We start from the raw sequence: 57,671 nt of genomic DNA on the forward strand, positions 1-57,671 counted from the left end.
CAACACCTCAGTTTAAGCAAAAAGATTATTCGGCAAAAGTACAGCTGCGCGCCGGATCGTGGGGACAATTTAATCCATATGTGTATTATGCTCATAAATTGGGCAATAAATTTACACTGTCACTTGACGGAAGCTGGCAAAGAGCCGACGGACGATACAGATTTGAGATGGATAATATATCCGAAAAATATAAGGGAAAAAGAAATAACACTGATGTTGATATTAAACGGACAGAACTCAATCTGTTTGGCAATCTCACAGAAAAGCAAAAGCTATCTTTTAAACTTTACTACTTCGACTCGGAACGGGGATTACCAGGTGGAGTAGTCATATATTCTGATCAGAAAAACGGAGAACGGCTCTGGGACAAAGATTTTTTCACTCAAGCCAAATATCTTAATTACCTGAATGATAAATTCGACTTACAGGTACAAGCCAAATATACTCATACATGGACTAAATATATTGACAAAAACCCTAAGCAGCCTAATGGCGAATTAATGAATAAGTACATCCAGAATGAACTGTATGTAACTGGTACCCTACTCTACAATCTCAGTAAGAACATATCTTTTTCTTTAGCAGAAGATATCAGCTATGGGCATTTGAGTGCCAATCTTCCTAAATTTGCTTATCCCGACAGGTACACTTCACTGTCTGCTCTTTCTGGAAAATATCAAGACGACAGATTAACTGTAGTCGGAAAACTCTTAGGGACATATGTATCCGAAGATGTAGAAAACGGATTAGCAGCAAGTGATAAAAAAAGGTTATCACCATCGGTCAGTCTCTCGTACAAATTACTGGATGAAACCAATTTGCGGGTAAGGGCTTCTTATAAAGATATATTCAGAGTACCGTCCTTTAACGATTTATATTATACAAACTCAGGAAATTCGTCTCTCAAACCTGAGAAAACCAAACAGTACAATATCGGACTAACATGGTCTGAGTCATTCTCCGACTTGTTTAGTTTCTTGTCTGTTACAACGGATTTTTACCACAATACAGTAAAAGATAAAATTATCATTTACCCTTCTTCATTCAATCCGAAGTCTGTAAATTTGGGAAAAGTCATCATCGATGGTTTCGACATAAATGTAAACACAAGAATGGACTTTAATACTAAAGTAAACCTTCAATTATCGGGAAGCTATACATATCAGCATGCAATAGACAAAACCAATGCCGAAGATAAAAACTACAAAGACCAGATACCTTATACCCCTCGTCATTCGGGAGCCGGATCGGCAAGTCTTGAAAACCCATTTTTGAATATTTCTTATTCTATAGTACTTAGCGGAAAAACATATTCTCTGCCCCAGAATATTGATAGTAACAAAATCAGTCCATATCTCGATCAGACAATATCGGTGAACAAATCATTCAATATAGGAATGGTATCAATGCGGGCTCAAGCCGACATTTCGAATCTGGCAAACAAAATCTATTATATTATGGACGGATATCCTATGCCGGGGCGTGCATATCGTTTCACGTTGAGAATGAACTTCTAAGGATATCAACCTATCAATATAGAAAACAAAAAGGTCCTTGAAAATAATTCAAGGACTTTTTTGTGAGAAGATATAAAACCTTTTAAGTAAACAAAAGTATTTAATCATTTGTTTCCAAGTTATAGCAAACTAAGGTGTTATACTTGCCAAAGTAATAAATAGGTCTATGACCTTATTTCCAGAGAGGAGTCGGATATTCACCTTTATCAACTAAGCCCTGAAGTTTTGCAACTACAGAGTCTCTGTCTTCAGCATAAGTAACTCCAAACCACTTAGAAGTAGTATCAAGCACTTTTACATCCGCTGTTTTATTAGTAATCAAATGGTCAACCATCAATGGTATAAAATATTCAGCTTTCAGGTTACTTTGGTTCAATTCAAGGAATTTCACAAAGTACTCAGCCGAATATTGGAAATACTCAGGAGTAAATCCCCACATATTCATAGATACCGGAGTATTTTCAGGTAATTCATACCAATAGTCTTCTGCATCTTTGTATTGGATTTTGCCATCTTTACGTTCGATATGAGTTCTTTCAACCACACTGGTCAGGAAACCATCTTTATCTGTTTCGCAAACACCACGCGCAACAGCTCCACTTTCCGAAAGAGTATTACACAAACGGTATCCAACCATACAATAATGATTTTTACAGCCATCGAGATCTTTCAGAAAATTTGCTAAAGTCTGAAAACCGTCACGGCCATAAAAGTCATCGGCATTGATTACGGCAAAAGGTTCTTTGATAACATCCTTACCCATCAATACGGCATGATTTGTTCCCCATGGCTTAACACGGTCGGGGTGTACGGTAAATCCTTCGGGTAAATCGGTCAGCTCTTGAAAAACTACCTCTACCTCAATATGTTTGTCATATTTAGATGCAACTTTTTCAACAAATTCTTTTTCGAATGATTTGCGAATAACAAATACTAGCTTACCGAATCCGCTTTGAATAGCATCATAGATTGAGTAATCCATGATTGTTTCGCCATTAGGACCTAATCCGTCTAATTGTTTCAGACCTCCATAGCGACTACCCATTCCGGCAGCCAGAACAAATAATGTTGGTTTCATATGGTTTAGTTTCATTAAATTTAGATGAGTCACAAAGTTAACTTTTTTGCAAGAAAAGATCGTCCTTTTCTACAAAAAGGAGTAAAAAGATTCGGTTGGAGAATAAAGAAACAGACATATCTGCTCCTTTTCTAATAAGATCTAAAGTACGGCTGAGGCCTTAAGTCAAAATATTCAAGGTAAAATTCAATGATTATATATTAATTTAATACCTTTGCTCCGCACATTAAGAGTTTTGAAATTTACAAACATGAATAACCCTAACACTAACGATCTGATATATTTAGATCGAAATGAATACAGCTACGAAATATCTCCGGATGTAGCTAAAGTACTGAAAGATTTTAACCCTCAGGAATTATGTACTTATACCCGCTGTTTTCAGAACGGAATAAAAAGTGAACTATCTCAATACATCGGAGACATGTACGGGGTGGCAGAACAGAATGTTGTTTTAGGCTATGGCGGCGAAGATATTCTGAAAGGTGTTATACATTGTTTCTTAAGTCAGGGACATCAGCAGCGCAAAATGCTTATCCCCACATTTTCGTGGTGGTACTATAAATCGATAGCCGAAGAAGTTAACGGCATGACCATAATGTATCCTCTTTATGAAGATGGATACGACTTCAAATACAATATTCCCGAAATAAAAAAGATAGCTGCTCAGGAAAATCCTGATTTAGTTCTTCTGGCAAGTCCCAACAACCCGACAGGTAACTCGCTGTCATTGGATGAAATGAAAGATATCATTTCGTCTCTGAGTAAAGACACTATCATAGTTATTGACGAAGCATATACATCGTTTGCAAATAAAGACATTACATACATATCCCAATTAATAACCGAATTTCCGAATCTGCTGATTATCCGTACATTTTCTAAATTCTACGGACTTCCGGGACTTCGCCTCGGATATGGGTTTATGGGGGAAGGATTGAAAAAATTCACAAACTTCAGCACCATGTATTTGGGATACAATAAACTTACAGAACAATTGGGTATCGCCGCACTAAAATCAACTGCATACTATGATAAGAATGCAGCCCGCATGCAGAGCGATAAAGAATTATATAAAAACGGACTGAACCCCATCGAAGGATTTAAAGTTTACAATTCTGATGCTAATTTCGTTTTGGTTAAATATCCGACTGAATTAAAAGAACAACTGCAAGCCGAATTCAAAAAAGAAAATATCGTAGTTAAATTCATGAATGAAGAAGGCTTACGGACACATATGCGCATAACATTAGGAACGACTGCCATAAATGAAAGAGTTGTAGATATCATCCGAAGAGTTGCATTAAACAAATAATCCAGACAGAAGAATGAAAGCAGTAATCCTTGCCGCCGGTATAGCCTCACGTTTACGCCCTTTAACAAACAACACTCCCAAGTGCCTGCTCAATGTAGGAAGCAAATGCCTGCTTGCACGTACGATTGACTCGTTAATAGCCAATGGCTTCGATCGGTTGGTTATTGTTACAGGATATCTCAAAGAGATGATTGAAAGTTTTGTTTCGGCTAATTATCCAGATTTAAGAGTCGAATATATTTTCAACAGCAAATACGATTCTACGAATAATATCTATTCATTATGGCTTGCCAAATCTGCGGTACATGGGCAATCTATGCTGCTTCTGGACAGCGATATTCTCTTCGATGCAGCATTAATCAGCGCATTACTGGAATCAAAACACGAAAACTGCTTAGCTCTAAACTCTCACGAATTGGGAGATGAAGAGATAAAAGTGATTTTAAACACTGACGGACAAATTACCGAGATAAGCAAGACCTGTTCTATTGAAACTGCCGTTGGCGAATCAGTCGGCATAGAGAAATTCTCTGCTGAATTCGTTCAGGATCTTTATACCGAACTTGATGACATGATCTTAAACAAAGGTCAATCGGGAGTCTTCTACGAGATGGCATTCGAAAATCTTATCAAGAAAGGAGCTGAAATATACACTGTCGATACAACAAATATTTTTTCAATGGAACTTGACACTGTCGAAGATTTCGAGACAGCCTGCGCAAAGATTCCGGCACACTTACAGTAAGAAAAATTCGGATTTACACATATACACTAAGCCTGTTATCTAAAATGAGAGTTGTACTTTTCTGCGAGCATAAATATGCCGTGACAATACTTCTGCCCCTTCAGGAGGAAGCAAATAAAACATCAAAACATGAAATACTCTGGTTTGTTGATGCAAGAAATATTCCCGACTTTCCTTTAAAAAATGAGGTAAGATGGACTAATTCTATACAGGAAACATACAACTTCTCACCCGAAGCTATTTTTGTTCCGGGCAATATTGTACCTTATTATCTGCCGGGAGTTAAAGCTGAGATATTCCACGGATACGCAGCCGAAAAAAAAGATCATTGGGTAATACGCAGGTATCTGGATATGTATCTGACCCAAGGTCCCTTTTTCACCAAACCTTTCGAGCAACTGGCTCAGAACTACGGAGACTTTGAAGTCGTGGAAACAGGATGGCCTCGGCAAGACTGGATTTTTAACAACCTGCATACATTCGATAATTACCGAGAAGGTCTCTTAACTAAGTACAAGAAGAGTAAGATTGTTTTATATGCCCCGACATTCTCTCCCTCATTAACATCGCTGCCTTATATTAAAGAAGATATAAAAAAGCTAGCTGATCGAAAAGATGCAGTTATCCTACTTAAATTTCATCCACTGACAAAAAAAGAGTGGGTAGACGAGTACAAAGTACTAGCGAAGGAAGTAGAGAACATTTTATGGATAGAAGATCAGAATATTTCAAAATATATCCTTGCTTCGGATATGATGATAAGCGATACTTCTTCCGCTGTATATGAATTTCTTCTATTGGATAAGCCTGTTATCACTCTAAACAATGTTGCTAAAGACAAATACTGGCTTGATATAGATACTCCCGACAAACTCGATTGGGCTTATGATACAGTCCTGTCTAGTGACGAATACAAAGCAAAGCGCAAATGGATTATAGATAATTACGACCCGTATCTGGATGGAAAAGTGGCAGAAAGAATGTTCACTGCCGTGGAAGACTACATTGCAAGACACGGAGTACCCAAATATAGGAAACTCAACCTATGGCGAAAATATCAGTCTGTTAAAAAATTCGGAAAAATTAAGAAATAACTGGCTACTTTTCAAATCTCAAAGCGATTCTTCTATCCAATGCCCTGTCAATATCAGGGGCATCAGCAGCGTGTGTCGCATATTGATCGCCATAACCGATTGCAGAAATACGTGATCCTTCGATACCTTCTTCTATCAGGTAATTTCTGATTGTATTAGCACGATCCTGAGATAGCTTCAGATTACTTTCGATAGTACCTGTACGATCTGTAAATCCGGCAATGATCACTTTCGTATCTTTATAGTAGTTTAATATAACTGCAATATTATGTAATTGAGGCTTAGAAATGTCGGTCAGTTCGGTTGAACTTCCATACTTAAACTCGATATTATCGAAGTTAAACCACTTGTCTTTCAGCTGGTCGGTGGAAGCATTTCCATATTCGTCCGAACTAAGAAATCTCACAAGCTGATCTTCAATTCCGCCCTTATAGGCCTGAAGCCGCTTTCCATCGGGTAAAATTACAATAGTCGAAACCTTTTCCAATGCTTTTGATACAGTTGAAATAGTACCTTCTACCATTGCCGACGTTGCTGTGGTGACGGTATCTTTCACTTTAGTTGAAGTAGAATCTTCGCAAGACTTCCACCAAAAAGCAATAATAACTCCGCCAGCAACAATAATTGCCCACACAAGCCACGGAGGAGTCGGTTCTTTCAGCTTATAATCAGCTTCGGTCGATTCAATTACCGGGACGAAATTCCCTAACTCATCATTACTGCCGAGCCCGAACAATGATGCAAAACCGACAGGGATCAAATGAAGATAACTGCTCTTCTCGTAATTCAACCGCCCAAGTAAGCCTGTCATCCCCCATTTATATTCAGTCGCCCGATACCCCAGATCACTTGCTATTATTGGTGTTATCATTAATAATAGCTGATCGGTATTTGAATAAGACATCCCGAAAGTAGAGGATATCAGGGTTGTAAATTCTCCAAGTTTATCACCAAAAATAGCATCGAGCAGACGAAATCCCGAATAACTAATCCTTTCATCGGCATTACCCGAGAATATTGAAACAATATTGTCTTGCAGGTTATTATAATTACGCCCGGCCTTACTCAAGGCAATTTGTATGGGGGTGGTACTGCCTTTAGCCAACAAAGCCCCTAACAGACATGGTATAATAGAAGCCGAAGCATCTGCGACCTTACATCGGTCTTCGCAAAGAAACTCCGACGCACGGGTTATAGTATTATCTGTCAGTATAACTTGCAGCGAACTGTATATAGGCGACATAATTTACTTGGATAGATCGTATTTATATTTTCCTTTTTTATTAAACAAGGTGGCTCATTTTTAGTTCTTCCGCATAAATAAATTATTCGGAGACCTTTTCTACATATTTTTGCTTAGGTTCTACTGTAATAACCTTGAACAGTTTATCGGAAGGTCTGATCTTCTCGGTCAGCCTAATTGAGAACTTTTCGCCTTTGACAGTTTCCTGTACGGGTTTTAGATCAACACGTATTTCATCTACAACCTGAGAAACAGCTCCTGTTGTAGGTCCTGTTACCAGAATTTCATCTCCTACTTTTAAAGACTGGGTCTCCATCAGAAACTCGGCAACACCGATATTCGAGAAATATTTGATTCCTTTACCTATATAGACTTTGCGTTTAGTAGCTCCAGAACCATAATTAGCTGTCCACTCACCTAAACGCTGCCCAAGGTAATAACCATCCCAGAATCCTCTATTGAAGACTGTTGCCAAACGAGTATCCCATTCCGCAACTTTGTCTTCGGTATATGTTCCTTCGCAATATGCTTTTACCGCCTCTTTATAACATTCCACAACGGTACGCACATACTCTGCTCCACGTGCACGTCCTTCGATCTTAAACACCCGTACTCCGGCATCCATCATCTTGTTCATGAAATGGATTGTTTTCAGATCTTTGGGAGACATGATGTATTCGTTATCAATTTCAAGTTCGATATTACTTTCTTTATCTTTTACAATATAGCCTCTACGACACAATTGATTACAAGCCCCTCTGTTTGCAGACAAATCTTTTTCGTGCAAACTCAGGTAACATTTACCCGAAACAGCCATACATAAGGCTCCATGAGAAAACATTTCAATACGGATCAACTCTCCGCTTGGACCTTTTATCTGTTGTTCTACAATATCCTTATAAATATCGGCTACCTGATCCAGAGTCAACTCTCTGGCCAATACCACAACATCGGCAAATTGTCCATAAAATTTAAGAGCTTCCGTATTTGTGATATTAAGCTGTGTCGATAAATGCACTTCAACTCCAATGCTGCGGGCATACATCATTACTGCTACATCCGATGCTATAATCGCCGACACGTTAGCTTCTTTTGCAGCATTCACAATTTGGTGCATCAGACTTATATCATTATCATAAATAATGGTATTCACGGTCAAATAACTCTTCATCCCGTGTTCCTGACAAATTTTAGCTATATTTTTTAAATCTTCGGTTGTAAAGTTATTCGAAGATTTGGCACGCATATTCAACCCTTCGATACCAAAGTAAATTGAATTCGCACCTCCTTGTATTGCCGCAGCCAAAGAATCGTAAGATCCTACTGGCGCCATGATTTCAAAATCAGCAATATTTTTCATTTATCTATTCTGTATATTCTATATTTTCGGACTACAAAGATACAATAAAAAGCTCGATCTGTAGAATAACAAACCGAGCATCTAAGGTCTCAGACCTTTTTGTTGATTTTGCAGGCAAACAGCCAGAGTACGTTATCTCTTTAAAGTACGTCACTAACTGCTTTCTGTCACTTTTTATTGTTTAAGAATAACTTATCCTTTCTTAAGAAAACAGGTTTTCAACACAATACCCGATCCATCGATCTTGCAATCCACTTCGTCAGGGTTCTCTGTTAATTTTATGCTTTTTACTTTCGTCCCTCTTTTGATTACCATCGAAGAACCTCTTACTTTCAGGTCTTTTATTACAGTAACGGCATCTCCGTCTATCAATTCTGTTCCGTTACTATCTCTGGGAGTATCATCTGTTTCCTGTTGGTTTGCCTCATTAGTCCACTCATGACTACAATCGGGGCATACAAATACGGTTCCGTCGAAATACGTATTTTCCATGTCACAAAGTGGACAATTTGGAGTTTCAGCCATAATTTGATTCTGTTTTAGTTGTTTTTAAGGTCTTACCCTATTTAGCATTTTGGTAAGTAAAATAGCGAAAGCCTGTTGATAAATAGAAAGTAAATACTATCTTTTACTTATTATAACAACGAAGATAGGCTAAATTGTCATAGGTTACAAATCGAATACCGAATCAGTCTTATTTCTTACCAATTCTCATCCAAACAAAGGAAAACGGCTGACTCCCTAAAAAAGGAAGCAGCCGTCTTCGTTTATCCTAAAAAAACAGATACCTTATTGCTTTCCGCTGGTAGCTACTTCTTTATTTATTTTTTTCACCAATCCCTGAAGAACAGCTCCCGGTCCTAGTTCTACAAATTCAGTAGCACCATCGGCAATCATATGCTCTACAGATTGAGTCCATTTCACAGGAGCAGTCAACTGAGCAATCAGATTCTTTTTAATAGCCGCAGGATCAGATTCTGCAACAGTTGTCACATTTTGATACACAGGACAAATTGGAGCAGAGAACTCTGTTTCGTTAATTGCTTTTTCCAATTCTTCCTTAGCAGGATTCATCAATGGAGAATGGAACGCTCCACCTACGCTCAGTTTCAAAGCACGTTTTGCACCTGCTTCTTTCAACAATTCACACGCTTTATCAATTCCTGCATTCGTTCCCGAGATAACAATCTGTCCGGGGCAATTGTAATTTGCAGGTACTACAACTTCATCTTTTATAGATGCGCATATTTCTTCTACTTTTTCATCAGGTAAGCCCAATACTGCAGCCATGGTAGATGGATTCAATTCGCAAGCTTTCTGCATAGCCAATGCACGCTTATAAACTAGCTTCAATCCATCTTCGAACGACAAAGCATTAGCTGCGACCAAAGCCGAAAACTCTCCCAAAGAGTGACCTGCAACCATTTCCGGAACAAATTCGGCACCTAAAGTTTTAGCTAAAATTACAGAATGTAAGAATATCGCTGGTTGTGTAACTTTTGTTTGACGCAAGTCTTCATCAGTTCCGCTAAACATTAAATCAGTAATACGGAAACCTAAAATTTCATTTGCTTTTTCGAATAAATCTTTCGCTACGGGTGATGTTTCATACAAATCCTTACCCATGCCCACAAACTGAGCACCTTGACCCGGAAATACAAATGCTTTCATACTTTAATATGTTATAAATTAATGAAATGTCTTGATATATATTTTTTTGATTCTCTATATTCAACGCGATTTAAGGTTTTAACACCTTAGATACGGCTGGCAAATTTAATAAAAAAACACAAACCAAACTCGTCTTGATCGAGTTTAGGTAAGATTCTCTGTTTTAGATAAAAAGCACCGGAATAGTTTTCCGATGCTTTTTCTTACTGCTAATATATATGCTTATTTGATATATTCAACCTTATTTTCATTACGAGGCTTAGCGTTCGGTGATTCGTTCTTGTATCCTACCGATATTCCGAAAATGACCTCATGAGTATCAGGCAGATTTATAGCTTCACGTAATTCTTTTGACTGCGGTTTATTGAAGATTCCGGCAACACTGCCAATCACACATGTCCCGATATTCATAGACTCGGCACTCAATAGAATATTCTGGGCAAATAATCCGCAATCAACCGCACTGTATGAGTTACTTTTATCTTTTGCGACAATGATTAGCGTAGGTGCTCCGTGAAACACACTGAATCCGTCTTCCTGAGCTTTAGATGCGCTACCGGGTAAAGACTTTCCTTTGGCATCCTCAACAAAAGCAGTATTTATTTTATTCAGCAAATCTGGATTTTGGATTACACGTACTTCCCACGATTGTTTATTTAAAGCACTGGGTGCATTTATTCCACTTTGAATTATTGTATCCATTTGAGCCTGTGCAACCTGTTCGGGCTTGTATTTTCGAATACTACGGCGGTTCATTATATTTTCAACCACTACATTCTTAGCAACTTCCGGTTCTTTTTTCGTATCCGTATCTTTTGCCGGCTGACTACATGACATAAAGACTAAAAAGGAAAGAGATAATACTGTTAAGATTCTCATAGATGTAAAATATTTTTGTGTATTAAAAATTGAAGAATATAAAAATAGAAAAAATATTCCATACTCCTACTCCTAGTTTTTCCAAATCTCACATTAACTTACATATAAATAAAAAGGATGTCTTTTAATCAAAAGACATCCTTTTATTCTAAATTATCTATATTATTACTGCGCGTTCTCGAATTGTTTAAGAAAACGAGCGTCATTCTCTGAGAACATACGCAGATCTTTCACCCTGTATTTCAAATTAGTAATACGTTCAATACCCATTCCCAGGGCATATCCTGAATATACTTTGCTATCGATACCGCAGTTTTCCAATACATTAGGATCGACCATACCACAACCGAGAATTTCTACCCATCCGGTATGCTTACAGAACGGGCAACCTTTACCTCCACAGATATTACATGAGATATCCATTTCTGCACTAGGCTCTGTAAATGGGAAATAAGATGGCCGAAGACGAATTTTTGTATCTGCACCAAACATTTCTTTTGCAAAGAATAGCAATGCTTGCTTTAAATCGGCAAACGAAACATTTTTATCGATATACAATGCTTCTACCTGATGAAAGAAACAATGCGCACGATACGAAATAGCTTCATTCCGATAAACACGTCCTGGACAAATAATCCGAATCGGAGGTTCTTGTTTTTCCATTACTCTGGTTTGCACCGACGAAGTATGGGTACGCAAAACCACTTCGGGGTTACGTGCTATAAAGAATGTATCCTGCATATCACGAGCAGGGTGATCATCGGCAAAATTAAGAGACGAAAACACATGCCAGTCATCTTCTATCTCAGGACCTTCCGCTATCGAAAAACCAAGACGTTTAAATATATCACAAATCTCTTTTTTCACTAAAGAAAGAGGATGGCGTGTACCCAATTCCACAGGATAAGCTGTACGGGTAAGGTCAATAGATTCTTCTGACGAAGATGAATTTTCGAGATTCTCTTTCAATTGATTTATTCTATCCTGAGCTTTAGTTTTCAGCTCATTCAATTTCATCCCGATATTTTTCTTTTCTTCGGCTGCTACGTTTCTAAAATCATCCATCAAAGCAGATACAGAGCCTTTTTTGCTTAAGAATTTTATACGCAAATCCTCTAGTTCCTGAACATTCGAAGCTTTTAACTCTTCTATATCTCCAAGTAGTTTGTTTATTTTATCAATCATCAGATCTTAATCCTTAGTCATTAATTCATTCGATAGGCAAAGTTACATTTTTCTTTTCTAAAAAAAGAAATTAAGGCATCAGACCGTTACATTAATTTATATTCTATTCAACACTCTATCTTTTCGATCCAAAAGGAAAATAACCAGCTTTGAAACGCATTTTTAATTTACGAAAAAGATTAAACGGCTTTTTCTTGATCTTTCCCTGATGATTTTCGATAAAATCATCTACGGCATTTAATATCCGAGCCGAAGCATGCCCGTCTCTGAAAGGATGAACCAGATCCATTTTATTTTTAATATTCTTCAATAGTTCATTTGGATACGATAACCCTTTTTCAATTGCCAACTCCAAAGACCCGCTATCTAATATATTGATTAAATGATCCTCAGGAAATGTATTGCGAAATGTCACAACTGGTTTATCAAACCATAGAAACTCGTATATAACAGAAGATGTATCACTAATCATTATATCTGAAGTCTGATACAATGATAATTTTTCTTCTTTATCCGAATATTCTACATGATCATATTTTCGGGCTAGCTTTTTATATTTTTCTATTGTTTGAATATCTATCTTAGGGTGAAACGAAAATATCCACCTCCAGTTTCGAGTCTGAACTAAACGTTCTATTTCGACAAATAAATGTTCTGTCGATATCAACCCTTTAGTAAAAGTAGGAGCATATATTATTGTGGGCACATTATCCTTGTGAATAGTTGGTTTAGCTTTAGTATAAGCATCAAATTTACTCCAACCTGTTTCTAGAACTTTGAAATAACCATATTTTTTTTCCAAACGCTTAAATTCGGGCATAAATAAACTACTTGTTACACAATACAGATCAAACAAACCTCTTATACGGTAATGATCTCCATAATTGTTACGCTTATAAAACAACCCATGAAAAACCTCAACTTTCACCCCCGGAAAGAAATCATAAATATAATTTCCCGGTGCAAAAACAGCTATTGGGTTATATTCAATCACATCATATATTGTTTTCAATAGTTTTTCATCCTCCGCTAAATAAATCGGACATTTCTTTTCTATAAACCAAGCAACATCTCCACCTCTCTTACGGATCTCTGTTTGTATGGGTCTTAATATTGAATAAGAATAGCTTAGGGAAACAAACAAAACATATTTTTTCATTTTACAACACTCTAATAAATGACAAAGACGGAGCACTAAATACATTATATATTTAGTGCTCCGTCAGTATGTATATCAAAGATACAGCAATATTTTTAATTATATCGGGCATTCATATTTTTTCTGAGATACGCACTTAATTTTTTACTTATAAAAGTATGCGGTATCGGTTTCCTGATTTAAATTACTAGTTTTGTAAATAAAAACTCAAATGAATAAAGAAGTATATTACGGAGATCTGAAAAAAACACAAGCTTTGGATAAACTTTTCTCCGTTCCGTTCGAATCAAGAGATGAATCTTGGAAAAATATATTTTTAGAGAATGTCACCGATGCTAGTTTTGCGTGTAATGACCCTCAGGTAATATCAGGTCCTGATGGATTTCCTTACTTTGTATTAAATATACCGGAACCAAATAAAGAGTTTCAGTGTTATGTGGTTAATCGTATGATTCCCGATTTCATCCTAGACAATGGATTAGGTATAGTTATCAATCCTGCAAAAGGTCAACCCGATTGGGTATTTACATACGGAGAACTTGTTAATTTTCACTTGAGAAACGAATTTTATACAGATTCGAATAACTGGTATGTACAAACCGAAAATAGGATAAACGAAGATACACAACTACTCGTAGGGCAACCATCTGAGTATATAATTCCCGTACAAACCCGTAACATCTTACGCCAATATCTAAAACAATATACCGAGACTGAAGCTAAAATAGTTTTGACAAACAGACCCGAAGGTGAAGAATTTCTTCAACAGTTGACATTTAATCTAACCCCGGCTGATTTTCAGAGCGAAGAGCATTTCAATGGAGTCATGCAGAATATAGGCTGGTTCTTGCCTCGCCATTATACTTATGCTTCTACTTCGGAAGAAACTTTTGCCGATCATTTTACAGCTTTGTAAGATATAAGAATAACTCTTTATCTATATAAAAAGTCATACCCCCTTGCTTCACAGCATGGGGGTATTAAAATGATCAACTAAAAAACTATCAATAGAAATGATTCACTATAAACTGAATACGGCATTAAGGCCTACGACCTTTTCCATTTACCTTATATCAGGTGATTTTCCTTTTCAGGTATGTGCCACCAGATACTTTGTTTCACTTATGCTTTTCATTGCTTTTTTCCTTTTACAATAGCGTCGGCATTGCTCGCTTACGCTATATCCTAACAAAACACCGATCATAAAATCTTCTTCCGGCGAAAGCTCATCCAGAAAACGTTCTTTACACAGATTTCTGACTACAACAAGACATTCTTCTTTTCCGAAAAATACGTTTATGTTTCCGTTTTTTATTTTCTGTATCATGTAGCTAATCTCATTCCGCTCGAGTTTGGCCACTACTTTTTCTTGCATATGGGCAGGGAGTGTACACAAAACCATGTCTCTGACTCCTTTCTTAAACTCGTAAATATGATGATTAAATACTAACATTTCAGATTACGGATAAACAGTGTTTATATTAATGATATTAACATAAAGGTCTGAGACCTTTATATTTGTTTTTTCAAATCTTCCAGCCAAAGAGCTACACGCTGATCTGTCAAGTTAGATTCATTATCTTCATCGATAAGTAATCCTACAAATTGTCCATCAACAATAGCTTCAGAACTATCATATGTATAACCTTCAACAGAAGTCTTTCCAATTAATTGGCATCCTTTATTTTTAATTACTTCATAAATTTTACCAAGAGCATCGCCAAAAGTATCACTGTAAGAAGAAGAGTCTCCACAACCGAACAATGCGACTTTCTTTCCATTTAGGTCTGCGTCTTTTACATCATCGATAAATGTTTCCCAATCGTCTTGCAAATCGCCCATACCCATTGTTGAAGATCCTAACAACACAACATCATACGGATTGAAATCAGCAGCTGCAGAGCTTACATCATGTACATCAGCCGAAGCTACACCTAATGCTTTTGCGATACGATCTGCTAAATCTTGAGTATTACCGGTTGTAGAACCATAGTATATGCCTATCTTTGCCATGCTTTTAATTAATTGAAAGTTTAATTATTTATTTTGTTATTTTTATACTGCAAAGTAAAGGGAGTTTTACAGTTTCTACAATACCAATAAATAATGATATTATTCGCACTTTCTAATTACTTATAAGGATAAGCGCACCCTTTTATCGGGCAAAACAATTCATTTTAAACACATTAAACAGATAAGATAGTATAGTAACATATAATTATTTTTTTGTATGCCTATAAAATAATTTTGAATAGCTTTGTCCGAGAACTGCTCTAGATAAGCATTACACAATATATTATCAAATTATTTTTATCATCTTAGTTTTACTGATAATTTAAATTATAGCATATATATGACCATAAACAAACTGATATCCTCGGCTCTGAATATCCGCGAAAGCCAAATCGAAAAAACAATAGCATTGCTAAACGATGGGGCAACCATTCCGTTTATCAGCCGTTATCGGAAAGAAGCAACAGGCGGACTCGATGAAGTACAGATAGCTGCCATAAAAGAACAATACGATAAACTGATAGAATTGACCAAAAGAAAAGAGACAATTCTGAAAACGATAGAAGAACAAGAAAAACTGACTCCCGAGCTCAAACTGCGTATAGAATCGTGCTGGAATGCAACCGAGTTAGAAGACATATATCTGCCCTACAAACCCAAACGACAAACCAGAGCCGAAATAGCCCGTAAAAAGGGATTGGAAGGACTGGCACAAGCCATAATGCTCCAACAGCGGTTCGATGTAGAAGGCAAAGCACTGGCTTTCGTTAAAGGCGATGTAGCCGATACCAAAGAGGCCATAAACGGAGCATGCGACATCATTGCCGAATGGGTGAGCGAAGACGAATCGGCAAGAAATTCAATCCGAAATCTGTTTCAACGCGAAGCCTTTATCACCTCTAAAGTAGTAAAAGGAAAAGACGAAGAAGGCGATAAATACCGTGACTATTTCGATCTCGAAGAACGGCTCAGCCGATGCTCGTCGCATCGATTACTCGCCATGAGACGGGGTGAAGCCGAAGGTTTCCTCAAGATAACCATCTCGCCTGAAGAAGAAGATGCATTGGAACGCCTCAACCGCAAGTTCGTAAAAGGAGCAACCGAGGCATCGGAATATGTCGAAACCGCTGTTAAAGATGCCTACAAACGCTTATTGAAGCCTTCGATAGAAACCGAATTTGCTGCTTCTGCCAAAGAAGTAGCAGACGAAGAAGCAATACGTGTATTTATCGAAAACTTGCGTCAGTTGCTGTTAGCCGCCCCACTCGGACAAAAACGGGTACTGGGTATCGATCCTGGTTATCGTACAGGCTGTAAGATCGTTTGCTTAGATGCTCAGGGCAATCTGCTGCACAACGAAGCCATCTATCCGCACCCCCCTCAAAATGAAACTCAAAAGGCAGGTAACAAGATAGTTCAGCTTGTTTCTACTTACAAAATAGATGCTATTGCCATCGGTAACGGTACGGCAAGCCGCGAAACGGAACGTTTTATCACCAACCTGCGTTACGAAAAAGAGGTACAGGTATTTGTGGTCAGCGAAAACGGTGCGTCTATCTACTCGGCATCTAAAATTGCCCGGGAAGAATTTCCCGAATACGATGTTACCGTACGTGGTGCTGTATCGATCGGCAGACGTTTGATGGATCCGTTGGCTGAATTGGTCAAGATAGACCCAAAATCGATCGGAGTAGGTCAGTATCAGCACGATGTAGATCAAACGAAACTCAAAAAATCGCTCGATCTTACTGTCGAAAGTTGCGTAAACCTCGTTGGGGTGAATGTAAATACTGCCAGCAAGCACCTGTTGACATACATATCGGGACTGGGTCCTACCCTCGCCCAGAATATTGTAGATTACAGAGCCGAACACGGTGCATTCAAAACCCGAAAACAACTGCTTAAAGTTCCCCGGATGGGCGAAAAAGCATTCGAACAATGCGCAGGTTTCCTTCGTATTGCCGAAGCCGAAAATCCGTTGGATAACTCGTCGGTACACCCCGAAAGTTATCACATTGTAGAAACTATGGCTAAGGATTTGGGCTGTAACGTAAAGGAGCTGATAGATAATAAAGACCTGAAAAAGTCGCTCGATCTGAATAAGTATGTGTCGGACAAAGTAGGATTACCTACCCTCAACGATATTATTCAGGAGTTAGACAAACCGGGACGTGATCCCCGTAAAAAGATACAGGCATTCGAATTTGACCCGACTATCAAAACCATCGAAGACCTGCGTGAAGGAATGTTACTGCCGGGCATCGTTACCAACGTTACCAACTTCGGATGTTTTGTGGATGTAGGTATCAAAGAAAACGGATTGGTACATATATCCGAACTTGCCGACAGGTTTGTATCCGATCCTACCGAGATAGTATCGCTACACCAATATGTACAGGTAAAAGTAATATCGGTAGATGCTGCCCGTAAACGTGTAGCTCTGTCGATGAAAGACCTCGGATAAAGGTCGCAGACCTATTTAATTAATTAGCTTGTAGGGGCGTATAACTATTCACCCCTACAACAATCAAACAACAGCAAAGGCTGCTCAAATAAATTGGGCAGCCTTTGTTATTTATATGATGAAAATATCTTACTCGATAAAATCAACAGTTTCTTCGCCGATCATCTTACGTAGAGTATTTTTCAACTTCACGTATTGGATGAACAAGTCGTGTTCAGCAATTTTACTTGGCTCGTGCATTGGGCTCTTGAAGTAGAATGACAACCAGTCTTGGATACCACTCATACCTGCACGTTGTGCAAGATCGGTAAACAATACAAGGTCAAGACACAAAGGAGCTGCAAGGATAGAGTCACGGCAAAGGAAATCCACTTTCAATTGCATTGGGTAACCTAACCATCCGAACAAGTCGATATTATCCCATCCTTCTTTATTGTCTTTACGAGGTGGGTAATAGTTGATACGTACTTTGTGATAAACGTTTCCGTAAAGTTCAGGATAAAGGTCTGGTTGAAGAATGTTATCGATAACCGACAATTTAGATTCTTCTTTAGTTTTGAATGAACCCGGATCGTCAAGAACTTCTCCGTCGCGGTTACCAAGAATGTTTGTAGAGAACCATCCGCTAAGACCTAGCATACGAGTTTTCAACATAGGAGACAATACAGTCTTCAACATTGTTTGCCCTGTTTTGAAGTCTTTACCGCAGATAGGCACTTGTTTTGCAGCTGCAAGTTCCCACATAGCAGGAATATCTACTGTAAGGTTAGGAGCACCATTGATGTAAGCTACACCTTCTGATACTGCTGCATAAGCATACAAGTTAGAAGGAGCGATATCAGCATGGCTTTCTTTCATTGCTTTTTCTAAAGTAGCCAATGATTTGTGGATTTCGCCGAGTGGAGTAAATACTTCAGTACTACCGCACCAAATCATCACTATACGATCGCAATTGTTTGCTTTTTTAAATTCGCGGATATCTTCTCTTACCTGCTCCATCAAGTCCCATTTAGTAGGAGCTTGTTTTACCCATGTTCCGTGAAGTCTCTTCACAAAATTCTGATCGAAAACAGCTTTCATAGGTTTGATCGCAGCCAACTCGTCTTTTACTTTGTTCAAGTCTTCGTCGGTCAATACTTCTGCATGTTTTGCAGCTTTGTAAGCATCATCTTCGAAAAGATCCCATCCACCGAATACGATGTCGTTCAGTTCTGCCAAAGGCACTGCATCTTTAATTTTTGGGAAACGGTTTTCTTCTCTTTTACCCAAACGCATTGTAGCTAATTGAGTGATTGAACCTACAGGTGTACCTAAGCCCTTACGAGCGATTAATGTACCTGCAATAAATGTAGTAGCTACTGCGCCACCAACTCCAACAACCAGAACACCAAGTTTTCCATTGGCTGGTTTCAATTGTACTTTTTCCATTTTTTATTCGTTTAAAATACACCGCAACCCGCGGCAATCCTTTAAATTGGTATACCGAAATATTCGGAATACATATAATAAGATAGTTTTAGCACAATATCTCACTCCATTTTATTCTCCCAACCCGGGCTTTTCGGTCTGTTATACTAGTTTCCAGACTTCCATTGTTAGAGATAAGAATTATACTACTCCTATAATATTCAAAAAGAACGTAAGTACGTAGGCAGCCCTCCGACCAGCCTTATTACTTATTTGATTTTTCCTGTATATTATGATAACTGAAAGACTTCTTTCAATTGCATAAAATCTGTTATAATTACATCTGCTGTGGCTCCTTCTTCGTCATCGCCCCACCCTTTGCCCTTCAGCCATACTGTTTGGCATCCGTTTTTGGTGGCAGGCACAATATCTTTCGAATGCGAGTCTCCCAGTACTACAATATTTTCGGCGGGTAAGCCTAAAGCTTCTACACCCAACCCGAATATGGCAGGATCAGGTTTGCGTACTCCTACAACGGCAGATTCTATAATTTTGTCAAAGAATTTGAGCAGACCGAAATCTTCGATCACTGCCTGAACATTTCCATAAAAATTAGAAACCAATACCATCGGATAGCGTTTACGCAATTCTTCCAGAATGGGTTTCTCCTTTTCTATAATGTTCTTGGCAAAGTTATAACATTGATCCGAAATTGCAAGAGAATAAGATTCGGTTTTATCAACATCAGTCAATATTTTATTTTCAACCAGATACTGAAGTTGTAATGTGGCTTTTATTTTCAACAGATCGTTGAAGTTATGCTCGGGTTTTACTACCGGATTCACTGCCAGATAACGCTCTGTATACACATAAGCTTCGCGGAACTGCTCTTTCGACACGGGTACTGCCGCTGCAACATAAGCATCCCACAATACTTCTGCCCAATGCATTCCGTTGCTGTCTATGGTTCCGCCATAGTCGAATATTACACCTTTTATTTTATTCAGATCAAACATTATTGCAATTTTAAACTTTAAGGTCTCAGACCTATTTATTTCAATACTTACCGTTCTTGATATCGGCAGTAAATTCTCTGCATATCTTTTCGTGGCTCATTATCATATGAATAAGAATGATATTCAATATAGTAAGCTCGAAAACGAAATATATCCAAGGTTGTTTTATCAGCACCGAGATAAACAGGGCTATTGCTCGTGTATTGAACGACAAGATATTAGTCCACTTCATAAGAGGCAGGCTCTTTGCTCTGAAGTCTTTTCTAAATTGTTCGGGAGCTGTTTCGCCATGCACCTCTTTCAGAGTTTTAAACATTTTCTGAAATGCTGGTGTCCAACTTTCCTGACCTTTAGTGTAAGCCCGGTAAAGAAACAAGTATGTTTTTTCGAACCAATTGTCTTTCACGCTTATACTATTGTACTTTTCGGTAAGCTCCACCGAATTATCTAACTCGCTACCACCCTTACCTTTAAGAAACAGCAAGTGAATATTTCGGTAATAATCTGCCATAGCAGCCTGCTTGGAATGAAAATATCCGGCAATGATTGCCAACAGCCAGATATATCCGCCGAAAACAGGTTCGAGTCTCAAACAGATACCGATGTAGATAGCTCCAAACCACAGATCGCCTGCAAATCCGTCTAAGGCACGCCCCAGCGGAGAGAAGTTCTTGGTCATACGAGCTAATTGTCCGTCGGCACTGTCAAATGAATTTGCCCAGACCAATAAGAAAATACCCAGAACGGTAATCCATAACTGATCGAAATAGAAACAAATACCAGCTCCTATTCCTATAAATATGCTGGCAATGGTTATCGCATTAGGTGTTACGCCTAACTTCTGAAACAGTAATGCCCAACGATAACCGATAGGACGGTAAAAATATATATCGATAAACTCTTCCGTATCGGTCGACTTGAGTGTCGATTCTAACGATGGTTTATTATTCTCTGACATTGGTTTTTAAGCAATTAAATGAATAAATGATTGTTTGAAATCAGATAAAATTCAAGACCTTATTTCAATTTCTTCTGTACTTGTTTGTGTATACATTCTGCAATTTTAGGAGCTGCTTGTTCGCGGCAAGGAGCAAAGCTGGGCCAGTCGTTAAAATCAATAATTTTAAACGACCCATCTTTAGCAACCACACAATCTCCACCGTATATCTTGACATTCAAGACTTCTCCGGCTTTATCACAGGCTTCCTTTAGTGTTGCTGTCGAGAACGGATACATATTTGCCGCACCGTTTATTTCTTCCAAACCAAACTTACTGTGACTTATATCGAACGGATAGAAATGGAAGAAGAAATCGGTATCCGCTACCCCGTAAAACTTAACAAGGTCACCTACCAGATGTTCGTTTATTACAGCATTAGGTATTCCTCTGAAAGCAAACTCTTTCAGGATCTCTTTCGCCTCAGTTATACTGCGCGCAAATGCCACATCTTCGCGGTGTATTGCATGGAAATCTCCTCTTTTCAGCCAAAAAGCATTCGCTCCAAGTTCTTTTAATTTTTCAGTCGGATCTTCATTCGTATCAATAATGATGCTATCAGGATGGGGAATACCATTTGCGATAAGCATTTCAGTCATCTTGCCACGTGTACAATTTTCTATACCATAGGCAGAATTAACGACTAAAGAACCTTGATTTTCAAGCTGCTTCAACCATTTAATAGTACTCTTATCGCGAGCCATATTAAATATATAATCATCTTTGATATCGCTCAGCACAAACTCCGATTCGGTATAATCCTGCACGTCATATCCCATCTCCCGAAGAGACTGAGCTGTCATGTTATAGATCGTACCATCATTACCAATATGATTCGGCGAATACTTGGTTTGACGCTTTACGCCTGTTAATCTTATTTTAGACATGTTGTTTAGTTATATTGACTTTACTTTTTGATTTTTCCTTCTTGCTTTTATTCTCTCAGAAAAGCTTCCGCTTTTTCTATATCTCCCGCATGATCCACATCAACAATTTTTGATAACGGATATGCCTTTATGAATAAACCGTCGGTAATCAGCTGACGCTGAAAATTTCTCATTCTCGATTGCCCAGATTCCAAGCAGGCCTCCAATGTATCTATCGCTTTAGATGATAATCCGTATATACCTCCCGATATATATTTACATGAACTGGATTTATCCAAAAAGCCTGTAATTTTCATGCCATCATCAACTGATACATAAAGAGGTTTCTCGTCATCTATAAAATCTGTTACCGCCATCATACCATCGACTTCATCATCGGCTATAAACGCCTGTATATAATGGGTAAAATCGTCTTCACGAAAAATCGTATCGACTGTAGTCAGACAAAATTTCCCTTTACGCAAAAAACTTCTAAGCTCGAAGAAACTATGCATCGAACTAGGTGTAGACTTTACTACAATATTCAAAGGAACGTTCAGTTTTATATTTTTAACATACTCCTGAACTTGAGTCATTTCTTCATTTACGATAATACTGATAGATTCAGCATCATTTTTCGCGAAAATATCTATTAGGCGTTGAATCATAGCCACACCATTCAGCTTAACTAATGGTTTGGGCAATGCAACCCCCTCTTGAGCCAGCCGTGATCCTTCCCCGGCAGCAATTATAGCATAGTTCATTCTTCTTTATTACAATAAAAATAACATTTAAGGTCTCAAACCTTAATCGTTTGGTTCTTCTTTGGTCAGATCGAGAGCCTCGTCACCACCTTTTTCATAGTACAACTTACGAAGAGGATTTGCCCGTGCAGAATCGTATTCGGCTCTGTTACGAAATGTGTCTATAGCCATATAAATAGCCTGACGGAACGAAATATCCGAAGCCTCATTTTTACCTGCGATATTATATGCAGTACCGTGAGCCGGTGATGTACGTATGATAGGCAATCCTGCTGTAAAGTTAACACCTTCTTCCATAGCCAATGTCTTGAAAGGAGCTAATCCCTGATCGTGATACATGGCTAATATACCATCAAAAGATGAAAAATGTCCCGACCCGAAAAAGCCATCGGCTGCATACGGACCAAAGCACAATAAACCATCTTCACCCGCTTCTTTCAAAGCAGGTATAATAATATCATTTTCTTCGGTTCCCAGCAATCCGTTTTCTCCGGCATGAGGGTTCAAAGACAAAACGGCAATACGAGGTTTGTCGATATTGAAATCACGTTTCAATGAGTCATTGAAAATATAAAGAGTTTCTTTGATTTTATTACTTGTAATCGCTTCCGATACTTTCGATAACGGCAAATGTCCTGTTACAAGAGCTACCCGAAGATCGTCTTTAGCTAATATCATCAACGATTTATCTCCATTTACGCCGAATTTTTTTTCCAGATATTCTGTATGTCCGGGAAAATGAAAATTGTCCTGTTGTATATTGTCTTTGTTTATGGGTGCGGTTACAAGAACATCAATAAGCCCTTCAGCCAGATCGGCGGTAGCTCTTTCCAATGCCCGTAACGATGAATCCCCCGCCGATTTGGTAGACTTTCCCAATTCGACTTTTACATCATCGGGAATACAGTTCACCATATTTATTTTATTGATCTCGGCATCTTGTGCACTTTGTATCAAATTAAAGGTTACAGGAGGTAAATCCAAAGCTTTGCGATGATAAGCAGCAACTTTTGTAGACCCATAAACAACAGGTATACAAAGTTCTGCGATACGGAGGTCTCCGAATGTTTTAAGAATAACTTCGTAACCTATACCATTGATATCACCGTGTGTAATTCCTACTCTTATCATTGTTTTTATAATATTGTTTCAAATAGATCTGCTCACTTACTTTAATATCTCAAGCCACTGGCTTGCCAGTAACTCGACATACTCGACAAAAGTATGAGCCCCCTCAAACTGATGTATGCTATACTCGGGCTGCCCCTCCACTATCGAAGAGTCAAAAGGAGTATATCCATCCTGTAAATATGTGTACACCTGTTTGGTATCCTTATTATAGAATGTAGAATTACCACATTCTTCGAGAGCGAAAGTTACAAAGTCATCAGGATTAAAAGGATCTACACCTTCCTTTTCGCACTTCTCTTTATAACTTTCTTCCCATCCCCCAAATCCGATTGAGGAATCAGCCAAACAGAAAGTAAAGTTATTATTTTTTATTAAAGTTTCCTTTTTTACTTCGTATGCTTTATCTATCCACCATTGGATAACGCCTCCCAACTCATTTGCCAATAATTGATGTTCGTCAATTATATTACGTCCCTGAGGCACACAATGATCAACTCGGCAAACCCAACCGGCAGTAGATCCATCAGGGCGTGTCCAGATATATTGTCGGAAGCGTAATCCGTGATTTATTTTAAAATCGACTGTCAATGCCTGTTTAAGCAAAGACGACATCTTTGGGAAAGTTTTCGAAAACTCTTCACTGGGATTAAAATGCCCTCCCTTAAATTCAGATAATCTGATATCTTGCCTTTTTGTCATAACATTTCTCCTTTCTTGCTTTTCTCGGTAGATAACATGCCGCATGCCGCAAAAATATCTTCTCCCCGAGAAGCTCTTATTGTACATGTTATACCTTTACTGGTTACAAAGTCCCTGAATTTGACCATCACATCGTTTGTTGATGTTTCCAAATCAACATTGGGGATAGAGTGGAACCGGATAAGATTGACTCTGCAATCCAATCCTCTGATTATTTTCACTAACTCTTTGGCATGTTCTATAGAATCGTTAAATCCCTTGAACATGATATATTCAAATGAAAGACGCCTTTGCTTCGACCAATCATACTGACGTAAAAGATCTAATACCCCCAATAAAGGAAATGCTTTCTCGGCAGGCATAATAGACAGACGCTGATCGGCAAACGGACTATGTAAACTAATAGCCAGATGCGCACTGCTTTCTTCCAAAAATAGTTTCAGTTTAGGTGTAACTCCTGTTGTAGATACCGTTATACGCTTCGGGCTCCATCCGAACCCGTATTCAGAAGTCATTATTTCCAGAGCATTTTTCAACTGACCATAATTGTCAAGGGGTTCGCCCATCCCCATAAAAACGACATTCGTCAAATCGTCCGATTCGTCTACCGAAAACAATTGATTGATAATATCGTGAGATTTAAGATGTCCGGCAAGCCCTTGCTTTCCTGTCATACAGAATAAGCAATTCATGCGGCATCCAACTTGAGATGACACACAAAGCGTAGCTCTGTCATCATCGGGGATCATTACCGACTCGATAAATTTTCCGTTATCTGTTTTAAACAGATATTTGACCGTTCCATCGACAGATCTTTGAAATTCAACCGGATCTGTACGTCCCATATCGTATTTTTCGGACAATAACGCACGGTTGGCCAACGAAATATTAGACATCTCGTCTATCGTTTTGGCCTTCTTCTTATAAAGCCAATCGGCTAACTGGTTAGCTGCAAATTTTGGTAAACCACACTCTTGAACGACCTGTTTGAGTTCGTCTAAAGTCATTCCCAATAAGTGTACTTTGTCTGTCATTTATCTTTTACTCTCAGAGAATAAATACCTGCTCCATTCGCTGGAACAGGCATCTATCAATTATCTTTATTTTTTATAAGCGTTTCTGAATTTCTTCATGAGCCTTCTCAAATCCGGGTTTGTTAAGCAAGGCAAACATATTCTTTTTGTATGCTTCAACTCCAGGTTGATCAAATGGATTCACTTCCAGAATATAGCCGCTGATACCGCAAGCCTTCTCAAAGAAATAGATCAACTGACCTAAATAATATTCAGTAAGCTCAGGAACTTCTATCTTAAGGTTAGGAACCCCACCATCAACGTGAGCTAATTGAGTACCCAGTTCCGCCATTTTATTTACATAATCAACACGTTTACCTACCAAGAAGTTCAATCCATCCAAATCTTCGGCATCAGTAGGTACTTCTACTTTCTGATGTGCATTGGCTACCGATATTACAGTTTCGAAGATAGTACGTTCTCCCTCCTGTATCCATTGTCCCATAGAGTGAAGATCGGTAGTGAAGTCTACGGCAGCAGGGTAAATGCCCTTGTTGTCTTTACCTTCGCTTTCGCCATACAACTGTTTCCACCATTCAGCGAAGAAGTGTAATTTAGGATTGAAATTCACCAAAATTTCGATCTTCTTTCCTTTCTTATACAATTCGTTACGAGTAACGGCGTATTGTTCTGCCAAATTCTTTTCGAATGGTACATCGGGAGTCGTATTTTTCTCCATAAATGCTGCTCCTTCAACCAATTTCTTAATATCGAATCCTGCGACAGCGATAGGCAGCAAACCAACCGGAGTCAATACAGAAAAACGTCCGCCTACATTATCAGGTATCACATACATTTTGTAGCCTTCTTTTTTAGCTAAAGTATGCAATGCTCCACGAGCGGCATCAGTTACCGCAACTATGCGGTTTTTAGCAACTTCTTTTCCTACTGAATCTTCCAGTTCTTTTTTCAGAATACGGAAAGCCAAAGCAGGTTCAGTTGTTGTTCCTGATTTCGAAATATTTATGATACCGAATGATTTGCCTTTCAAAAAAGCAAGTAATTCGGCGATATAATCTTCACCTATATTTTGTCCGGCATAAACAACGACCGGATTTTTGCGGTCTTTTTGTAACCAATCGAAAGAGTTAGAAAGAGCTTCAATCACAGCTTTTGCTCCCAAATAGCTGCCGCCGATACCTACTACTACCACTACTTCGCATTGCCTCAAAGTATTGGCTGTAGCCTGAATATCTTCAAGATGAGCTGCTGTTATCGATGTTGGCAGATTCAACCAGCCCAAGAAATCGTTACCTTTACCCGAACCTTTGTGTAATACTTCGTTATACTGTTTTGCTAATGCTGCTTTACCTTCGATTTCAGCTTTGCCTACAAATGACAAAACCTTATCTAAATTTAAGCTAATAACCTTTTCCATAACTAGTCTTTATTATTATATTTAATGATAAGGTCGCAGACCTATTTTTATTTCAAAATTTCTCTCAATCTTTTTATTTCGGCACGTGCGGGAGCTTTTTCATACAGAATATTATATACCGTATCGGCGATAGGCATATCAACATTGTAGCTTTCATTCATCTCCATAATACACTTTACACCATAATAACCTTCAGCTATCATTTCCATCTCTATCTGAGCAGCCTTTACAGAATAACCCTTACCGATCATTGATCCGAATGTACGGTTGCGGCTGAAACTCGAATAGCAAGTCACCAGCAAATCGCCCATATATGCAGACTCGTTGATATTTCGGTTTATCGGAGATACAGCTTTTACAAAACGTTCCATTTCGGAAACTGCGTTTGAGACTAATACCGCCTGAAAGTTATCACCGTACTTAAGTCCATGGCATACTCCTGCTGCAATTGCGTATACATTCTTTAAAACAGCTGCCAACTCGATACCGATAACATCGACGGAAGTAGATGCTTTCACAAAACGATTATTGAAAACATCAGCTACAACAGCCGCCTTACTCCGATCGGGACAGGCAATTGTTGGATAAGTCAGACGCTCCAAAGCTATTTCCTCGGCATGACAAGGCCCTCCGACTATCGCTATATTTTCGACAGGGATACCTTGGTACTGAGCCAAATAATCTGTCACAACCAGATTTTCGGGAGGTATAATTCCTTTTATTGCAGATATAATAAATTTATCCTTTAGTGAAACTGTCAACTTATCCAAATGGCTTTTCAAAAAAGGAGACGGCACAGCTAATATGATAGTATCCGAATTTTTAACCATCTCATTTATATCCGAATAAAAAGTTATCCGATCAAGATTGAACGGTACATTTGACAGATAAGATGGATTATGTCCGACCTTGATAAAATCTTCAATCTGGTCGGGACGACGCATATACCAATTGATATGAGTTTCACGGGTCAACACTATTTTAGCCAGTGCTGTAGCCCATGTTCCTCCTCCAAAGATTGCTATTTTTCCCGGAATTTTCATTTCTTTATATTCAGGTTCAACAATATAAGGTCACAGACCTATTTGTTATAATTAATACTGCTTTAAACATTCTTTTTTATTGTATACAAAATTTCTTTAAGAGCAATATTAATTGATCCCGCTAATCCAAGCCTGTATATCTTCATCTTTTGGGTTAGTCAATCCCAATTTATGCTTTTTATTTAATTCACATAGTTCCTGACGCAATTTATTAGGATTAGCCTCTTTCAGTTCTTCCACCAATAAGTATCCAGCCTTTTGGATTGCACCAACCCATTCTTCGGGAATACCGACTTCTGTATATTTAGATAAAGCATCACGCTTTACGACTTTCTCAGGTCTCATTTGAGGAAACAACAATACCTCCTGAATAGAAGTCTGACTAGTCAGCAACATAACAAGACGATCCATGCCGATCCCCATTCCTGATGTTGGAGGCATACCATATTCGAGAGCTCTTAAGAAATCCTGATCGATAAACATCGCCTCATCATCTCCCTTTTCTGACAATCTCAACTGATCTTCAAAGCGGCCTCTCTGATCAATCGGATCATTTAATTCCGAATAAGCATTAGCCAATTCTTTTCCATTAACCATGAGTTCGAAACGTTCTGTCAGATCCGGATTATTACGGTGACGTTTACATAAAGGTGACATTTCGATTGGATAATCAGTGATAAATGTTGGCTGAATATATGTTCCTTCACATTTCTCGCCAAAGATCTCATCAATCAATTTGCCTTTTCCCATTGTTTCATCCTGCTCAACACCCAGTTGTTTACAGACTTCACGAAGTTGGGCTTCATTCATTCCGGCAATATCAATTCCGGTTTTCTCTTTAATGGCATCAATCATTGTCACCCTTTTGTACGGTGCTTTAAAGTTAATCGTGTTTTCACCGACTTTCACTTCGGTTGTACCCAATACATCCAGGCATATTCTTTCGAGCATTTGCTCTGTAAATTCCATCATCCAATTGTAGTCCTTATAGGCCACATAAATTTCCATTGCCGTAAATTCAGGATTATGAGTACGATCCATTCCTTCGTTACGGAAATTTCGCGAAAATTCATATACACCATCAAAACCTCCGACAATCAAGCGTTTCAGATATAATTCATTAGCAATACGAAGATATAAGGGTATATCCAAGGCATTATGATGAGTTATAAAGGGACGCGCAGATGCTCCACCGGGAATTCCCTGTAGAACCGGTGTATCAACTTCGAGATAACCTCTCTCATTGAAAAAATTACGCATCGAATTAAATATCCTGGTTCTCTTTACAAATATATCTTTTACACCGTCATTCACGACCAAATCAACATAGCGTTGACGATAACGCTGTTCAGGATCAGTAAATCCGTCATATGTTACTCCATCTTTTACCTTCACAACAGGTAATGGACGTAACGATTTTGATAATACTGTCAAACTCTCGGCATGAATAGATATTTCACCCATTTGTGTACGGAATACATACCCGGTAATACCGATAAAGTCTCCTATATCTAGTAATTTCTTAAATACAACGTTATATAAGTCTTTGTTTTCATCGGGACACAAGTCATCTCTCGAAATATATACCTGAATACGACCTTCAGCATCTTGTAGTTCGACAAATGAGGCTTTACCCATGATACGGCGTCCCATAATACGGCCGGCTACTGATACCTGACGTTTTTCGGGAGCATCGTCACTGAAGCTCTGTTTTATTTCGGTTGAATAAGCATTGGTTTCGTACAACGCCGCAGGATATGGTTCGATACCCAATTGACGCATTTCTTCTAAACTGTTTCTCCGAACGATTTCCTGTTCGCTTAAATCAAGAATACTCATTATGTTCTAATCTGATAAGTAATTACTATTATCATTCCAAGGTCTCATACCTTTTTTGACTTTTGCCAGCACAATAGCAACAGATAATTACTGTTTTGAATACGACATTAAAAACTTCCCGTTACTATATTATATGACCTCAATAAATATTTGTCATATATTTTTGCTGACTATATATGCCGATTTTCAAAGATTCATCTATCTAAAAAATAGCAAGGTGTAAAATTACAAATTATTAAGGTTACTTTTATAAATAAGCAAAAAAAAGAACAAGGCTTTGTTTTATTCCTTATTCTTTTTTAAGGTCTCAGACCTTTTATTTCGTTATTTTGCAATCGATTCAATCACTGCCATGAATCAAAACAGACGTTGTTGAATTCAATAATTCTAAAATCCGATTAAAAGTTTACCTCAAAATCTTTTCAGCCATACTTTTAGCTTTTTGTATTTCTTTCTGGTCTTTTGAATTACTAATTCCATATGCCGACAACGCGGGTATCACCAAATTGGTTCCTATCGGAATGCTATTTGGATTAGTTATCTTACCTTTGTTAGACTGATATATGTAAACCCAATAATCGCCATTACCATAATGTTTCGTGGCTAGATTTCGTAAAGTCACACCTCTCCTAATAACATCGTATTGCGTCTTAGCTACATTAGTCTCTACTTTAGGCTGCTCCTCCACTTTTTTTGTTTTTGGAGGATAACGCTGAATATATTGCTGAGCCTTATTTATCACATCGATTTTTAGATTATCTGAAATTCGTCTATCCGGCATATGAGCAGGTGTAACAGAATCATTAACTGTCGGCAGCACCTTAGTTTGACGATGGACAGAGTCTGAGATTACAGGCTGAGATTTCAAAGAATCTAACAAAATCGTTGCCTGAATCAACGTATCATCTTCCTGATCCAAAAGAGGTAAGGTATCCGATGTTGTCAGATTATGCCGATTCAATTTGCTTTCATAATCATACTTCACATTGAACATAGGAATTACATTATACCCGACAAAACCTAATATAATCAATCCTAATATAACCCAAGGCAAAGTTTTTTTTATCTTCTGCCCCAAAGTAGGCGCATAATAATCATGGTATGGAATATCCACATCATCTATCGTTTCTGTATAAGAAACACTCCGGGTTGATGCGGGCTTATTATTAGCTATATGGTTTATATTCTTTGAATCATTATTCACATTTGAAGCGTCCCCATCCATAGACAAATCAACAAAATCATCATCTGTTATAATCGCCTCCTCATCCTCGGGAAAAAGAGGTCTTTCAGGGTCTTCTTCAGAATACACGACTTTTGAGGAAGAAATATCTTTGTGATCCTTTATACGATCAGCATCAGAATGCGATATGTCTGATTTTTCCAAGTCGATATTTACGGTTTTAGAAACCGATTTCGAATAAGAAACAACAGGCGGAGGCAAAACAATATCTTCTTCTGTTTCAATTTCCGAATCATGATCAATATATACCAAGTCCTCTTTTTGCTCTTTACTATCCGGAGCCGAAATAGGGTCAATATAACGTCTTTCTTTAGTCTCTGATTTGACTTCCTCCAATACAGGCTCACTGTCTGCTTTATCCTGATGAATGACATCCAAATCATCATCAATAATATGTTCTTCTTCCTGATGACTTTCGAAATCGTCATTTTCCGAAGTTAAGATATCTATCTTTAGTTTCTCTTCTTTAAACTTGTGACTATCCGATTCTACTAAATCCGACTTTTTCTCACTATCTTCTATGGGAGACGGAGAAACAACAGAGCCCTGATAGTCATTTTTAGGAATAGTTATCGTTATCGAATCTGAGGTATTAGAAGACGTTGCAGTGTAAGTATATACAAAAGATTGATTAAAAGAAGGATATTGAGGAACTGATACAGCAGAAGTATTCTCTCTGTCTTTAACTTCAACAACTGATTCCTCGACACTATCTTTTACAATTATCTGTTCATCCGATTCTTTAGAGTCTTTTGCTTCTATTTCAACAGCATCAAGCTCATCATCTGAAACTTCCTCGGTTTCAGGTATATCTATAATATATTCCTTTTCTTCGGATTCACTGTCCGAATTATCATCAGAATCAAATGAAACATCAAAGTTCACTCCATCTTCGAGTAATATGGTCTCGAATTGAGAAAAAGGCTTATTTACTAAATTTTTAAGAGTTTTATCGGGGATGAAACTTAATTTCGAATGTGCCCGTATTTCGATTTTTTCTCCGGTGTTGACATCTACACTTTCACGGCTGCTGACCATGACTAGTTTGAATGTTCCAAAATCTTTGATTTTCACCGAATCATTTTCGAATATACGATCCAATATAAGCTGGAATAGTTCCCTGAAAAAAGAGTCAGCTTCCTTCTTAGTTATTTTCGACTTCTTGGCCAGAAGGTCTACCAAGTCTTGAAGAACTAATTTATTGCTCATTATCAGATAACTTTTTTAATTTGTCTTTCACTACTTGTCCGGGGCGGAATGCCGGGGTAATCTTCGGCGGCACTAAAAAGCGTTGTTTTGAAACCGGATTCACCGAAACCCGTTCCTGCCTCCTCTTTGTTTCGAACAAGCCGAAACCTTGAATATTTATCGAATTAGAATTCGCTAAGTTAGTATTTAGTATCGAAACGGCATCTTCTAATACCGATGCTGTTTGGTTTTGAGTCCAATCCAAACGTTTCGAAAGCTCGGCTATCAATTCTTTGTTTGTCATAAATTCATAGGTTTCGTGAGACCTAAATATTATACAACAATATCCCCATAAAGATCAAAGGGGGCAGCACCAGAAATGCTTATGTTGTATATCTCCCCAATTTTTAATTTTATATTTTTGGAAACCAGTACTTCGGGATCCACCTCTGGCGAATCATATTCAGTACGGCCTATATAATAATCTTCGTCTTCCCGGTCTATTATAACCCGAAATACTTCTCCTATTTTCGATTCATTAGACTCTAATGCAATCCGCTCTTGAGCAGCCATTAACACATCCATTCTTTCTTGTTTAACACTTTCCGGAACGTCGTCTTCATACTTCTCATAAGCATATGTTCCATCTTCATTTGAATAAGGAAATGCACCCATACGCTCAAACTTTGCGTCTTTCACAAACTGCAATAATTCAGCAAAATCCTCTTCCGTTTCACCAGGATGTGCAACCAAAAAAGTCGTTCGGATATGTATACCTGGTACTTCCTTCCGAATACGGTCTATAAGATCTATTGTATCCTGTTTCGATATCCCTCTTCTCATCTTAGTCAGCATATTATCACTAATATGTTGGAGCGCAATATCCAGGTATTTACAAACATTATCCCTTTCTCTTATAACAGGTAAAACATCGTAAGGAAATTTTGAAGGATACGCATAATGCAAACGAATCCATTCTACACCTTCGACATCAGCTATCTGATTAATCAACTCGGCAAGCTTTGCTTCTTTATACAAATCTATGCCATAATAAGATAAATCCTGAGCTATAATCTGAAATTCTTTAACTCCCTGCTTGACGAGAGAAACCACTTCTTTTACAATCTCCTCTATCGAACGAGATTGATGATGTCCGGTCATTATAGGAATAGAACAATAAGAACATGCCCTGTTGCAACCTTCAGATATTTTCAGATAGGCATAATGAGACGGAGTTGTTAAAGTTCTCTCATATTCAACATCTTTTCGAAAAGACTTCCCTAAATCTGCCATCAGACCTTTCCATCCGAATTTACCGTAAAACTTATCCACTTCCGGTATTTCAGCTTTCAGCTCTTCCATATATCTTTCGGAAAGACATCCCATAACGAATAGCTTACTCAACTTTCTCTTTTTCTTAGCATCTGCAAATCCTAGAATCGTGTTTATAGATTCTTCTTTTGCATCACCAATAAAGCCACAAGTATTCACAACTACAATTTCGCCTTCGGATTTTTCGGGATCATGTTTCACCGTATATCCATTGGCTAATAATTGTTTCATTAGCATTTCCGAATCTACCAAGTTCTTCGAACAACCTAATGTAACAACATCTATCCGATTCTTTTTCATTTATTTAAGAGAGGTCGCTATTCTACAAAATATCTGCAATGTATAACAAAGCAACTTCAAAGGTAACACAAATTAATGACCAAACAAGGAGTCAACAAATTCTTTTCGCTGAAAAACCTGCAAATCATCAATACCTTCACCCAGCCCGATATACTTCACAGGAATCTTAAACTGGTCTGAAATACCTATCACAACTCCCCCCTTAGCCGTACCATCTAATTTGGTTATTGCCAAAGCGGTAACATCAGTTGCAGCTGTAAACTGTTTAGCCTGTTCAAAGGCATTCTGTCCGGTAGAACCATCCAATACGAGCAACACTTCATGAGGTGCTCCGGGTACGATTTTACTCATTACCCCTTTTATTTTGGATAATTCATTCATCAACCCTATTTTATTATGCAAACGACCGGCAGTATCAATAATAACAACATCTGCATTATTGGCCTTAGCGGAACTGATTGCATCAAATGCTACAGATGCGGGATCTGCTCCCATAGATTGTTTCACCACAGGCACACCCACCCGTTCTCCCCAAATCACCAATTGCTCTACAGCCGCAGCTCTAAAAGTATCAGCAGCTCCAAGATACACCGATTTTCCGGATTTCTTAAACTGATTTGCTAATTTCCCGATTGTAGTTGTTTTTCCAACCCCGTTTACTCCAACCACCATAATTACATAAGGCTTGTGATCGACAGGTAAGGAGAATCCATCGGAATTATCACCTGAATTATTCTCGGTTAGGAGTTCTACAATTTCTTCGCGAAGAATCTTGCTTAACTCCTCTGTATTTACATATTTATCTTTAGCTACACGCTCTTCTATACGCTCTATTATTTTCAATGTAGTATCCACCCCGACATCAGAAGTTATAAGGACTTCTTCGAGATCATCCAGAACACTATCATCTACTTTAGACTTCCCTACGACAATACGAGAAAGCTTCGAAAACATACTTTCCTTTGTTTTCTCGAGCCCCTTATCCAATGTTTCTTTTTTCTGTTTCGAGAAGAAGTCTAAAATACCCATATCTTTTTATTAAATTGTTGTTTGTATTCTTTTAAATGCAAAACATAAATCTTTAATAGATTTAGTACAAATCTACTAAAGTATAAACAAAAAAACCTCCTTACAAATTTCTGAAAGGAGGTTTTTTTAATATTTTTAACGAAATTATTTCGCGAAATAATCTTTTACAGATTCGTTTGGAACCATTTCTTCTTTAAATGTATAAGCTCCTGTCTTAGGAGACTTTACCATTTTGATCACTTTTGCATAATTACGACCATCTTTTGATGATGGGTCGCGGTATCCTGCGACGGTCTTCTTTGCCATGGTTTTATCTTATTTTACTTTATTTCTTTGTGTACTGTCATTCTCTTCAAGATAGGGTTGTATTTTTTCAACTCCAATCTTTCAGTTGTGTTTCGTCTATTCTTTGTAGTGATATATCTAGATGTTCCTGCAAGACCACTTTCTTTGTGTTCTGTACATTCTAATATCACCTGAACTCTGTTGCCTTTTGCTTTCTTTGCCATTTCTTAGGTCCTCCTCTTAAATTTAAGCTTTCAAATATCCTTTTTCTGCCGCATTTTTCAACGCTGCATCCAAACCAATTTTGTTCACTGTACGAAGACCTGCAGCTGAAATATTTAGGCTAATCCAGCAATCTTCTTCTACCCAATAGAATTTTTTTCTAAATAGGTTGACATTGAATTTTCTTTTCGTTTTCTTATTTGAGTGCGAAACATTATTGCCAACCATAGCCTTTTTTCCTGTAATCTCACAAATCTTGGACATCGCTATTTATATTTATTTTTTTATTTACTTTATTTCCTTGTCGCAGTAAAACAGGGTGCAAAATTAAAGTTTTTTTTGGAAAGAACAAATTTTTAATCATTAATAACTCAAAGTTTTTCCTTTATTTTTCTGATTCGGTTCCTTTTATGATTTTTGGTCGGATTCTGAGTCAAAAAAATAATTTATTTAAACATTGCCTCTGTTCGCAAAGAAGAAAGCCTTAGACTTTAAAATCCCATTCCTAAATCTATATAAAAACGCCCTCCGTCTTTTGATCCAAAATAAGAAAATTTACCTGTATACTTTTTGAAAAAAGTCAACCAGAAGCCACCTCCACATGATGAATGCCACTTCTTGGATTTTTCGTCAGCATACCAAACACGACCGTAATCGAATCCGCCAAAAACCCCATATAACACTGGTGTAAATGGATTCTCCAATCGACCTAAATCGAATCGTAGATCAGAAAACTGATACATAGACTGCTTACCTATGAACCGATTATCGCGATACCCTCTCAGTTTGGTCGTGGCAGCCTGATAAAATTCATACTTATCGGTAAATAAAAGGTTGCCAACAACCTTTGTTGCAAAGGTAATACGATCGGAGATTTTTAAGTTTATACCGGCATTTCCTTTCCAATAAGTAAAATTTCGATCGGCATGCCCTAAATTCAGTTTCCATCCTAGTGTTGTCGAGAATTCGACTTTTGAAACGGCATCTCCAAACTTTTGAGATATCTCGTATGTCAACCCCAAGTCTACAAATGTCTTATTTTTAAATATCTGATCGCCATGTTCATATACATGATTGATAAAACGGCTTTCATCGTATTTATCTTTCAACTGAAATAATTCGAATGCTGCAGTTCCGATAAAGCGTTGCCAGTCATTTAATCTCCAATATAAAGACGGAGCAATATTATATCGGTCTATTTTCACCTGATTATAACTGTTCTTTTCATCTTTATATCCGGGAGTCTGGTTGCCAAAACCGAAAAAATTATAGAAATTATTCGGAGTTGTCAACGATGCCTGTACTATAAGATTGAACCGCTCATCAAAAGGAGGAAAAAATCCCAAATAAGAAAATCCTTCGAGGTAATTATAACCCAACCTATGCCGGTAAGTATAAGGAACCCTCTTAAATCCGTACATTGTATAGGTCAAATATGCGCCCAAAGACAGACCTAAATCTGAATCATATATCCCCATTGGAGTAAAATCAAGAGTCTTGTACTTTAGTTTCTCATAATCATATTGATGAACATTTTCCACATCCGTCAGCATCATTCCTGCTCCCTCCAAAGCATCCCGGGTTTTATTATGCTCTTTGTAATCGTATATTTTAATATTATTACCATCATGCAGATGATAAGCATTTTCGCCGTTGCCGCCTATCAGTAATAATGGTTTTGCATATTTACGGTCTCCTCTCTGCACAAAGGAATCATCACCATCCAAACCATATATCCAAATCTCTTTGCTTCGCTTATTGAAATTTTTTCGATATAAAAAATTATCAGAATCTCCTGAAAATATACTTACAGATAAAGAGTCTCCTGAAAATTGGTCTATTTCGAAACGATCATTTTCCACTGTACCTACAATAACCGGTGTTGTTTGCAGGATATTGTAGTATTTTTGAGCAGCCTGTACCAGCAGCTTTTTTCGTTTCTTAAAGTTTGATTTGAGAGCCTTGGTATCAGCGCCTTGAATTTCTTTAGGGAAACGTTGAAATGCTTCATCTATTTTCTTATCTGTCAACTCTTGTTGTATAAATTTTGCCTGATTAATCCAAACATCACCTCCACTTCTGCTAGATAAAGCTACGTCTAGAGCAAAACTCAAAGAGTTACTTTTTTTCATTTTCTTAAACTCTCCATCATAGCTTGAAATACTCCCCAAATTAAGAACCCCCAGCATGGATTTCAGAAATATTCCATCCACTTTAGTAAATGCCTGCCCACGATCTAAAACTATCGGCGAATAGATAAGACTGTCTCCTGACTGTTTTTCATACCACATCCAATTTTCCGGCACTTTGTTCCAGTCTCCGATCAGCATATCCAACAACCGTTCTCTTACATATTCGTCCTGATTAACAAAATAAGACTTGCTGTCCTGTACCTTTTTCAAAACCTCTTCTGTTGTAAATACATGTGAGTCGGTATTGTATTTTTTCAGATCATATATAGCCACCAACCTGTCGCTTATACATGAACCATCGGCTATAGTATCAACTGTAGCACCTTTCGGCAGATAATATATCTGAGGATTGAATGAAGCCAACCCCAACTGATCGGCTAAGCGGTCGGCTACTAAAAATGCATATGGATTCGTTATCGTATAAGCATCTCCGATAAACTTATCGAGATAAGTTTCTTTAAAATCATTCTTATTATATATATCACGAAAGAAAGCGGATTGCATAAATGTCGAAGATCCTCCTACAACCCTGACCAGAAAGAGATCTCCTGCTCCATTTCTCATAAATAAACCGTGTATATGAGGAATTTGCCTCTCAAGTACCAATCCTCCTTCAACTTCCGACAAATCAAGTGTTTTTGCGAGTATCGGCTTTATATACATATCCCTGTAATGAATACCCCAGAGCTTATTATATAATGATCCGTGTTGCAACGCCTGAGGCGCATATATCGATTTCTTTACAAACTTACCATTTGCAATAGAATCGGCTCCTTCCGAAAGTTGAGCTCTTAGTTGAAATGGATTCAACAAAAGCAGAAAACTCCACACGAAATAAATTTCAGCTCCGATCCTCGTAATATTTTTTTTATAACTCATAGAAATCATTTACTTATCCCTAAACTCTCTATAGACTTGACTGTTCAACCGCAAGTTATAAAGTAATTCAATTAAAATGAACACAAACATACCCGAAAATGTTTCTTCGCTAAACTATTTTGTATTTTTGTACGTCAAGAAAAAGATAAGGTCACAGACCTTTTTATTGCTTTGGAAAGTATAACAGCCTAATTCTGTCACACTTGAAAATGCATCATTAAATACTCTCATTTACTTACATGCAAAATAAACCATATAAAGAATTCGGAGATTTTCTGAATACTCATTTCCCTTATAAAGTACAAAAAATATCCATTAATGCTGGTTTTACCTGTCCGAACAGAGATGGCTCTAAAGCTGTCGGCGGATGCACCTATTGCAATAACCAGAGCTTCAGTCCCGGCTATGGAGGCAAACAAAGATCTGTGACAGATCAGCTCCGCGATGGCATAGGATTCTTTGCACATAAGTATCCTGAAATGAAATATCTGGCATACTTTCAGTCATATACAAACACTTACGATAACATTGATAAATTAATAGCATTATATGAAGAAGCATTATCTTTTCCTGATGTCGTTGGAGTAATAATAGGAACACGTCCGGACTGTATGCCTAACGATTTGCTCGAGTACTTTGCCGAACTAAACAAACGAACCTTCCTCATGATCGAATACGGTATAGAATCGACCCTCGACTCGACTCTCGAATTCATTAACCGTGGGCATACATACGCCGAAAGTGTAGATGCCATAAGACAGACTGCCGCTAAAGGAATCTATACCGGAGCCCATATGATACTGGGATTACCGGGAGAAACCAGAGAAGACACACTCTCTCATGCAGACAAGCTGTCAGCACTCCCTCTTACAACGTTGAAGATACATCAGCTCCAGTTAATAAAGGGAACTGCCATGGCAAGACAATATCGAGAACATCCCGAATGGTTTAACCTGTTTGAAGTCGATCAATACATCGATCTTTGTATAGATTTTGCAGAACGCCTGAATCCGGATTTTATTATCGAACGATTTGTTTCCCAGTCTCCAAAGTCATTGTTAATTGCTCCGGATTGGGGGTTGAAAAATTTCGAGTTCACAGCTAAAGTCCTGAAAAGATTTACAGAACGGAATACATGGCAAGGCCGATTATATAAAAAAGAATCTTAACCAGATCACCCTTCTGCTTCAATCTCCTTATTATCGTCATTATCATTTTTCTTTTTAGAAAACAGATTCTTTACTTTACCGATAAAGCCGGTTACCTTTTTCATAAAATTCTGTTTTCCCTGAGAGACCCCAACTGATTCTACAACCGGAGGCTGCAGTATCTGCCAGAAATAATTAAATGTAGAATGATACGGATCTCTAACAATCTCGGAATGTACCTTACGGGGTTTCCTCTCTTTTCCTTTCTTTATATCCGGATTATCCCTCTTGAGAACAGCATTGGCAGCCCTGCTTATCAGTTTATTCTCCACTAATTGTCCGTCTTGGTTCTTCAAAACTTTCAGGCGGAGATTATTATACAAAAAAGTCATGTCGACAGTGGCTCCCTCGCTGGAAGCATCAGTAATAAATTTAAGATCCTTCACTACTCCACTTTCGACCTGAGCCGGAGCCAAAGGTGTTATCAACTGATTCAATTCCCGTAAATCGAAATTAGTTAAATGAGCACTAAGCCTGAAATAATCATTTACAGAATCAACCGGAATATCCCAACGTGCATTAAAATGCCCTGCTCCCATTAATCGACCATCAGCCATAAGAGCCATAAAATGGTGTTTGTTTTGAGAAAAGTTGGTAAACCCTTTAATCTTTCCGTTCATTTCTGTAAAAAAGATTTTACCGGGAGTTGTTCCATTTTTAGATAGTTCTTCGTATACCACATTAAAATTACGAACATCGAGACTATCAATATCAAATTTAACGGGCATCTTATGCAATCCCTCATAAATCAGCGGCATTATATTATGCTGGATCTCTATTTTCTGATTTTTATAATTCAATAACGACACATCACTTACTGACAATTTCTTAGCTTTAAATATCTTATCCGAAAAATAAGAAGGAAAATCTATATCGAAGAACGTTATATCACCGACAGTAACATCAAACCAATCTTTGTTTTTGGGATGATGATATGCAAACTCATTTTTAGGAAATGCTGCATCCAAATGAATCTTCCCCAGTTGCAATATCTTCTTACTTTTACTTAGCTCGATATCCGCAACTTTCAGTGTATAAAATCCGTTATCCAAGGGAAAATGCAGATCCTTCGTTTTAAAGTCAATATCATCTAAAATAAAGTTATTCTGTTGATTGTCCAATTTCAGCCCCTTGAATGTTATACTTGTTGTATTCAGTTTCTGATGAGTAGCTTTCTCTCCTGCCAACCGGTTATTATAATCGATCGAGGCCTGAGAGATATTAAAATTATTGACAGATATAAGCGGAGCTATATCTCCAAGCTGTTCATAAATACTACCCTTATTATCTGAACTTCTATTCAATGAGGGCTTAACTCTCAATATTTGATTTATTTTGATATCCGGCTTATCAACAAAGAAATCACCGATACTAAAAACGGCTTTATTCCAATTTAATGAATTAAGAGACAATAGACCTGTAGCAAAATCTATCTCTAAATCGGGCTGAACCAAATCGACATGAGCTTTTACTAAAGTGATTTCTTTTATATCTATCGGCAACACCTCTTTCTTTTTGCTTGACTCTGAAGGAGAAGATACCGACTTTTTCTGACTTCCAGACTTTCTTATTGCCAAATCAGGAGATTGTAATATTATCTTATCCGTTTTAAGTCCTTGCTTGCTACCCCAACGGAGAGTATTTATTCCTGTCGATTTGGTAAGTAACTGAATTGTATCTTTGACTGATTTATCGATATAAATAAGAGATAAATCAGTAATATTAGAACGTGTCATGATCAGATCAACAGGTATTTCGTCCTTTCCCTTGGTTTGTTTTGATGTACCGTTTCTTTCCTTTATTATCCTGATTTTAGGTGTCATGAGTTCAAAAGCACCTATCTCGATTTTCTGATTTCGCTTAGATGGATTATAAGTAATATTCCTCATATCGACCAAAGGAGAACTAAATGCAAAGTACATATCCGGAGCCTTAGCCCAGTTTTTTTCCTGAGGAATCAACTCCACATCTCTCAAGAACAATCGTCCCTTCATTCCTGATAAAAACCCATCCTTTATTTTCAATCGGTAATCTTTCCCCGGCAATAGATTATCAAAACCTTCGAAACGAAGTTTAAAATCATCAAATGTCAGATATGTATCAGAATGCTCTACTGTTTCTTTATTTAATAATAAGTTTGTGGCATTAAAATCTACTTTAGGTAAATAGTAATCCATTCCTCCTTTTACTCTCTTATCTTTAAAACGAATATTTCCGTTATTTAAGGACAGATTACTGATCCTCAAATGATCTGCAAACGGACTTATAATATCCAGATTCTGAAGGGGATTATCTGCTGCCGATTGAGCATCCTCTTGATCCTTCACTGTTTTCTTCGAAGGCATCTTTACATACTCTACTTTTGGAGCATCAATCGAAAAGTAATCGATATTCAGTCCCTGATCGTACTTTATGCCTGTAACCGTTATGGAATCTATTGTTCCCGAAATATAATCATATTTTGTATTTGCAGTAATGGGACTAAGCATAATATCTGCAATTTGAAAACGTCCTAACACAGTATTCAATGCCAAATTACCAATTTTCAACCGTTCATTCTTCGAATTGACATTCCCTTCTATTCCCCGGGCATCTATCGAAAAACCATTCGAATACAAGAACTTTCGTTCTTTATCAGCGTCAGGATCAACTTTGAAGTGATAAGCTTCAAAATTAAAGTTATCCATGCGGTAAATATCCAAAGAGTCCTTTACGGCGTCAGTATATTGGAGTCGGGCATTATTTACACCTATACGGTCTATGGTTATACTATTAAGCAATGGTGAAACCATTTCGTACAAAGTCCAAGAGAGAGTTACCGGCTTAGCCTTAGACTTTTTATCAGATTGTTGATTTTTTTTCTGATTATTAAAATATTTAATATCAGAGTCCGCTATTTCAAACAACCTCACCTTCAGATTGCTCAATGCGTTTTCTCTATCAAAAGCAATTCCTTTCAAACTGATAGAATTAATAGTAGACTCAACATAACTATCGGGTATCCGATTATACTGCGTCCATAGCATTTTTTGAGGGATAAGATGAACTTTTTGAATACTTATGATGGAGTCTTTTGTACTTAATTCTATCTTATCGGTATTAAAAATAAATTGATTATTAGACAATAAGACTTGAGGTTGGTTTGTTTTAAAATCAAAATTATCACAGTATAATAGTTTTCCGGATTCAGATGAATTCTCATCTAACCTAAAACCATAAGCATGAAAACTTACATCCTTCAAAGAATAGATAGAGGAAGTATGCCCATCAAAAGAATCATAAGTTATATTGGCATGCTCCAGATTCATTTTCTTAACAGACAATACATCTATATATGGGGATATTAATTCATGCAAGGACTTATCTGAAGTATTCTTCGTTTTCTTTTCGAACCGATCCGAGTATTGCGAATCAAATACTTCAATAGTTGGATTCTTTATCTCAAACAGTTTAAAATTCAGCTTTTTATAATTAAACCGCCATGTTAGGTTTATTCCTTCAAAATGAATAGAACCAATATATACCTTGAAATAAGTGGATGGCAGACTGTCTTTTGCTGCCCATGAATTAAACACCAGAGTATCAGGAGACAGTTGCACATCTTTGATTAATAGAGAGCCATCCAGAAACCCTACCGAAAGATCTGTGAATTCCATATTATAAAAGCCATCGGTAGCCTGGGTAACCTCTTTCCGCAAGACATCCCTTAAATAACTTTCGAGCTTGTTCTTCAGATACCAGTTTGCAAAGAATCCACCAACAACTATAAATATAATCGCTATAAAAATAATCTTTAGGACTTTACGCTTTTTTCTTCCCATATATACGGACTCCAATTAAGATCTTAAACCTGTAATTTAACTAGTCTAACCTAAGTGATCGCTTCATTAATTCTGAAAATCATATTATTTGTAATGATAGTAAAAGTATTTCATCTATTTAACAGTCGTTGATATATATTGTTTGACAAAGTCAATTTTTTAAGAGAAAGATTACCCTAGTTACATTGAGTAAAAAATAAAAGAGGTGCATCTATAAAAGATACACCTCAATATATAGTTGAAAATATAATTAATTACCCGTAGGCTGCTGTCCGCCGCCACTGGCATTAGAAGCTCCGCCGCCACTCATAGCATCGTCATTATTGATAGATCGCAAGGCTTTCTTTATCTGAGATTTCATTTCACCAAAACGATATGAAACAGAGAAATTAACCGATTGATTTTTATTTATGCCAACATTTTCAAATACATAATCACGGGTTCTCTCTTTCGATTTAAATTTAAGCTCTTTTTGAAATGGATTAACTGCTGCTACATTAAATGTCAATTTATCCGACAAAAAGCTTTTTGCTAAGCTGAAACTATGAAAAGAGAAACCACCTCTTGTGCCCAATAATGTATAATTCTTAGACATACCTCCAAACCCTGCTGATAATTTGAAATCTTTAGGCAAAGTATATTGCAGATTAGTAAACAAACGACCGCTAAATCCATGATTTCCCATCCATTCATCCGCAGAAGCATTACCTCTAATATCCAGATACGACATAGAAGCATTAACTGTTAGTCTCATTTTAGAAGACAGAGACCAACTCACATAATTGAAAAATGAAACTTCTCTTCTTTTTCCAACATTAGCATAAGTTTGACTGACCACTTTGTCATTAATTTCTGTAATATTCTCTATCGAATTATTCACTATATCATAAGATAAGCTAGAGTTTAAATTGAATTTAGCACTAAAGAAACTATAATTTAAGCTCAAATTATGTGACTTAACAGCATCCAAATTAGGGTTACCATACGATATATAGTTTGTATCTGTTTGATTGGGATATGGGTTCAACTGCCATATTCCAGGTCTGGATATACGCATATTATATCCCAAACGTAAGTTTTGGGCAGGTTTGAGTTGATAAGAAACAGTTGCAGAAGGTACAATATCTGAATAATCTGTTTTAAAATTACGGTCAGAGCTTATAGGGAATTTTGCATCAAGGCTTGTTCCTTCATAACGTAATCCTGTTTTAAAACTCCATTTCTTCAGTTTGACACTATATCCTAAATATGCAGAATAAATATCTTGTCTATGCTTGAATTTATCATTTTCAGATTCCGGGACTTTCTTCCATGTACCTGTTATAAAATCGAAATTCTCTCTGCCACTATTACTCTCACTTAGTCTGATGATATACTTTAACCCAGCTTCCAATGTATGAATCTTAGCAAAGGGAGTTGTATAATCCAATTGAAATGTATGTTCTTTAGTCGAGCCATCGGAATTTTGATTAAACCTCGAATCCAAATAATTAAGTACATTCTTAGTTTCCACATTAGAAGCCCAATCATTTGGAGAGGATTCGAAGCGATAAGAAACTGTAGTAATTCGGTTTTTATTTTTTGCTGATATCCGCTGGTAATCTATGTTGAAGCTTGTTGTCCCATAAGTATATTTTGTATCAGTAGCCTGATTATATTCTTGTTTAGGAATGTGATTCTCATCTGAGAATAATACATTTCCTCTCGATCGTGAAGTTCCATCCCCCCCATATTTATTAAACCCTGCATTTATAAGACTTAACGTATCTATTTCATAGCTAAATTCTCCTCCTCCATATTGACCATCACCGGTAAACTTACTCCGACCGCTTGATTCCATAAAACGACGATTTTCAGACTGAAAATTTTCGCGGGACGAATGAGCACCGTCAGCCCATGGGCTTTTATAATTATAATAATTATAATTACCAGTGAACCCTATTTTTCCTTTCTTCATAGTTAAAAAAGCCCCGAGACCATAACCTCCTCGCGTATCGACACGGCTGTTCACAGTAGCTGTATATCCACCCAAAGACGATTGTTTATTGGTAATAATATTAATTATACCGGCAAGCCCTTCCGCATCGTATTTGGGACCTGGATCGGTTATTACTTCTATATTTTTTATAGAACTGGCAGGCATACTCTTTAATATATCTTTAGGATTATTTGCCAACATGCTTGAAGGTTTACCGTCCATATATATTTTATAACTGCTTGAGCCTTTCAATTCAATTTTATCTTCTGCATCCACAGTAATCATTGGTACTTTCTTCAACATATCCATAAGGGTACTGGTCTTCGAGTCCGGATCATCCTCCAAACTATAAGTTATTTTGTCAAGATCAACTTTTACTAATGGTCTTTGTGCAGAAACAACGACCTCAGACAAGGTTGTTTTACTGTTTTTCAATAAAACTTTGCCAAAATCCAACAAGTTTTCATTCTTTATTGTAAAGGAACGAGACAACGGATCCTTCCCTAAATATTGTATGTTCATTACAAAATCGCCCCTCTTATTCAGAGTCAGGCTAAACTTTCCGTTATCATCGGTAGCTGCTGCTTTTTCTAAAACGTCCGGTCTATCTTTTGTTGTTATTCGCAGCGTTGCATACGGAACAACTTCATTTGTCAGAGAGTCTACAACAGTACCTTTTATCGTTATTTTCCCTCCTGGTGCATTCTGAGAATACATTGTTATAGGACATAATAAGAATATTAGATAAAATAAGTTGATAATTTTCATTGATGTATTTTTTAGTTCCTGATACTCAAAAAATTTGTGTTGAATCCAAGTAGTTACTAAAGTCCACACCCTATACATTATACAAATAAATTGTACATTTGCATTAGTGTCTGATTAGATAGCTAAAGAGTTGGATAAAGTTTATTCAAATAAGTCGCAATATGATCAAAATAATCACAAAGTCAAATCTTTTTTTTATCATTTTTTTTCATTATCTGTAAATAACATTCAGAATCTGCATTAAAAAATCAATTTGCTCATAAAGCATAAATTCAAGACGATTTATAAGGAGCAACAATCGTCTTTATTTAATACATGCTCTTCACTCTATTTAATAAAATTATCGATGCAACACGTTGCGAATATCGAAGAACTTGAGAATAAACAAATATCTCGTCTTCTATGGCAATATGCGTTACCTGCTATTGTCGGAACAATGGTAAATTCACTTTACAATGTTATAGACCGTGTGTTTATCGGGCTATGGGTTGGAGATGACGCAATCTCAGCTTTAGGGCTGGTACTCCCTATTATGAATATTACAGCTGCAGTGGGAATGCTGGTTGGGGCAGGATCTGCCAGCCGGATATCTATTTATCTTGGTAAAAAAGATATAATCACTGCCGAGAAAATCGCAGGAACCTCTTTCCTAATGACACTAATACTAAGTGGACTAGTCATATTAGGATTATTATTATTCCTTGAACCGGTACTCAGATATGCAGGAGCCAGTGATGTCACACTACCGTATGCACGTGACTTCTTGCAGATTTTTCTTCCCGGTAATTTATTCTTATCACTTTGTTTCAATTTTAACAATATGATGAGAGCATCGGGGTACCCTAAAAAAGCAATGATAACAATGCTTATTAGTGTTTTTGCGAATATTATACTTGCTCCGATTTTCATACATGTTCTTGGCTGGGGTATAAAAGGTGCTGCAACAGCCACATTTATAGCCATGGTAATCGGATTCGTATTTGTGATGGAGCACTTCGTAAATCCGAAAAGCTTCATTAAGATTCGTTTAAAAAATTTCAAACTGCCCAAAGATATAGTCTGGTCAATTACATCAATCGGATTATCTCCTTTTCTAATGCAGCTAGCTGCTTCTGCTGTTATCTTCTTTATAATCTCCCAATTGAGAAAAACAACAGGAGACGACATCCATGCGGGAGATATGGCTATCGGAGCATATACAATAGCAAATACTCTATTAATGCTGATTGTTATGGTTGTTATCGGGCTAACACAAGGAATGCAGCCCATTGTAGGTTATAACTATGGAGCAAAAAACTACAACAGAGTAAAGGAAGCCGTTGTATATACAATCAAGATCGGGATCGGAATCACAACATTTGGGTTTATTCTAGGATTTTTCTTTCCTCAGATATTTGTCAGCTTTTTTAATCCGGGACCAATATTAGCAGAGGATTCCGTTAACGCTTTAAGATTACTTGTCATTTGTTTTCCTTTAGTCGGGTTTCAAGTCGTTGTTACAAACTTCTTTCAGTGTATAGGACAAGCCGGCAAATCAATACTTCTAAGTTTAACACGCCAAGTATTATTCTTAGTTCCTGCTTTATATATATTGCCAATGCACATTGGATTAAATGGAGTGTGGTTATCCATCCCCATCGCCGATTTTTTAGCGACAATTACAACTCTATGCCTATTCCTCATGCAGATCAGAGTATTGAAACGTGAAGCGCTTATTCAGAATAATTAATAACCTAGAATATAAGAGACACTAATTTCTCTCATTAATAAAAAAGGAAGACGCTCAAGAATGTCTTCCTTTTTTGTATAGAATAAAACAAAACTAAAGAAAAAAAGAGTTACCAAAATTGGTAACTCTTTTTCATATCTATTTTGAATCGTATTATTCAGCAAAAAATATTGCAACACGGTTCCATGCATTTTCTTTGTATGGTTGTTCTGTAGAACCTTTCCATTCAGTAGAAACACGGCTACTGCTGATATTGTATTTTTCAATAAGAGCTTTAGCAACTGTTTTTGCACGTTTTTCTGAAAGTTTCATGTTGAATGCTGCTGTACCTGTCTTTTTGTCAGCGTAACCAACAATCTTAACTTTAGCGTTAGGATTAGCTTTCAGATATTCTGCTGTATTGTAGATACTGATAGCTTGGTTATTATCAATAACAGCGCTACCGATACGGAAGAATACAACATTAGGAACATAGCTCTTTTCAACAACTGGAGCTGGAGCTGGAGGACATGGAGCCGGAGCTGGAGCCGGAGCTGGTTTTTGATTTCTCAATCTATCGTTTTCAGCTTTCAAGCTATTGATTTGACCATTCAAATCATTGATTAAACCTTGATCCATCAATACAGCTTCGCTAAAGCCAACTTTACCTACCTTCAAAGTAAGACCAGCAGCACCTGTCAGAATACCATTCCAACGTTTTGAGCCTTTAGGTCCTTTATCGAAATCGTTAGTGATCAGAGCACCACCTACTTCAGCATAGAAAGAAAGTCTTTCAGTGATTCTGAAAGTATTCAACAAACTTGCATTGAAAGTTACAGCATCAGGGCCTTTTTTCTTCAACAGTTTATCGTTCCAGTCACCGTGAGCCCAACCCACACCTACAGTAGGTATGAAGTTATATACACGGCTTTCGTTATATTTGCGGAAATAGTTAGTAGCATTGAACATTACATCAGCATGAGCATTGAAGTATGTTGTACTAAACATTTGTTGAGCTTCATTGCCATTAAAAGTGTGTAATTTACCACCTTGGATAACGCCTCTTGCTCCTAAGTATGGATTAAACCATTTCCCTACAAAAACCTGAGGATTAACAGTTAAACGATCCAAAAAACTTGCATGTTGGTCAGAAGGACCAATATATGCACTAGCACCTGCACCTGCACCGACAAACCAGTTATCCCAGAATCCGTTACGAGCGAAAGTTGCTTTTCTTCCTGCTTCAGCACTTACACCGCTTTCTTGAGCAGTAGCAGATACTCCAGCAAGAGCTAAACACATGAGTAGACTTACCTTTTTCATAATCAATTAATTATAGTTAAACAGTTATTTATTCAAATTGTATTTTCTATACCATTCATACATGAGAGAAATCCCTTGGTTAATATCTATTTTATACTTCCATCCTAAAGAGTTCAATTTCGATACATCAGTTAACTTTCTCATAGTTCCATCCGGTTTATCGGAGTTGAACCACAACTGACCTTTAAAACCTACTTTCTCTTTAATCAATAAAGCTAAATCTTTTATAGAGATCTCTTTTCCTGTACCAACATTTATATGTGTATTTCGAATTTCTTTACTATTTATAACATTTACCAAATCTAAAAAGTTCACCGATTCCATTATGTGAACTGTAGCATCTGCCATATCTTCACTCCACAGAAACTCTCTCAAAGGAGTTCCGGTTCCCCATAATTCAACCTGAACCTCGTTTGAATCGTTCAATGTTATACCATACTTATTCAAAACAGACAAGATTTCACTATCTGTATTACCTCCTGTTACTTTTTCAATCGGACGTAAATTCAAATCTTGTCTTATCGTCTGCCAATCTCCATCGGACAAACACTTACCTAAATGAATCTTACGAATCATTGCAGGTAAGACATGAGACTTTTCCAGATCAAAATTATCATTAGGGCCATACAAGTTTGTAGGCATTATAGATAAATAGTTAGTCCCATATTGTATATTATAGCTTTCACACATTTTTATCCCTGTAATCTTTGCTATTGCATAAGGCTCATTTGTGTATTCCAATGGAGAAGAAAGCAAAACATCTTCACTCATTGGCTGTGGAGCTTCCTTTGGATAAATACATGTACTGCCCAAAAATACAACTTTTTTCACATTATTCACAAATGATTGATGAATAATATTACTTTGAATCATTATATTTTCGTATATGAAGTCGGCTCTGTATATGTTATTAGCTACAATTCCACCAACTTTAGCCGCTGCAACAATAACGTAATCAGGCTTTTCTTTTGCAAAAAAAGAAGAAACAGCCAATTGATTAGTCAGGTCCAGTTCTGAATGAGTTCTTAACAAAAAGTTAGTGTATCCTCTTTCTCTTAAGTTTTTTAATATTGCAGATCCTACTAAACCGTTGTGTCCGGCTATATATATTTTAGATGATTTATCGATCATTTCATTCAAAATAATTCAAAATCTTATAACCTCCTTTTCTGAGGAACTCTTCTTTCTTCATCAAAAGGATATCGTTAACCATCATATCTTCGCATAAACCTTTAAGATCATAAGATGGTTCCCATCCCAATTTGGTTCGAGCCTTAGTGTTATCTCCTATAAGGATATCAACTTCTGTCGGTCTGAAATACGCAGGATCAACACCAACAACAACATCCCCGATTCGACCTTTTAAAGCATCCAGATACTCAGCACCTACTCTTTTCACGAAAAGATCTTCGTTTTCTATTGCAGAGATAAATCCTTCTTCCTTTTCACCTTCTCCTTTGAATTCAACAGCAACTCCAACTTCAGAGAAAGACATTTTAATAAAATCGCGAATAGTAGTGGTTACCCCCGTAGAAATTACGTAATCATCAGCTTTGTCTTGTTGCAATATAAGATACATAGCCTTGACATAATCTTTGGCATGTCCCCAATCTCGCTTACTGGACAAATTCCCCATGTATACCTTATTCTGCAAGCCCAATACAATTCGAGACACAGCCCTTGTTACCTTTCTTGTAACAAAAGTCTCGCCTCTTAAAGGAGATTCGTGATTAAACAAAATACCATTGCTCGCATGAATCCCATAAGCTTCCCTATAGTTTACTGTAATCCAATAGGAATATAATTTAGCAACAGCATAAGGGCTACGAGGATAAAATGGAGTAGTTTCTTTTTGAGGAATCTCTTGTACCAAGCCATACAATTCAGATGTAGAAGCCTGATAAATCCTGGTTTTATCAACTAAACCTAGCAATCGTATAGCTTCGAGCAGTCTCAACGTTCCAATACCGTCAGCATTCGCCGTATACTCAGGAGTATCAAAACTCACTTTTACATGACTCATTGCTGCGAGATTATAAATCTCATCAGGCTGTACTTCTCCGACAATACGAGTTAAATTCATACTATCAGTCATATCTCCATAATGGAGAATAAGATTTCGATGTTCTTCGTGGGGATCTTGATATAAATGATCGATACGCTCTGTATTAAACAAAGAGGATCTTCTCTTTATACCATGTACTGTATATCCCTTTTTAATCAAATAATCAGACAAATACGCACCGTCTTGACCGGTTATCCCTGTTATTAAAGCTACTTTACTCATCTAAAGTTGTTCTGTTACACTTTAAAATTAATGCCCAAAGGTAGGTAATTTTATATATTTAAACAAAAAAAAATTAACATAAAAAGAATTCAGCAAACTCTTTAGGCTTGCTGATGCTCTTTCCTTAATAAATCATTTACGGTTTTCACAGGATTAAATGTAGACAATGGCACTTCCACAAAAATGGTGTTCCAATCAGACATTGCACCATTCCATAACCCTGGCAATTCCAATGCTTTCAGATTTTTACCGCTCTTAGATTTCTTGCTAATGAAACCGGTATCCAAATCTATGTATTTTCTCAGATCAAATTTATCTCCCTTATAGTTCTTCAAGCCACAAACCAAATCAACAGGATTAAAATGTGTTCCGGATTCGAACATTGCTTTCTTTTCAGAATTATCCAAATCAATCTGAGAACTTTCCAATATTTGAAGAGATACTGTCTTATCTTTATTGACTGCAAAGAAAGGACCTCCACCCGGCTCTCCAATATTCCTAACCATTCCGCATACTCGCACAGGCCGATTCAATTTAGACTTCAAATACAAAACAAGCTCTGCATCTTCAAGATATTTTGTGTCAGGATTTTTCACATTTATCACATCTTGCAAGAAATGCAAAATGCCTAACAAGTCTTCTCTTGTATACTCTCCAGAATCCAGCAACTTCAGATATTCAAAACATTGCGTCTGTACCTTTATAAGATATCCGGCCAAAGCCTGTTTATATAAACATTCGTCACCTTTTAAGCGATCAGGAACAACATTATCTATATTTTTAACAAATACAACATCTGCATCCAAATCATTCAGGTTTTCTATCAATGCCCCATGCCCTCCAGGACGAAATAACAATTTACCATCTTCTCTAAATGGTGTATTATCTTCATTTACGGCCAGAGTATCTGTTTGTGATTTCTGCTCACTAAAGTTAATACTCAACACCACTCCGTGCTTTTTCTCATATAAAGGTTTCACAGATGCGACCAGAGCCTCAAATAAGGCTCTATGTTCTGGAGATACCGTTAAATGAATATTCACAGATTTCCCGCCTGTCTTTGCATATAAATTCCCTTCCTCAAGGTGCTCTTCGACGGGAGTCCTGCTACCTTCTGAATACGCATGAAATTTAAGCAACCCTTTGGGTAAATTACCATAATTCAGACCATCTGCACCAAGTAAAGCCTCAACCATAGCTTTATAATCTCCGCCAACAAGCAGCCCTTCTACGTTTTTATTAAAATTAGACTGACACTTAGCATCTAGGTCATTGTAAAATGCAAATTTATTGATGTTATCAAAAAAGATTCTCATAAATCCAGATTCCGGTAATTTATCTTCTCCCTCTAAAAAAGAGAAAACATCTTTAAACATCCGACTGGCTGCACCTGAAGCTGGAACAAATTTCACAACTTTGTAATTCCCGCAACAATACTCATTCCAAAGCCTTACCAATTCGGCTATCAACACATCATTTAATCGGAAAATACCTTTATCAACTGTAGCAATACTTGTGATCTCTAAAAAGGGAAAGCCTTTTTCAAAACAAGTAATCTGTCTTTCAACTTCCTCGACAGATATACCTTTACTATCTAACTGAATTTTATCTTGATCCGTGAAATAATTTCGCATAGGACTCTAATTAAATGATATATATATTGTTAAATAAAGTAGTAAACCTCTTTCTTTTGAAAGTCAGCTTTCTTCACAAAAATAAGAAAATATAAGACTAAAAAGTAAAAGATCTATGCAAAAAAATAAGAGGGAAACTGAATATTCAGTTTCCCTCTTATTTTTTATATAAATTATAGAATATACACTAAAATGAAGCATTTCTTGATTTAGAATTTCTTCGCACAAACATCACATATATACCAGCTAATAATATAAACGCACAAATATCGGTTGTAGTAAAGTTCACATAACTGGTCTTTTGAAGACGTTGACTTCCTAAATTAAAAGATTGCCGATAAGGCTTAACATTATTAAATTGTGTTCCTGAATTATTTCGCGCGGCGGATAAGGCATCTTCCATCGGAAGAAAGCTAGTAGGTGTACCTTGTGCAAACGAAGGTATTGTAATCATCAAAGAGACAGCTAATACACCTTTTAGTATTATGTTGCTAATTTTTTGCATATTATAAAAAAATATCCCGAGTTCAATTGGCACAAAGTTATAAGTTATAATAAGAAAAACATAATATTTTGGCGAAAATTTGTAATAAAACAGTCAAATTCTAAAAATCATCACAAAAAACTCATTATTTCCTTTGATGAAACAGCCTTTATTTTACTTTCTCCATAGTATGCGAGAAACTTGCTGTCATCGTGCTTTACTTTGAAGGCTAAAAAACCTTTATTGAATTTAAGGTCGGAAGTAATGCAAACATCTTCATCATCTAATCTCACGAAAGTATTTTTCTTAAGGGTTCTCAATACTGTATCATATTGTTCTTTATCTTCCAGAATATCTGACTTTGCTTTTTCCAAAAAGAATTTATTAAAACGGTTAGCTCCGGTATTGAATAGATAAAACTGTTTATTTCGCTTTTTAAACAGAGGCAACACCAGACATAATACAAAATCCTGAGAATTTTCAACATCCTGATTTATCAGATATTTACGGGTGGATTTAAACCAAATGGTAGAAATCAGCAACAGCACGATAAACGGCAGACAATAATACGATAAAAGCCTATCTGTATTATACATGTAGACAACACCAAATAAAGAGACAAATAACACCAATGCCGGAGGCACCAGTGCATATTTTCGCCATACTAATTTACTGAAGAAAGATCGTTTAAAACCCTTATTCTTCTCTATTTTTTTTATTTTATCTATTTCCATATATATCATCTTTTCTTTAATGCAAAGATACAAATGTTCCAAGATCAAAAGTTGCAAAATGAATTATAAAATAGTGAATAAAAAATAAAAGCATTTTTCTAATGTATTTTTACTCTTAAAATCTGTATTTTTACATTTGAAACATTTCTCAGTAAATACATCTTTGATTGTACGGGCTTTCTTGTATAAGCCTGTAAAATATTCATAGAAGGTCTATGACCTTAATTTAGGTAATTTTAGTAAAACAGGCACAAGCGATGAAGAATGAAATAGCGTTGGAAGATGAGTTAAAATCTTTAATGAACCTGTTGTCTGCCAAATCCGGAGATCTTCAAATAACTCAAGAAGAAGACCGTTTTTTAAGAAACATCATTAAAGACGGTATAACACAGGGAATATATAAAAAAGGTGATAATAAGTATTACTTCCTGATAATCGTTCTGAATACAGTCCAGATTGTCATTAATGAAATCGGACTAAAAAAAGCATCGGTTATAGCCAATATTCTGTATCGACCGGTAATGAACAATCTACTCTCAATAGAGCAGATCGAGAAGAAGTTCGACAAAGAAGTTGCGGATATAGTAAAAGGACTGACCAAGGTCAATGATCTGGAAGCAAACCAGACAACATTAGAATCCGAAAATTTCATAAAACTACTATTATCTTTCGCCGAAGATATGCGTGTTATACTCATCATGATAGCCAACAGGCTGTTTTTAATGCGTACAGCTTATGAGACAGATGAAGCCGAACGCCTGAAACTGTCAATAGAAGCATCATACATATATATACCTTTGGCACATAAGCTGGGTCTGTATAATATCAAGTCGGAAATGGAAGATTTATATCTGAAATATATCGACAGAAGCACATACGATTATATATCAGCTAAACTAAGCGAAAGTAAAGCTGCCCGTGATAAATATATCGAAGAATTTATCGCTCCGATACAGGAAAAACTGAAGGAAACCGGATTGAAGTACGACATGAAAGGGCGTACCAAGTCCATATTCTCCATTAATAATAAACTGAAGAAACAGAAAGTCGAATTTGAATCAATATATGACTTATTCGCAATCCGCATTATTCTGGACTCTCCACTTCCTAAAGAGAAAGCTGAATGCTGGCAGGTATATTCAATCATTACCGATTTATACCAGCCGAACCCCAAACGGCTCAAAGACTGGCTGTCCATTCCTAAAAGCAATGGTTATGAATCACTCCACATTACCGTAATGGGACCTCAATCCCGTTGGGTAGAGGTACAGATCAGAACCCGCCGCATGGATGAAATTGCCGAACGGGGACTTGCTGCTCACTGGAAATACAAAGGAGTTAAGAGCGAAAGTAATGTCGATGACTGGCTTACTACTCTACGCGAAACATTAGAGAGCAAAGGTGTTGCATCCAATGAAAAGTTGGAAGACTTCAAACTGGATATATATGATGAAGAGATATATGTCTTCACCCCGAAAGGAGACCTTCATAAATTACCGAAAGGAGCTACTGTTCTGGACTTTGCTTTCTCCATACACTCCAAAATAGGGTCAACCTGTATGTCAGGTAAGGTCAATGGAAAGAATGTATCTATCCGCCACAAACTCAACAGCGGCGATCAGATCGAGATTATGACATCCCCAAACCAGACACCTAAACAAGACTGGTTAAACATTGTAACCACATCGAAGGCTAAAAATAAGATACGTCAGAAACTCAAAGAAGAAGCGAACAAACAAGTCGAATTTGCCAAAGAACAATTAAAACGCCGTTTCAAGAATCGCAAGATTGATGAAGACGAAGGAGTTATGATGCGGCTGATAAAAAAACTCGGATTTAAAACAGTCACCGACTTTTACATTAAAATAGCTCAGGAAACTCTTGATGTCAATACAGTTATAGACCAATATCTGGATCTGGAGAAGCGTGAAGCCGAAATACACGACAAGCATGAAGCTGTCAGTGCAGAAGAGTACATTATCCAGTCTTCTAAAACCGAACAACGTTCGGAAAATGGAACAGACGAACTGATTCTCGACAAAGATTTAAGGGGAATAGATTATACGTTGGCTAAATGCTGTAATCCTATTTATGGGGATGAAATTTTCGGGTTTGTTTCTTCACAAGGGATCAAAATACACCGAACTAATTGCCCCAATGCCCACGATATGTTCTCTCGCTTTGCATACCGTGTAATTCCTGCCAGATGGTCTGGAAAATCAGGCTCCACATATACCATTGTACTTCGAGTAGTAGGTACAGACGATATTGGTATTGTTACGAATCTGACCTCCATAATATCGAAAGAGTCTGGTACTAACCTGCGTTCCATCAGCATAGAATCTAATGATGGACTTTTTCAGGGAAATCTTTCGGTTACATTACAAGACACAAATACATTGGACAGTTTAATGAAGAAACTGAGAACGGTACGTGGGGTGAAGTCTATTTCACGTATTAACTAGCTGATATAAGCTTCCGTCACAAACTTTAAATTAGAGAACAATGAAAACAACACATTTTGGGAGCTTAATAGCTCTGACTCTATTATCAGGATTCAGTTTATCTCTTTTTGGATCGGACAAAAAAGGACAACAAGCCAAGACTGAAATATCGGGAATAATAACCGATTATTTTAAAGAAGCAATGGTCAGAGTTACTGTCGTAAACAGAACCAATAATAAACACACTTATTCCGATATAGATGGGCATTACATTATATCTGCATCTCCAGGAGACACCCTCTCTTTTAGATATATAAGGATATATGGAAAACATAGTTCATGTAGAAAATCAAAAGAATCTCGATATTACAATGATTATAGGAAGATGCGAAGATTCATATCCCAATGATCCCGATGATGTTTATTATCCGACATTACAACTTATTCATAAAGGATTAAGCGAAAAGCCAGTCGCCAGATATACGGTACTGCCAAGCTGGGACAAACCCCACTCCTTATCTTTAGAAAAAACAGAAAAGGAGAGTTATTTCCTGTTATCTAAAACATTGCCTGATTATGCGAATCGCAAAAAAGATAATAGACATGGAATATCTCTTAGTGAAAAAGACGTTGCAACCGATTCTTTGATTATTGATCAAAAATTATACTCTGCAAT

The 57,671-nt window shown here is 37.1% G+C and carries 48 protein-coding genes (2 of these 48 cut by a window edge); 11 read left to right on the top strand and 37 right to left on the bottom strand.

From position 1 onward, the window contains the following. On the top strand, positions 1 to 1,517 hold the 3' portion of the coding sequence (locus tag K322_RS0101970) for a TonB-dependent receptor plug domain-containing protein (RefSeq protein WP_026625352.1). Its footprint begins 478 nt before the window's first position; the window shows 1,517 of its 1,995 coding nt (coding positions 479–1,995); the start codon falls outside the window, past its left edge; it ends in the stop codon at positions 1,515 to 1,517. A gap of 172 nt (positions 1,518 to 1,689) precedes the next feature. On the opposite strand, the gene K322_RS0101975 is transcribed toward K322_RS0101970, so the two are convergent. Continuing rightward, a complete protein-coding gene (locus tag K322_RS0101975) occupies positions 1,690 to 2,595 on the bottom strand; it encodes a sugar phosphate nucleotidyltransferase (protein ID WP_026625353.1) in 906 nt (301 codons plus the stop codon). 250 nt (positions 2,596 to 2,845) lie between these two features. On the opposite strand from K322_RS0101975, the gene K322_RS0101980 reads away from it, so the two are divergent. The 3 genes from K322_RS0101980 to K322_RS0101990 are packed head-to-tail and all read left to right on the top strand — an operon-like array spanning position 2,846 to position 5,749. Further along, positions 2,846 to 3,910, top strand: a complete 1,065-nt coding sequence (locus tag K322_RS0101980; RefSeq protein WP_035331118.1) for a pyridoxal phosphate-dependent aminotransferase — start codon at positions 2,846 to 2,848, stop codon at positions 3,908 to 3,910. Between the two features lie 13 nt (positions 3,911 to 3,923). Continuing rightward, the gene (locus K322_RS0101985) at positions 3,924 to 4,655 is read left to right on the top strand and encodes a phosphocholine cytidylyltransferase family protein (protein WP_026625355.1); all 732 of its coding nucleotides are present in this window, start codon (positions 3,924 to 3,926) and stop codon (positions 4,653 to 4,655) included. Between the two features lie 44 nt (positions 4,656 to 4,699). Next, positions 4,700 to 5,749, top strand: coding sequence for a CDP-glycerol glycerophosphotransferase family protein (locus K322_RS0101990; protein ID WP_026625356.1), 1,050 nt, complete (start codon positions 4,700 to 4,702; stop codon positions 5,747 to 5,749). A gap of 4 nt (positions 5,750 to 5,753) precedes the next feature. Here the strand turns inward: K322_RS0101990 and K322_RS20065 are convergent, their stop codons facing one another. The 7 genes from K322_RS20065 to K322_RS0102025 all read right to left on the bottom strand — a co-directional run bounded on the left by K322_RS20065 (position 5,754) and on the right by K322_RS0102025 (position 13,246). Further along, the gene (locus K322_RS20065) at positions 5,754 to 6,992 is read right to left on the bottom strand and encodes an OmpA family protein (RefSeq protein ID WP_051290562.1); all 1,239 of its coding nucleotides are present in this window, start codon (positions 6,990 to 6,992) and stop codon (positions 5,754 to 5,756) included. An 82-nt stretch (positions 6,993 to 7,074) separates the two neighbouring features. Continuing rightward, positions 7,075 to 8,352 (bottom strand): peptidase U32 family protein, encoded by a 1,278-nt coding sequence (locus tag K322_RS0102000; protein WP_026625357.1) that lies wholly within the window; start codon positions 8,350 to 8,352, stop codon positions 7,075 to 7,077. Positions 8,353 to 8,544: 192 nt separating this feature from the next. Further along, positions 8,545 to 8,877 (bottom strand): zinc ribbon domain-containing protein YjdM, encoded by a 333-nt coding sequence (locus tag K322_RS0102005; RefSeq protein WP_026625358.1) that lies wholly within the window; start codon positions 8,875 to 8,877, stop codon positions 8,545 to 8,547. A gap of 264 nt (positions 8,878 to 9,141) precedes the next feature. Next, the gene (gene fabD / locus K322_RS0102010) at positions 9,142 to 10,023 is read right to left on the bottom strand and encodes an ACP S-malonyltransferase (RefSeq protein WP_026625359.1); all 882 of its coding nucleotides are present in this window, start codon (positions 10,021 to 10,023) and stop codon (positions 9,142 to 9,144) included. A 222-nt stretch (positions 10,024 to 10,245) separates the two neighbouring features. After that, positions 10,246 to 10,902: a nitroreductase family protein gene (locus K322_RS0102015; protein WP_035331120.1), complete on the bottom strand. Its 657-nt coding sequence runs from the start codon at positions 10,900 to 10,902 to the stop codon at positions 10,246 to 10,248. A gap of 165 nt (positions 10,903 to 11,067) precedes the next feature. Further along, on the bottom strand, positions 11,068 to 12,087 hold the full coding sequence (locus tag K322_RS0102020) for a phenylalanine--tRNA ligase subunit alpha (RefSeq protein WP_026625361.1): 1,020 nt from the start codon (positions 12,085 to 12,087) through the stop codon (positions 11,068 to 11,070). Between the two features lie 115 nt (positions 12,088 to 12,202). After that, a complete protein-coding gene (locus K322_RS0102025) occupies positions 12,203 to 13,246 on the bottom strand; it encodes a CDP-glycerol glycerophosphotransferase family protein (protein WP_026625362.1) in 1,044 nt (347 codons plus the stop codon). Between the two features lie 211 nt (positions 13,247 to 13,457). Between K322_RS0102025 and K322_RS18335 the strand changes: the two genes are divergently transcribed. Beyond that, positions 13,458 to 14,162, top strand: coding sequence for a hypothetical protein (locus tag K322_RS18335; protein ID WP_051290566.1), 705 nt, complete (start codon positions 13,458 to 13,460; stop codon positions 14,160 to 14,162). A gap of 174 nt (positions 14,163 to 14,336) precedes the next feature. Here the strand turns inward: K322_RS18335 and K322_RS0102035 are convergent, their stop codons facing one another. Together K322_RS0102035 and K322_RS0102040 are read right to left on the bottom strand one after the other, a co-directional pair. Next, positions 14,337 to 14,699 carry a DUF2023 family protein gene (locus K322_RS0102035; protein ID WP_026625363.1) on the bottom strand — a complete coding sequence of 121 codons (363 nt, stop codon included), beginning with the start codon at positions 14,697 to 14,699 and terminating at the stop codon, positions 14,337 to 14,339. 59 nt (positions 14,700 to 14,758) lie between these two features. Further along, positions 14,759 to 15,259: a flavodoxin gene (locus tag K322_RS0102040; protein WP_026625364.1), complete on the bottom strand. Its 501-nt coding sequence runs from the start codon at positions 15,257 to 15,259 to the stop codon at positions 14,759 to 14,761. 340 nt (positions 15,260 to 15,599) lie between these two features. On the opposite strand from K322_RS0102040, the gene K322_RS0102045 reads away from it, so the two are divergent. Further along, positions 15,600 to 17,723, top strand: coding sequence for a Tex family protein (locus K322_RS0102045; RefSeq protein WP_026625365.1), 2,124 nt, complete (start codon positions 15,600 to 15,602; stop codon positions 17,721 to 17,723). A 129-nt stretch (positions 17,724 to 17,852) separates the two neighbouring features. On the opposite strand, the gene K322_RS0102050 is transcribed toward K322_RS0102045, so the two are convergent. The 19 genes from K322_RS0102050 to K322_RS0102140 all read right to left on the bottom strand — a co-directional run bounded on the left by K322_RS0102050 (position 17,853) and on the right by K322_RS0102140 (position 38,606). Then, positions 17,853 to 19,151, bottom strand: a complete 1,299-nt coding sequence (locus K322_RS0102050; protein ID WP_026625366.1) for an inositol-3-phosphate synthase — start codon at positions 19,149 to 19,151, stop codon at positions 17,853 to 17,855. A gap of 269 nt (positions 19,152 to 19,420) precedes the next feature. Continuing rightward, complete coding sequence (locus K322_RS0102055) at positions 19,421 to 20,146, bottom strand: HAD family hydrolase (protein ID WP_026625367.1); 726 nt, start codon at positions 20,144 to 20,146, stop codon at positions 19,421 to 19,423. Between the two features lie 40 nt (positions 20,147 to 20,186). Further along, the gene (locus tag K322_RS0102060; RefSeq protein ID WP_026625368.1) at positions 20,187 to 21,104 is read right to left on the bottom strand and encodes a CDP-alcohol phosphatidyltransferase family protein; all 918 of its coding nucleotides are present in this window, start codon (positions 21,102 to 21,104) and stop codon (positions 20,187 to 20,189) included. A 59-nt stretch (positions 21,105 to 21,163) separates the two neighbouring features. Then, complete coding sequence (locus K322_RS0102065; protein WP_026625369.1) at positions 21,164 to 22,030, bottom strand: ATP-grasp domain-containing protein; 867 nt, start codon at positions 22,028 to 22,030, stop codon at positions 21,164 to 21,166. 47 nt (positions 22,031 to 22,077) lie between these two features. Next, the gene (locus tag K322_RS0102070) at positions 22,078 to 22,773 is read right to left on the bottom strand and encodes a nucleotidyltransferase family protein (RefSeq protein WP_026625370.1); all 696 of its coding nucleotides are present in this window, start codon (positions 22,771 to 22,773) and stop codon (positions 22,078 to 22,080) included. 42 nt (positions 22,774 to 22,815) lie between these two features. Beyond that, the gene (gene pdxA, locus K322_RS0102075; RefSeq protein WP_026625371.1) at positions 22,816 to 23,916 is read right to left on the bottom strand and encodes a 4-hydroxythreonine-4-phosphate dehydrogenase PdxA; all 1,101 of its coding nucleotides are present in this window, start codon (positions 23,914 to 23,916) and stop codon (positions 22,816 to 22,818) included. A 24-nt stretch (positions 23,917 to 23,940) separates the two neighbouring features. Beyond that, entirely contained in the window at positions 23,941 to 24,603 is a 663-nt protein-coding gene (locus K322_RS0102080) for a hypothetical protein (RefSeq protein WP_026625372.1), read from the bottom strand. Beyond that, positions 24,600 to 25,637, bottom strand: coding sequence for a 23S rRNA (adenine(2503)-C(2))-methyltransferase RlmN (gene rlmN / locus K322_RS0102085; RefSeq protein ID WP_026625373.1), 1,038 nt, complete (start codon positions 25,635 to 25,637; stop codon positions 24,600 to 24,602). Before rlmN ends, K322_RS0102080 begins: the two co-directional genes overlap by 4 nt. A gap of 73 nt (positions 25,638 to 25,710) precedes the next feature. Continuing rightward, positions 25,711 to 27,054 carry a glucose-6-phosphate isomerase gene (locus K322_RS0102090; RefSeq protein WP_026625374.1) on the bottom strand — a complete coding sequence of 448 codons (1,344 nt, stop codon included), beginning with the start codon at positions 27,052 to 27,054 and terminating at the stop codon, positions 25,711 to 25,713. A 47-nt stretch (positions 27,055 to 27,101) separates the two neighbouring features. Beyond that, complete coding sequence (locus tag K322_RS0102095; RefSeq protein ID WP_026625375.1) at positions 27,102 to 28,097, bottom strand: NAD(P)H-dependent glycerol-3-phosphate dehydrogenase; 996 nt, start codon at positions 28,095 to 28,097, stop codon at positions 27,102 to 27,104. A 108-nt stretch (positions 28,098 to 28,205) separates the two neighbouring features. Next, positions 28,206 to 29,936, bottom strand: coding sequence for a lysine--tRNA ligase (gene lysS / locus K322_RS0102100; RefSeq protein ID WP_026625376.1), 1,731 nt, complete (start codon positions 29,934 to 29,936; stop codon positions 28,206 to 28,208). Positions 29,937 to 30,342: 406 nt separating this feature from the next. Further along, positions 30,343 to 32,388: an HU family DNA-binding protein gene (locus K322_RS20070; protein ID WP_051290568.1), complete on the bottom strand. Its 2,046-nt coding sequence runs from the start codon at positions 32,386 to 32,388 to the stop codon at positions 30,343 to 30,345. Then, positions 32,378 to 32,671, bottom strand: coding sequence for an HU family DNA-binding protein (locus K322_RS0102110; RefSeq protein WP_026625377.1), 294 nt, complete (start codon positions 32,669 to 32,671; stop codon positions 32,378 to 32,380). The genes K322_RS20070 and K322_RS0102110 overlap by 11 nt, the downstream gene beginning before the upstream one ends. 29 nt (positions 32,672 to 32,700) lie before the next feature. Further along, complete coding sequence (gene rimO / locus K322_RS0102115) at positions 32,701 to 33,999, bottom strand: 30S ribosomal protein S12 methylthiotransferase RimO (protein ID WP_026625378.1); 1,299 nt, start codon at positions 33,997 to 33,999, stop codon at positions 32,701 to 32,703. Between the two features lie 72 nt (positions 34,000 to 34,071). Further along, the gene (ftsY, locus tag K322_RS0102120; RefSeq protein WP_026625379.1) at positions 34,072 to 35,028 is read right to left on the bottom strand and encodes a signal recognition particle-docking protein FtsY; all 957 of its coding nucleotides are present in this window, start codon (positions 35,026 to 35,028) and stop codon (positions 34,072 to 34,074) included. Positions 35,029 to 35,172: 144 nt separating this feature from the next. Beyond that, positions 35,173 to 35,334 (bottom strand): DUF4295 domain-containing protein, encoded by a 162-nt coding sequence (locus K322_RS20525; protein ID WP_073357331.1) that lies wholly within the window; start codon positions 35,332 to 35,334, stop codon positions 35,173 to 35,175. A 14-nt stretch (positions 35,335 to 35,348) separates the two neighbouring features. Further along, positions 35,349 to 35,537 carry a 50S ribosomal protein L33 gene (gene rpmG / locus K322_RS0102130; protein WP_026625380.1) on the bottom strand — a complete coding sequence of 63 codons (189 nt, stop codon included), beginning with the start codon at positions 35,535 to 35,537 and terminating at the stop codon, positions 35,349 to 35,351. A 22-nt stretch (positions 35,538 to 35,559) separates the two neighbouring features. After that, positions 35,560 to 35,799: a 50S ribosomal protein L28 gene (gene rpmB, locus K322_RS0102135; protein ID WP_026625381.1), complete on the bottom strand. Its 240-nt coding sequence runs from the start codon at positions 35,797 to 35,799 to the stop codon at positions 35,560 to 35,562. 227 nt (positions 35,800 to 36,026) lie between these two features. After that, entirely contained in the window at positions 36,027 to 38,606 is a 2,580-nt protein-coding gene (locus K322_RS0102140) for a BamA/TamA family outer membrane protein (RefSeq protein WP_035331184.1), read from the bottom strand. 239 nt (positions 38,607 to 38,845) lie between these two features. On the opposite strand from K322_RS0102140, the gene K322_RS0102145 reads away from it, so the two are divergent. Then, entirely contained in the window at positions 38,846 to 39,775 is a 930-nt protein-coding gene (locus K322_RS0102145; RefSeq protein WP_026625383.1) for a TIGR01212 family radical SAM protein, read from the top strand. Positions 39,776 to 39,780: 5 nt separating this feature from the next. On the opposite strand, the gene K322_RS20075 is transcribed toward K322_RS0102145, so the two are convergent. Both K322_RS20075 and K322_RS0102155 read right to left on the bottom strand, forming a co-directional pair. Next, entirely contained in the window at positions 39,781 to 43,635 is a 3,855-nt protein-coding gene (locus K322_RS20075; protein ID WP_051290573.1) for a hypothetical protein, read from the bottom strand. A gap of 250 nt (positions 43,636 to 43,885) precedes the next feature. Beyond that, the gene (locus K322_RS0102155; RefSeq protein WP_026625384.1) at positions 43,886 to 46,381 is read right to left on the bottom strand and encodes a TonB-dependent receptor domain-containing protein; all 2,496 of its coding nucleotides are present in this window, start codon (positions 46,379 to 46,381) and stop codon (positions 43,886 to 43,888) included. 346 nt (positions 46,382 to 46,727) lie between these two features. Here K322_RS0102155 and K322_RS0102160 point away from each other — a divergent pair, with 346 nt between their 5' ends. Next, positions 46,728 to 48,110 (top strand): MATE family efflux transporter, encoded by a 1,383-nt coding sequence (locus K322_RS0102160; RefSeq protein WP_026625385.1) that lies wholly within the window; start codon positions 46,728 to 46,730, stop codon positions 48,108 to 48,110. A gap of 153 nt (positions 48,111 to 48,263) precedes the next feature. Here the strand turns inward: K322_RS0102160 and K322_RS0102165 are convergent, their stop codons facing one another. The 6 genes from K322_RS0102165 to K322_RS0102190 all read right to left on the bottom strand — a co-directional run bounded on the left by K322_RS0102165 (position 48,264) and on the right by K322_RS0102190 (position 54,551). Further along, a complete protein-coding gene (locus tag K322_RS0102165) occupies positions 48,264 to 49,412 on the bottom strand; it encodes an OmpA family protein (protein WP_026625386.1) in 1,149 nt (382 codons plus the stop codon). A gap of 24 nt (positions 49,413 to 49,436) precedes the next feature. Continuing rightward, positions 49,437 to 50,540, bottom strand: a complete 1,104-nt coding sequence (locus K322_RS0102170) for a GDP-L-fucose synthase family protein (RefSeq protein ID WP_026625387.1) — start codon at positions 50,538 to 50,540, stop codon at positions 49,437 to 49,439. A gap of 4 nt (positions 50,541 to 50,544) precedes the next feature. Continuing rightward, on the bottom strand, positions 50,545 to 51,699 hold the full coding sequence (gene gmd / locus K322_RS0102175) for a GDP-mannose 4,6-dehydratase (RefSeq protein WP_026625388.1): 1,155 nt from the start codon (positions 51,697 to 51,699) through the stop codon (positions 50,545 to 50,547). 101 nt (positions 51,700 to 51,800) lie between these two features. After that, complete coding sequence (locus K322_RS0102180) at positions 51,801 to 53,333, bottom strand: DUF4301 family protein (protein WP_026625389.1); 1,533 nt, start codon at positions 53,331 to 53,333, stop codon at positions 51,801 to 51,803. Between the two features lie 187 nt (positions 53,334 to 53,520). Further along, on the bottom strand, positions 53,521 to 53,838 hold the full coding sequence (locus K322_RS0102185; protein WP_026625390.1) for a hypothetical protein: 318 nt from the start codon (positions 53,836 to 53,838) through the stop codon (positions 53,521 to 53,523). A gap of 110 nt (positions 53,839 to 53,948) precedes the next feature. After that, positions 53,949 to 54,551, bottom strand: coding sequence for a hypothetical protein (locus K322_RS0102190; RefSeq protein ID WP_157279372.1), 603 nt, complete (start codon positions 54,549 to 54,551; stop codon positions 53,949 to 53,951). 299 nt (positions 54,552 to 54,850) lie between these two features. Here K322_RS0102190 and K322_RS0102195 point away from each other — a divergent pair, with 299 nt between their 5' ends. The 3 genes in view from K322_RS0102195 to K322_RS0102200 are tightly spaced (at most 40 nt apart) and all read left to right on the top strand, a layout consistent with a single transcriptional unit that may run on beyond the window. Beyond that, on the top strand, positions 54,851 to 57,016 hold the full coding sequence (locus K322_RS0102195; protein ID WP_374116872.1) for a RelA/SpoT family protein: 2,166 nt from the start codon (positions 54,851 to 54,853) through the stop codon (positions 57,014 to 57,016). A gap of 40 nt (positions 57,017 to 57,056) precedes the next feature. Further along, entirely contained in the window at positions 57,057 to 57,404 is a 348-nt protein-coding gene (locus tag K322_RS20780; protein WP_157279374.1) for a peptidase associated/transthyretin-like domain-containing protein, read from the top strand. Next, positions 57,319 to 57,671: the 5' portion of a hypothetical protein gene (locus tag K322_RS0102200; protein ID WP_026625393.1), read on the top strand. The gene runs 295 nt beyond the window's last position; the window shows 353 of its 648 coding nt (coding positions 1–353); the start codon lies at positions 57,319 to 57,321; its stop codon lies beyond the right edge, outside the window. Before K322_RS20780 ends, K322_RS0102200 begins: the two co-directional genes overlap by 86 nt.

The organism is Indolivaga capnocytophagoides DSM 22835, assembly GCF_000426485.1.
Classification (GTDB): Bacteria; Bacteroidota; Bacteroidia; order Bacteroidales; family Dysgonomonadaceae; genus Dysgonomonas_A; species Dysgonomonas_A capnocytophagoides.

Bases quoted from the DNA above. Each gene is read 5' to 3' on its own strand.
- K322_RS0102060 (WP_026625368.1), bottom strand. From the start codon at position 21,104: ATGTCAGAGAATAATAAACCATCGTTAGAATCGACACTCAAGTCGACC.
- K322_RS0102015 (WP_035331120.1), bottom strand. From the start codon at position 10,902: ATGAGAATCTTAACAGTATTATCTCTTTCCTTTTTAGTCTTTATGTCA.
- K322_RS18335 (WP_051290566.1), top strand. From the start codon at position 13,458: ATGAATAAAGAAGTATATTACGGAGATCTGAAAAAAACACAAGCTTTG.
- rlmN (WP_026625373.1), bottom strand. From the start codon at position 25,637: ATGACAGACAAAGTACACTTATTGGGAATGACTTTAGACGAACTCAAA.
- K322_RS20525 (WP_073357331.1), bottom strand. From the start codon at position 35,334: ATGGCAAAGAAGACCGTCGCAGGATACCGCGACCCATCATCAAAAGAT.
- K322_RS0102155 (WP_026625384.1), bottom strand. From the start codon at position 46,381: ATGAAAATTATCAACTTATTTTATCTAATATTCTTATTATGTCCTATA.
- K322_RS0102185 (WP_026625390.1), bottom strand. From the start codon at position 53,838: ATGCAAAAAATTAGCAACATAATACTAAAAGGTGTATTAGCTGTCTCT.
- K322_RS0102025 (WP_026625362.1), bottom strand. From the start codon at position 13,246: ATGAAAAAATATGTTTTGTTTGTTTCCCTAAGCTATTCTTATTCAATA.
- K322_RS0102020 (WP_026625361.1), bottom strand. From the start codon at position 12,087: ATGATTGATAAAATAAACAAACTACTTGGAGATATAGAAGAGTTAAAA.
- K322_RS0101990 (WP_026625356.1), top strand. From the start codon at position 4,700: ATGAGAGTTGTACTTTTCTGCGAGCATAAATATGCCGTGACAATACTT.
- K322_RS0102055 (WP_026625367.1), bottom strand. From the start codon at position 20,146: ATGTTTGATCTGAATAAAATAAAAGGTGTAATATTCGACTATGGCGGA.
- K322_RS0101985 (WP_026625355.1), top strand. From the start codon at position 3,924: ATGAAAGCAGTAATCCTTGCCGCCGGTATAGCCTCACGTTTACGCCCT.
- K322_RS0101975 (WP_026625353.1), bottom strand. From the start codon at position 2,595: ATGAAACCAACATTATTTGTTCTGGCTGCCGGAATGGGTAGTCGCTAT.
- K322_RS0102110 (WP_026625377.1), bottom strand. From the start codon at position 32,671: ATGACAAACAAAGAATTGATAGCCGAGCTTTCGAAACGTTTGGATTGG.
- K322_RS20070 (WP_051290568.1), bottom strand. From the start codon at position 32,388: ATGAGCAATAAATTAGTTCTTCAAGACTTGGTAGACCTTCTGGCCAAG.
- K322_RS0102000 (WP_026625357.1), bottom strand. From the start codon at position 8,352: ATGAAAAATATTGCTGATTTTGAAATCATGGCGCCAGTAGGATCTTAC.
- fabD (WP_026625359.1), bottom strand. From the start codon at position 10,023: ATGAAAGCATTTGTATTTCCGGGTCAAGGTGCTCAGTTTGTGGGCATG.
- K322_RS0102050 (WP_026625366.1), bottom strand. From the start codon at position 19,151: ATGGAAAAAGTACAATTGAAACCAGCCAATGGAAAACTTGGTGTTCTG.
- K322_RS0102080 (WP_026625372.1), bottom strand. From the start codon at position 24,603: ATGACAAAAAGGCAAGATATCAGATTATCTGAATTTAAGGGAGGGCAT.
- rpmB (WP_026625381.1), bottom strand. From the start codon at position 35,799: ATGTCCAAGATTTGTGAGATTACAGGAAAAAAGGCTATGGTTGGCAAT.
- K322_RS0102165 (WP_026625386.1), bottom strand. From the start codon at position 49,412: ATGAAAAAGGTAAGTCTACTCATGTGTTTAGCTCTTGCTGGAGTATCT.
- K322_RS0102095 (WP_026625375.1), bottom strand. From the start codon at position 28,097: ATGAAAATTCCGGGAAAAATAGCAATCTTTGGAGGAGGAACATGGGCT.
- K322_RS0102045 (WP_026625365.1), top strand. From the start codon at position 15,600: ATGACCATAAACAAACTGATATCCTCGGCTCTGAATATCCGCGAAAGC.
- K322_RS0102160 (WP_026625385.1), top strand. From the start codon at position 46,728: ATGCAACACGTTGCGAATATCGAAGAACTTGAGAATAAACAAATATCT.
- K322_RS20065 (WP_051290562.1), bottom strand. From the start codon at position 6,992: ATGTCGCCTATATACAGTTCGCTGCAAGTTATACTGACAGATAATACT.
- gmd (WP_026625388.1), bottom strand. From the start codon at position 51,699: ATGAGTAAAGTAGCTTTAATAACAGGGATAACCGGTCAAGACGGTGCG.
- K322_RS0102190 (WP_157279372.1), bottom strand. From the start codon at position 54,551: ATGGAAATAGATAAAATAAAAAAAATAGAGAAGAATAAGGGTTTTAAA.
- K322_RS0102040 (WP_026625364.1), bottom strand. From the start codon at position 15,259: ATGGCAAAGATAGGCATATACTATGGTTCTACAACCGGTAATACTCAA.
- K322_RS0102140 (WP_035331184.1), bottom strand. From the start codon at position 38,606: ATGAGTTATAAAAAAAATATTACGAGGATCGGAGCTGAAATTTATTTC.
- K322_RS0102065 (WP_026625369.1), bottom strand. From the start codon at position 22,030: ATGTCTAAAATAAGATTAACAGGCGTAAAGCGTCAAACCAAGTATTCG.
- K322_RS0102195 (WP_374116872.1), top strand. From the start codon at position 54,851: ATGAACCTGTTGTCTGCCAAATCCGGAGATCTTCAAATAACTCAAGAA.
- K322_RS0101980 (WP_035331118.1), top strand. From the start codon at position 2,846: ATGAATAACCCTAACACTAACGATCTGATATATTTAGATCGAAATGAA.
- K322_RS0102090 (WP_026625374.1), bottom strand. From the start codon at position 27,054: ATGGAAAAGGTTATTAGCTTAAATTTAGATAAGGTTTTGTCATTTGTA.
- K322_RS20075 (WP_051290573.1), bottom strand. From the start codon at position 43,635: ATGGGAAGAAAAAAGCGTAAAGTCCTAAAGATTATTTTTATAGCGATT.
- K322_RS0102035 (WP_026625363.1), bottom strand. From the start codon at position 14,699: ATGTTAGTATTTAATCATCATATTTACGAGTTTAAGAAAGGAGTCAGA.
- K322_RS0102070 (WP_026625370.1), bottom strand. From the start codon at position 22,773: ATGAACTATGCTATAATTGCTGCCGGGGAAGGATCACGGCTGGCTCAA.
- rimO (WP_026625378.1), bottom strand. From the start codon at position 33,999: ATGAAAAAGAATCGGATAGATGTTGTTACATTAGGTTGTTCGAAGAAC.
- ftsY (WP_026625379.1), bottom strand. From the start codon at position 35,028: ATGGGTATTTTAGACTTCTTCTCGAAACAGAAAAAAGAAACATTGGAT.
- rpmG (WP_026625380.1), bottom strand. From the start codon at position 35,537: ATGGCAAAGAAAGCAAAAGGCAACAGAGTTCAGGTGATATTAGAATGT.
- lysS (WP_026625376.1), bottom strand. From the start codon at position 29,936: ATGAGTATTCTTGATTTAAGCGAACAGGAAATCGTTCGGAGAAACAGT.
- K322_RS20780 (WP_157279374.1), top strand. From the start codon at position 57,057: ATGAAAACAACACATTTTGGGAGCTTAATAGCTCTGACTCTATTATCA.
- K322_RS0102145 (WP_026625383.1), top strand. From the start codon at position 38,846: ATGCAAAATAAACCATATAAAGAATTCGGAGATTTTCTGAATACTCAT.
- K322_RS0102005 (WP_026625358.1), bottom strand. From the start codon at position 8,877: ATGGCTGAAACTCCAAATTGTCCACTTTGTGACATGGAAAATACGTAT.
- K322_RS0102180 (WP_026625389.1), bottom strand. From the start codon at position 53,333: ATGCGAAATTATTTCACGGATCAAGATAAAATTCAGTTAGATAGTAAA.